Origin of the sequence: Mesorhizobium sp. L103C119B0, assembly GCF_000502235.1 — a bacterium.
GTDB lineage: Bacteria > Pseudomonadota > Alphaproteobacteria > Rhizobiales > Rhizobiaceae > Mesorhizobium.
On record NZ_AYXE01000008.1, the window covers coordinates 173,015 to 228,642 of the forward strand.

Sequence of the window (55,628 nt, forward strand, 5' to 3'; positions counted from 1 at the left end):
CGCTCATGGCTGGCGCCATAGGGGATTTTCACCGGCCGGTTGTAGTTGCGGTCGTCCGGCACCTCGCACCAGCCGAGATCGGCGCCGATCGGCGCCATCGCCAGCCGGGTTTTGCGGCCGGCCGCGAAATGATCGCCCCGAAAATATCCTGACAAAATCCGCATCTCGCCAAGCGGCGTCGCACCGTCGCCTTCGCGCTTGTTGGCCGAGATGCCGCCGCGTCCGAGCGCACAGGCAAACACCTTGCTGCCGGCCTGCAATATCCCCTGGCTGGGGTTGCCCGGCCTCGCCCGAACCACCAGCACACGCAGCCTTTTCGGCAAAATTGCGCCGGCTGCATTGCGATCGCGTTTTTTCTTGTATGATCGTGTCACGGAACAAATCACTGTGATCGGACTGTTGCGCCGGTCAGCTTCCGCATAAATGGGGGGCGGTCAACTGAAAATTCTTTTCAAAACAATGGATTGATCCATGACATCACGTACCATTCTGATCGTTGACGATGATGACGACCTGCGCGGAACCCTCGTCGAGCAACTGGCCCTTTACGAAGAATTCGACGTCTTGCAGGAAGCGACCGCCGCCAAAGGCGTCGCCGCGGCGCGCGGCGGGCTCATCGACCTGCTCATCATGGACGTCGGGCTGCCCGACATGGATGGCCGCGAGGCGGTGAAGATCCTGCGCAAGGGCGGCTACAAGGCGCCGATCATCATGCTGACCGGCCACGATACCGATTCCGACACAATTCTGGGCCTCGAGGCCGGCGCCAACGACTATGTCACCAAGCCGTTCCGCTTCGCCGTGCTGCTCGCCCGCATACGCGCACAACTGCGCCAGCACGAGCAGAGCGAAGACGCCACCTTTTCGGTCGGGCCCTACACGTTCAAGCCCAGCCAGAAGCTTCTGATCGACCAGCGCGGCGGCAAGGTGCGGCTGACCGAGAAGGAAGCCTCGATCATCAAATATCTCTATCGAGCCGACCAGAAGGTGGTGACGCGCGACGTCCTGCTCGAGGAAGTGTGGGGCTACAATTCCGGCGTCACAACGCACACGCTCGAAACTCACGTCTACCGGCTGCGCCAGAAGATCGAGCGCGATCCTTCCAATGCTGAAATTCTTGTGACAGAAAGCGGCGGCTACAAGCTGGTTCCTTAAACTTTTCATTGTTCAATAAGCGGTCGGGGCGGGACTGTTTCGGGGAGGATCCGGCTGGGGGAGCCTGGATCGGCCCGCTGCGCAGATTGAAGTGTTAGAGCGTCCTTTGCGCGTTCAATTGGACACGCGGCGCTCTAAGGGAGGGATTGGACTGACCGTTCGGGGACGCAGCTAGAGATGGCGCTGGATGACGACATCCGCATCCTGTCCGCCGTGAAGCTCTTTGAGGGTTTCACGCAGGAACAGCTGCGCCTGCTCGCCTTCGGCGCCGAAGCCACCCATCTGCAGGCCGACCGCAAGCTGTACCGCGAGGATGACGAAGCCGACTCGGCCTATATCGTGGTCAGTGGCCGCATCGTGCTCTACCGGGAGCAGGATGGCGACCGCATCCCGATCGGCACCGCCGGCCCCGGCACGATCCTCAGCGAACTGGCGCTGATCGCCGACTCAAGACGGCTGACCAGCGCCTCGGCCGAGACCGATTCGGAAGTGATAAGGTTGAGCCGCAAGATGTTTCGCCGCATCCTGGAGGAATATCCCGAGGTGGCGGTGAAACTGCACCAGCGCATCCTCGATGATTTCCAGGCCATGATCGCCCGCATCGCGAAGCTGGCGCCAAGGTTTGGCGGGTAGGTCCCCGCGACCGCGCTCACGCTTGGGTGTGTCGAGATTCAGGTCAGGCCGAGTCGAAAATGGCTGATACCGAGAACCGGAGCGGAGCGTACTCAAAGTACGCGAGCACCGGAAGCGCAGGTATCGGCCATTTGCAGGCCGGCCTCACCTGAATATCGGCCCGCCTAATCCAGGTCGAACCGCGCAATCACCGGCACATGGTCCGAGGGCCGCTCCCAGCCACGCGCCTCTCGCAGGATCTCATAGCCGGCAAAGCTCGGCACCAGGTTCGGTGACGACCAGACATGGTCGAGCCGGCGGCCGCGGTTCGAGGCTTCCCAGTCCCGCGCGCGATAGCTCCACCAGGTGTAGAGCTTCTGCTCTGGCGGCACGTCGAGCCGCATCAGGTCGACCCAGTCGCCGGCGATCCGCATCGCGTCGAAATTTTGCGTCTCGACCGGCGTGTGGCTGACGACGTTGAGCAATTGCTTGTGCGACCAGACATCGTGCTCCTGCGGAGCGATGTTGAGGTCGCCGACCAGGATCGAGGCCGACACCTCGTCATGCGCGGCGCGGATGGCGTTCATCTCGGCAACGAAATCGAGCTTGTGGCGGAACTTGCGGTTGATCTCCGGATCGGGCTCGTCGCCGCCGGCCGGCACGTAGAAATTGTGGACCAGGATTGCCTTGCCGCCGGCCTGCACCTTGACCGACAGATGCCGGCTGTCATCGATCTCGCAGAAGCGCCGTTTCTCGACAATCTCGATCGGCCGCCGCGCCACCGTCGCAACGCCGTGATAGCCCTTCTGGCCATGGAATGCGATGTGCTCGTAGCCGGCCTTGCGGAACGCCTTTTCCGGAAACAGCTCGTCGGGAACCTTCGTCTCCTGCAGGCAAAGCACATCGGGCGCCTGCTCCGTCAGCAGCCGCTCGACGATCGGCATGCGCAGGCGCACGGAGTTGATGTTCCAGGTGGCGATGGAGAAGGGCATGCGGCGGTCCGAACAAGGTCGCCGATCTACTGCCAGCCTAGCGCCACAAACACAAGCCAGCCTTTGCGGGCGGCGGCTCTGATTCAGATCAGGCCGAGTCGAATGGCGGTCTCCGAGAACCGGAGCGGAGCGTACTTAAACCACGTGAGCACCGGAAGCGCAGGAGATCGCCATTGGCAGGCCGGCCTCACCGCATCTAGCGCTGGTTGGTGTTCAGCTCGCGGTTCGCCGCATAGTCGATGGCAAAGGTGTCCGCAGGGAAGCTGACGCCTTCCTTGGTGTTGTAGATCATCACCGTGGTGTCCTTGCCCTGCGCGTCGGTGATGGTCCACTGGCGCAGATCATAGGATTTCGGATCGAACATCATAGTGATCTTCGAATTGCCGAACACCGACTTGTCGGCAAGCTGGATGGTGGTGAGGTCGCTCTCTTCCTTGATCGATTTCACGCGGCCCCCCGAGAGGTCGATCTTGGTGTCGAGCAACAGCTTCAGCGGCGTCTTCGACAACGGATAGAGATCGGACGTTTTCAGCCGCTTGTTGAGGATGACCACCGACTTGCCGTCGGAAATCACCCGGAAATTCGACTTGCCGTCATAGTTGAAGCGAATCTTGCCTGGCCGCTCAAGGAAGAACTTGCCGCCGGTCTGCTGGTTGTTGGGGCCGAACTGGACGAACTCGCCGCTCATCGATTTGACCGAGGAGAAATGGTCGGCGATCTTTTGCGCCGTCGGCGGCACCGCCGCCTGCGCCGAGGCCAGGAGCTGGAACCCCGGCACGACGTTGATGGCCGCGGCGCCGGCAAGCATCAGGCCAAGGCCGAGCAACTGGCGACGGTTTGGAGCGAAATCGCTGATCGCGGAAAGATCGTTTTTCATGCCGGTCACTCTCGTGTGGTGTGTGTCTCGTTGCAGTCCGTGGACCCCCAGTTAGACTTAAGTTTGGCGGGCCGGACAGCGCTCAGTCGCTGTAACGCGCCAAAAGGTTCAAGGTTGCCGCCGGGCCGTATCGGCTGATCAGAACTTGTCGTCCTCGGTCGGCACCAGGATTTCGCGTTTGCCGGCATGGTTGGCCGGGCCGACAATGCCTTCCTTCTCCATCTTCTCGATGATCGAGGCGGCGCGGTTGTAGCCGATGCCGAGCCGGCGCTGGATATAGCTGGTCGACGCCTTGCCGTCGCGCAGCACGACCGAGACCGCCTGGTCGTAGGGATCGTCGGAATCCTCGAAATTGCTGTTGCCGCCACCACCAGCGCCGCCCCTGCCCGACGGCTCGTCATCGTCCTCGCCGTCATCCTCGGTGATGGCGTCGAGATATTCGGGCACGCCCTGCAGCTTCAGATGGGCGACGATCTTCTCGACCTCGTCGTCGGCGACGAACGGGCCGTGCACGCGCTGGATGCGGCCGCCGCCGGCCATGTACAGCATGTCGCCCATGCCGAGCAGCTGCTCGGCGCCCTGCTCGCCCAGAATGGTGCGGCTGTCGATCTTCGACGTCACCTGAAAGGAGATACGGGTCGGGAAATTGGCCTTGATGGTGCCGGTGATGACGTCGACCGACGGACGCTGCGTCGCCATGATTACATGGATGCCGGCCGCGCGCGCCATCTGTGCCAGGCGCTGCACCGCGCCTTCGATGTCCTTGCCGGCTACCATCATCAAATCGGCCATCTCGTCGATGATGACGACGATGTAGGGCATCGGCTCAAGATCGAGGTTCTCGGTCTCGTAGATCGCCTCGCCGGTCTGGCGGTCGAAGCCGGTCTGCACGGTGCGCGAGATTTTTTCGCCCTTCTTTTCAGCCAACTGCACGCGCGCGTTGAAGCCGTCGATGTTGCGCACCCCGACCTTGGACATCTTGCGGTAGCGGTCCTCCATCTCGCGCACCGTCCACTTCAACGCCACCACGGCCTTCTTCGGGTCGGTGACCACCGGCGTCAGAAGGTGCGGGATGCCGTCATAGACGGAAAGTTCGAGCATCTTCGGGTCGATCATGATCAGCCGGCAGTCCTGCGGCGTCAGCTTGTAGAGCAGCGACAGGATCATGGTGTTGATGGCGACGGACTTGCCGGAGCCGGTGGTGCCTGCGACCAGCACATGCGGCATCTTGGCGATGTCGACGATCACCGCCTCGCCATTGATGGTCTTGCCCAGCGCCAGCGCCAGCTTGGACTTGGTCGTCTCGAAATCGCGGCTGGCCAGGATCTCCCGGAGATAGACGGTCTCGCGCTTGGCATTCGGCAATTCGATGCCGATGGCGTTGCGGCCGGGCACCACGGCGACGCGGCAGGCAATCGCGCTCATCGAGCGGGCGATGTCGTCGGACAGGCCGATGACGCGCGACGATTTGATGCCGGGCGCCGGTTCCAGTTCATAGAGCGTGACGACGGGGCCGGGCCGTACCGCGATAATCTCGCCCTTGACGCCGAAATCCTCCAGAACGCCTTCGAGCAGGCGCGCATTCTGCTCCAGCGCGTCCTTGGACAGGCTGGCGTCGCGCACCACGTTCTTCGGCTCCGACAGGAAATGCAGCGACGGCATTTCGAATGTTTCCGAGCCGATCAGCGAGGTCTGCGCCTCGCGCTGGACGCGCGCGCCGGGAGCGGGACGCGGCGCAGGTGCGGCGACGCGGGTCGCCGCATCTGACCGGAAGTTCTGCACCTTGGCGTTCGGCGCGGCACGGCGCTGGACCGGCTCGTCGTCGAGTTCGACCTCCTCGTCGCCATTGTCGAAACCGGCATCGAGGACGTCGTCATCGTCCGGATCGACGGAAACGCTGCGGTCATTGACCATGGCGGCGAAGAATTCCGGCTCGACGCGGGCGCGGCCATCCGGGCTCATCCGCGCTTCGGCGAATTCCGCCGATTCGACCCGTTCGGCGGCGCGGCGCCATGCGGTGGAGCGCTGCTCCATCTCCGGCTCGAACTCGTCGCGCTCCTGCTGGCGGCGCACAGCCCGGCGATGCATCCAGGCGCGGAAAGACAGCCACCAGTGGGTAACGGCGCCGAGCGCCAGTATCCCCTCGTCGCCCTCATCCTCGTCTTCGTCGAAGAGCAGGTCGTCCTCTCGGGGATCGGGCTCCGCGGTGCGCTCCATGACGGCAAAGCCGTTCTTGCGCGCAATCAGCGCCGAGCCATAGGCAAACAGCCACAGCGCCGGCGCAATGAGCACCATGGCAATGATGCTGGCAACGATGCCGGTCGGGTAGCCGCCAATGACCAGGCCCGGAATATTGAGCACCATGTCGCCGAACACGCCACCGAGGCCGGTCGGCAACGGCCACGTCTTGGGCGGCACCACGCAGCCGGCCATCGCCGCCGCGAGCAGCGCGAAGCCGAACCAGGCAAGGCCGCGCTTCGGCAGCCTGTCGACGCCGCGCGCCGAAAACAGAAGAAAGCCCCAGATCACCGCCGGCACCAGGGCGGCAACCGCGGCAAGGCCGAAGAACTGCATGGCGAGGTCGGAGAATACCGCGCCCGCATAGCCCATGGCGTTGGTGACGATGTTGTCGGTGGCGTGCGAGAAGCTGGGATCGGCGACGTTCCAGGTCGCCAGCGCCGCGACGCCAAAGGCGACCAGCGCAAACAGGCCGGCGCCGACCAGCCGCCCGACCTGGCGCCGCGCGAATGCCTGGATGCCGTGCCCCGTATCGGTTAGCGCGAGCGGTGCTGAAGCCCCTGAACGCATGCTTCGTTCCCCGTCTGTCATGGACTGGCCGGGCGCATGACGCACTCCGGCAGATTCGGATGTCAGACTATCGGGGGGAAGTTAAGGCCGCATTAACTATACGGCAGCCGGAGCCACGATCTTGCTCACTCCACTGTAGGCAGTCTCAACAGTTCAGAACCAATCCGGTCGACGTCTCCCCGCCGGCGGCCCTCACTAGAACGTGATTGCGCAGGGACCGAGGCCTGCCAGCACGGTTGCCAAAAAGAGAGGCCCGGAATGACCCGGGCCTCAAAGCGTGAACTCCTTTCGGGAGCGTCACGACGGGATGGGAGAATGCGGGGCGGCCGAGCCGCCCCGCAAGGCTTACGAGTGGTAGGCCGCTTCGCCATGCGAAGTCAGGTCGAGGCCTTCGCGCTCGGCGTCGGCTGTCGGACGCAGACCGATGATCAAGTCGACGACCTTGTAGAGGATTGCGCTGCCGATGCCCGACCACAGCAGAGTTACCAGGACGCCTTTGCCCTGCGCCAGGAGCTGCGTGGCCGTGCCGGCATAGCCGGCGGCGAAGTCGGCCGTCGAATAGTCGACGATGCCGGCGCCGCCGAGGGCGGGATTGACCAGAATGCCAGTGCCGAGCGCACCGATGATGCCACCGACGCAGTGGACGCCGAAGACATCGAGGCTGTCATCATAGTCGAACGTGTTCTTCACCACCGAGACGAAGAAGTAGCAGACGAAGGTGGCGACGATGCCAAGCACGATAGCGCCCATCGGGCCGGCAAAACCTGCAGCCGGCGTAATCGCGACGAGGCCGGTGACCGCGCCCGAAACAGCGCCGAGCATGGAGGCTTTGCCGCGCAGCAGCGATTCAAGCACGATCCAGGCCACTGCCGCCGCCGCCGTGGCGACGAAGGTGTTGATCATCGCCAGCACCGCATAGGCGTTCGCTTCGAGGTTCGAACCGGCGTTGAAGCCGAACCAGCCGACCCACAGCAATGAAGCGCCGACCATGGTCAGCGTCATCGAGTGCGGCGCCATGATGTCCTTCTTGTAGCCGATGCGCTTGCCGATCATCAGCGCGCCGACGAGACCGGCAATGCCCGCATTGATGTGAACGACCGTGCCGCCGGCGAAGTCGATGGCGCCGAAGCTGAAGATCAGGCCGGACGGGTCGGCATAGGCGCTCGGGCCGCCCCAGAACCAGACCATGTGCGCGATCGGGAAGTAGATTAACGTCACCCATAGGATAACGAAAAGGATCAAGGCGGAGAATTTGACGCGTTCGGCGAATGCGCCGACGATCAGGGCGGGCGTGATGCAGGCGAAGGTCATCTGGAAGACGACGAACACCAGTTCAGGAATGGCGACGCCCTTGCTGAAGGTTTCCGAAAGCGTCGATACGTTGACGCCGGAGAGAAACATCTTCGAAAGGCCGCCGACGAAGGCGTTGCCCGGGGTGAAGGCGAGGCTGTAGCCGTAGAAGACCCAGATGATCATGACCACGCTGGTGATGGTGAAGACCTGCATCAGCACCGACAGCATGTTCTTGGTACGAACCAGGCCGCCGTAGAAAAGCGCAAGGCCGGGAATGGTCATCAACAGCACCAGCACGGTGGAAATCATCATCCACGTGGTGTCGCCCTTGTCGACAGTAAAAGCCGGCGCTGCTGGCGCTGCCGCCGCGACGGCGGGAGCCGCCTCCTGCGCGAAGGCAGCAACCGTGCCCAATGCTCCGAGCGCTAAGGAGCCCAGCAGCGCGGAGCGTGCCACTGACTTCAAGGTGGAAGGTATATTCATTGAACTCTCCATTGGAATACGTGTTCGCCGCTCAAAGTGCGTCGGTGTCTGTTTCGCCGGTACGGATGCGCACCGCCTGATCGATGCCGAAGACGAAGATCTTGCCGTCGCCGATCTGGCCGGTCTTGGCCGCCGCCGTGATGGCTTCGACGGCCTTGTCGACCAGGTCTGTGCTGACCGCGACTTCGATCTTGATTTTCGGCAGGAAACTGACCGCGTATTCCGCCCCGCGATAGATTTCCGTGTGTCCCTTCTGACGCCCGTAGCCTTTGACTTCGGTGACGGTCAGGCCCTGGATGCCGACGGCGGTGAGCGCTTCGCGCACCTCGTCGAGCTTGAACGGCTTGATGATTGCCATCACGATTTTCATAAGGTTTCACCCTTTGCTGTTGCGGTCCCCCGCGTTTGCACACCTTCACCGATCCCAAAAAGCCCGGAGAGTGCCCAACAGGATTCAAGCTCCGTGCCAGTTGCCGAAGCAGGGTGTTAACTCATTGTAAATAAACGGATTGCTCGAGTCCCGGCGGCACGGTGCGCACTGTCAACGGACAGTCACTGATTAAAAAGTAGGCAATTTTTCGAAAATGCCTATTCGGCAGGCGGCCGTTTCAGCCGGATCAGGCCTTCCTGGGCAACCGAGGCGATCAGCGTGCCGTCGCGGGCAAACAGCGAGCCGCGGGTGAAGCCGCGCGACCCCTGCGTCGAGGGGCTGTCCTGCGTGTATAGGATCCAGTCATCGAGCGGATGGCTGCGATGGAACCACATCGCATGGTCGAGGCTCGCCGCCTGGATGTCGCGGTCGAAAATGGCGCGGCCGTGCGCAAAGGTCGAGGTGTCGAGCAGCGTCATGTCGGAGAGGTAGGCAAGCACCGCCGCCTGGATGCCGCGGTCGGCCGGCACCGGGCCGGTGGTGCGGATCCAGATGTTCTGCTGCGGCTCCAGCTTTTCGCGGCTGGTGTAATGCTTCAGCATCACCGGCTTCATCTCAATCGGCCGGTCACGCTCCCAATAGCGCTTGATGCCGTCCGGCACCGCCTCGCCGAACTTGCCCAGCAATTCGCGCTGCGACAACAGGCTGTCGGGCGGCGGCACGTCGCGCGGCATCGGCAGCTGATGCTCAAGGCCAACCTCATCCTGCTGGAACGAGGCTTCCAGCGAAAAGATCGCCTGGCCGTGCTGGATCGCCACCACGCGCCGCGTGGTGAAGGAGCCGCCATCGCGGATGCGGTCGACCTCGTAGACGATCGGCACCTTGGTGTCGCCGGGCCGCATGAAATAGCCGTGCAGCGAATGCACGTGGCGCTCGGGCTCGACGGTGCGCTGCGCGGCGACCAGCGCCTGGGCAATGGTCTGGCCGCCGAAAACGCGCTGCCAGTCGAGCTTGGGGCTGCGACCACGGTACAGATTGTGTTCCAGCTGCTCGAGGTCGAGAATGCTGAGAAGCTCGTCCATGGCCGCCGTCATGCTTCGTGACCTCGCCGTAAGATGCTATGGCGGTTTCCGACAGGAATGGCGGGCAGTCAAGGCCGGAATGCCCCAGTGGGCGGGGATGGTCGAGACTTCGAAAGGAATTGACATGGCGAACCGCAACACGGACGCAAAAAACCCGCTCGACGTGCTGGTCGCTGGCGCCGGCTATGTCGGCCTCGCCGCCGCCGTGTCGCTGAAACAGGCGCGGCCGGGCCTCGCCGTGGCGGTCGTTGATGCTGCCCCCGCCGGCGTCTGGCAGAAGGACCGCCGCGCCTCGGCGATCGCCGCCGCCGCCTGCCGCATGCTCGACCAGCTCGGCGTCTGGCAGGAAATCGTCGGGCAATCGCAGGCGATCACCGAGATGATCGTCACCGATTCGCGCACCGCCGATCCGGTGCGTCCGGTGTTTCTCACCTTCGATGGCGAGGTCGCGCCGGGCGAACCGTTCGCCCACATGGTCACCAACAAGGACCTGAACGGCGCCTTGCGCCGCCGCGCGCAAAAGCTCGGCATCGACATCATCGAAGGTGTCGCGGTCGCATCGTTCGACGGCAATGGCGCCGGCATCACCGTGCATCTGGCCGACGGCGCGGCGATTAAGGCGCGGCTGCTGGTCGCCGCCGACGGCGTCAATTCCAAATTGCGCGACATGGCCGGCATCAAGACGGTGAAATGGGAATATGGCCAGTCCGGCATCGTCTGCACGGTGGCGCATGAGCGCCCGCACAATGGCCGCGCCGAAGAGCATTTTCTGCCGGCCGGCCCGTTTGCAACGCTGCCGCTCAAGCCCACCGAGGACGGCACCAACCGTTCGTCGCTGGTCTGGGTCGAACGTTCCGAGGATGCCGAGAAGCTGGTCTCGGGCGACGACCTCGTCTTCGAGCAGGAGCTTGAAATGCGCTTCGGCCTGAAGCTCGGCGAAATCCGCGTCACCGACAAGCCGCGCGCCTGGCCGCTCGGCCTGACCATCGCGCGCGCCTTCGTCGCCCCGCGCGTAGCACTTGCCGGCGACGCCGCGCACGGCATCCACCCGATCGCCGGCCAGGGCCTCAATCTCGGCTTCAAGGATGTGGCGGCCCTTGCCGAAGTGGTGGTCGAGGCCGATCGCTTGGGACAGGATATCGGCGCGCTCGACGTGCTCGAGCGCTACCAGCAATGGCGCCGCTTCGACACGGTGCAGATGGGCGTCACCACAGATGTGCTGAACCGGCTGTTTTCCAACGACATCGGTCCGCTGCGCCAGCTCCGCGACATAGGCCTCGGCCTTGTCGAACGGATGCCCAGGCTGAAGGAGTTCTTCATCCGCCAGGCGTCGGGGTTGTCCAACGGCACACCACGGCTGCTCAAGGGTGAGGCGATTTAGGCCGGGAATGAGTGCCGCTTTGTCATAGACGCGGCTCGGCTCCTGACATCAGCCGCGCAATGTTGGCGCGGTGGCGCACGATCACGTAGATGCCGCCGGCGATGACCAGCAACCGGTAGGGCAATGGTTGTCCCATGCCGCCGACGAGGGCGATCGCGGTGAGCGCCGCCAGCATCGAACTCAGGGACACAATTCGGGAAACTGCCAACACCACGGCAAATGCCGTCGCCGCGCCTAGGCCCACAGGCCAGGACATCGCCAACAAAACACCCAACCCCGTCGCAGCCGATTTGCCGCCGGTGAAATTCAGCCAGATCGAACGGCTATGCCCAAGCAAAACAGCGAGTCCGGCCAGGCATACAATCCAAGGAGCCCAAACGGGCATATCAGATATTGCCGACGGCGGCGTTGCGGAGGACCAGAAACAAAACCAACGGGCAAAGATGACCGCTGCCGCCCCTTTCAGCACGTCCACCAGAAGCACCACCAATGCTGGCCATTTCCCGAGTGTGCGCAATACATTTGTCGCACCGGTGGACTTGGAGCCGTGCTCCCGGATATCGATGCCCTTAAGCAGTTTCCCCGCCAGATAGCCGGCAGGCGTAGAGCCGATAAGGTAAGCGGCAGCCGATCCTACCACGCTCGCTATCCAGAATGACATGCGCCCGGGCTGTTTCTCAGTTGACCTCAAACCCCAGCTTCTGCCGCAGTCGCAGCATGCGTTGGTCGGCGACCTTGAAACTCTGCTCGCCGCTCTTGGCAACACGATCCAGCATCTGCAGCAGATCTTCGCGCTCATGCGGATCGAGGCGCTCGCGCAGGAAGGGCGCCAGCTTGTCGATGACGATCGTCGTGTCGTCGATCTGCGCCGCGGCCCATTTGGCGTAGACGACGGCTTCATCGGTCTTCTTCTGGTTGTCCGCAATCTGCGAGATCACCTCGCGGATGACCGTTTCGCGCTTCGGCAGGATCGGGCCGTGCTCCGCTGCCAGTGCGGTGATCAGCGTTGCCGCCGCCACCACCGGATCGTCGATCGCCGTCAGCGGCGACAGCGCCGCCTGCTTGCGCAGCTTCTTGCGCCTTATGTTGCCCTGGACGCGGCCGACGACGTCGGCGACCTCGCGCGCGGCTTCGTTCATGGCCTTCATGCGATACCACCAGAACGCCCCGGCTCCCAGCACGCCGAGAATAGCAATCAGGAAAGGCATGTCGAATTCCCCCGAAAATTGCGGCGACGATAGGAGAACTCCGGCGTTGCTTCAACACGCAAGAATTGTATCTGATGAGAAAACAGAGCTGGCCCCCTAATCATCCAGACGCCGAGATCGGACTCAGGTCGCTCGTCACGGGCACGAATGATGCAACCGCTTAGCGATAACGCCGACTTCGCGTCGAGCGCGGTGCCCATTATGACGATCCGTTCGGCCACTGCAATGCGGCTGTCGGCGCGGTGACGCCGGCCTGGGACGATCCGATGTTCCACCCGTTTCTCTACGGGTCGTGGCAAGGGGCGGAATACCGCGCCGGCTTCTACGGCCTTGCCGGCTGGCACAAGGAAGGCCATATGCTGCGCGCGCTGTTCGAGGGCGTGATGTTCGAGCATAGGCGCCACATCAATGTCCTGAAGGACGCCGGTGTCAGCTTCGACAAGGCGGTCCTGTCCGGCGGCGGCTCGCGCAGCGAGCACTGGCCGCAAATCTTCGCCGACGGGCTTGGGGTGCCGATCACCGTGCCTGAGGCGCGCGAGACCGGCGCGCTTGGCGCGGCAATCGGCGCCGGGGTCGCGGCCGGCCTGTTCGCCGACTATGAGGCCGGCGTCGACGCCATGACCCGGTCAAGCGCCGCCTACCGTCCGAACCCGGCCATGCAGGACCATTACAACAGGCGTTATCGCGCCTATTGCGGCCTTGCCGATACGCTGCGATCGTTCTGGGCCGAACACGCCGCAGAACCGAGTAGAACACCGCCGAGGAAACCACCGCAATGACCCAACGGCTCGATGGCGACTACGACTACATCATTGTCGGCGCAGGCACCGCCGGCTGCGTGCTGGCCAATCGCCTGAGCGAAAACCCGGCGACGCGCGTGCTGCTGCTCGAGGCCGGCGGCAGCGACAATTATCACTGGGTGCATATCCCGGTCGGCTATCTCTATTGCATCGGCAATCCGCGCACCGACTGGATGATGAAGACTGCCCCCGAAGCCGGCCTGAACGGCCGCTCGCTGGTCTATCCCCGCGGCAAGGTGCTGGGCGGCTGCACCTCGGTCAACGGCATGATCTACATGCGCGGCCAGGCGGCGGACTACGATGGCTGGCGGCAGATGGGCAATGTCGGCTGGGGCTGGGACGATGTGCTGCCCTACTTCCTCAAATCCGAGGACCATCATGGCGGCAAGACCGAGCTGCATGGCTCCCGCGGCGAATGGAAAGTGGCGCGGCAACGCCTGTCGTGGCCGATCCTGAACACCGTGCAGGAGGCGGCCAAGGAATTCGGCATCATGCCGCGCGAGGATTTTAACGACGGCGACAATGAGGGGTCCGGCTTCTTCGAAGTCAACCAGAGCAAGGGCGTGCGCTGGAACACAGCCAAGGCATTCTTGCGCCCGGCGCTGCGACGGCCGAACCTCAGGCTGGTCGTCAACGCGCATGTCGAGACGGTGTTGTTCGAGGGCAAGCGTGCTATCGGCGTTTGTTATCGCGTCGGCGGCCAAACCATCGAGGCAAAGGCCAGGAGCGAGGTGCTGCTGACCGCCGGCTCGATCAACACGCCGAAACTGCTGGAGCTTTCCGGGGTCGGCGAGCCGGATCGCCTCGCCGCGCTCGGCATCGATGTGGTTCACGCCAGCCCCGATGTCGGCGAGAACCTTCAGGACCATCTGCAGATCCGCACTGTCTACAAAGTGTCGTCGGCGCTGACGCTCAACACGCTAGCCAACAGCCTGAGCGGCAAGGCGAAGATCGCGCTGCAATATGCCTTTGGCCGGTCGGGACCGATGTCGATGGCGCCGAGCCAGTTCGGCATGTTCTCGAAGTCCGGTCCGTCGATGGCGACGCCGGACCTGGAGTACCACGTCCAGCCCTTGTCTACCGACCGGCTGGGCGACCCGCTGCACCCGTTCCCGGCAATCACCATGTCGGTCTGCAATCTGCGGCCCGAGAGCGTCGGCTCGGTGCACGCCACAACCCGCGACCTAGCCGTGCAGCCGGAAATCCGGCTGAACTATCTCTCGACGGTGCGCGACCGCGAGATCGCGCTGCGTTCGGTGCGCCAGGCGCGCGGTATCATGACCGCCAAGGCTCTTGCCGGCTTCCATCCGGAAGAAATCCTGCCGGGCCTCACCCACCAGTCGGACGAGGACCTGCTGCACCAGATCGGCTCGATCGCGACGACCATCTTCCACCCGGTCGGCACCTGTAGGATGGGTGTCGACGACCGCGCCGTCGTCAGCCCGGACCTGCGCGTGACCGGTGTCGAGGGCCTGCGCGTCGTCGACGCCTCGATCATGCCGCGCATCGTCTCCGGCAACACCGCCTCGCCAGTGGTGATGATCGCCGAGAAGGCGGCGGATATGATCCGCCGGCCTGCATGACCTCGCCGCTGCTGCCTTACGACCCCGGCACGTCGTAGATCGCCCTGACTTCGACGGTGCCGATTTCGGCCAGCGGAATTTTGCCGGCGATCTCCAGCGCCTTGTCGAGAGTGTCGGCTTCGATCATGAGGAAACCGAGCAACTGCTCCTTGGTTTCGGCAAACGGACCGTCAGTGATCAGCCGCTTGCCTTGGCGCCGCCGCACCGTCTTCGACGTCTTCACCGATTGCAGCGCCTGCGCGATGATCAGCTTGCCTTGCTGGTCCAATGACCGGTCATAGGCCATCGAATCGGCGTCGAGCTTGGCCAGACGCTCCGGCGTCATGGCATGGAGGTCCTTTTCCTCGCCGTAGACCAGACAGACATATTTCATTTCCAGCTCCCTTGCTGTGACGACCCATAGGCGATCACGGTGCCGGCGGCATCCTTGCCGGCAGCAGCGTTGTCGAGCACGCAGACCGCAATGCCGATCACGGCGACCGCAGCAAGCAGCCGGCCGAAGCCGGAAGGTCGCGAGCAGTCGATCTCGTGTAGACGCGCGCTTTTGTCGGCGTCGTTCCAATGGGCAGAAAACAGATTGTTCATCTTGGATCTCCATCCGCCACGAGAATCCGTGGACGCTCGCAGGACGGCCGGCGCCGATGCAAGTCGACATTTTTGCACGCACATTTTTTCAGAAAAATTTGCAGGGCACGCCGGCGTCGCATCCGGCCGAAACAGCGCGGTGGTCTTCCCCTGCCGCCGCGCTATAGTTGGAGGGAACGCCGCGTGGCCGGCGCTGTCGCTGTAATCAAGGAGAATTCTATGGACCGTACCGCAAACGCCGTCTGGAAAGGCAATCTGAAGGAGGGCACGGGCACGCTCGACAGCCAGAGCGGCACCTTGAAGGGCACGCCCTATTCGTTCAAGGCTCGCTTCGAGGACGAGAGCGGCAAATCCGGCACCAATCCCGAAGAGTTAATCGCGGCGGCACACGCCGGATGCTACGCCATGCAGCTGTCGCATTTCCTGGCCGAGAACGGCACGCCCGCCACCGAGCTCGACGCCAAGGCGGTGGTGACGCTGGTCCCCGGCACCGGCATCACCGGCAGCGCCATCACCCTGATCGGCAAGGTACCGGGCATCGATGCGGCGAAGTTCAAGGAATTGGCCGAGAAGGCCAAGGCCGAATGCCCGGTTTCGAAGGCGCTCGGCGCCATCAAAGTGTCGCTCGACGCGAAACTGGGGTGATCCGCCGATTTTGCCCGGGGTAGCGATTCTTCGCGCCCCCCTCTGCCCTGCCGGGCATCTCCCGGGGAAATTGGAAGCTCGGTAGCTGGCACTCTTCTTTCGACGTTCGTAATTGGCGAAGGCCGGCGTGACATCTGATCTCCCCACTTGAGGGGGAGATGGCCGGCAGGCCAGAGGGGGTGCTGTCCCGCCGACGTCTCGGATACTATTGGGCGCCCAGCGCATCAAGCCGGGCGCGAAGGGCTACGACTTCCTGCTCCAGAGCCTCCAATCTCGCTTCCAGGTCGGAAGCAGGCAAGGCCGGCGCGCTCCGCTGCACCGATAACGCCGCGACGTCCACCGGTCCTGCGAGCAGATGCATAAAACGGTCCTCGCGCTGCCCCGGCCCGCGCGGTATTTCCTGGACGAGCGGCGGGCGGCGGCCGATCAGCATGTCGAGTTCGCCACGCAGGTCCTCGACGGACGAAAACCGCGCCATGCGCTCAGCTCGCGCCAGCAACTCATGCGCCGTCTGCGGCCCGCGCAGCAAAAGCAGGCCGATCACCGCGGTCTGCGGCGTGGTCAGCGAGAAGCGCTGCGCCATCTGATGCTCATAGCGCTCGACGCGCGAGCCGAACATCTGACGCACCAGCCCCTTCTGCTCGAGCAGCTTGAGAGTCCGATGCACCTCCGTCTGCTCCAGCGCCATGACAGGCTCGCGCGCCGTCTTCTGGTTGGCGGCTGCAAGTGCTGCATTCAGCGTCAGCGGATAGACATCCGGCGTCAGCTCCCTCTTCTCGATCAGGCAGCCGAGCACACGGGCTTCGACGGGATTGAGAATGGGAAGGTCATCGCTCATTGAAGTTCAGCCTCCCGGCGGTAAAATTCGGTTGCAAGGGCATGTTTGCGCGCTTGGCCGGCTTTGTCCCTGACGGGGCCGACTAGGTTCATTTCGTGGTGACCATAGCGGGCTTCGAGATAGCGCGCGATTGCGGTCGGGATGAGGCCCGAGACCCATCTCCCGCGTCCGGCTTTTGCGCTCGATCAGGCCGCGGATTTCGTCGCTGGCTTGAGCCGGTATCTCGGTCTGATCGAGGCATTCGCCAAGGTTCATCGGCGGCAGGCTGGCAAAGCCGCGCTGTTCCATCCAGTCGAGCGCCACGAGCGGGCGGATCAGATAGAACAGCTTCTTCAGCTTCACCTCGCCGGAGAAACTGCCGATCTTGGCGACATGCGAACGCGCAAGGCCGAGATAGTGGTGCGATACCTTCGCCGGATCGACGATCTCGGCCAGCAAATCGAGAAGGCGCTGGCGAAACCCCGAAACCTCCTCATAGACGATCGGCGACTTCGCCCATTCGACTATGACGGCATTGCCGCCAAGCGCCAGCAGCAACGCCTTGCGCAGATCCCAGCCGCCGGCATCGATCTCGCCTTCGATCGGAAACTCGATCACATCGCGCGCCTGCTGCAGCACGAGGTGATCGGTTACCGGTCTGATATAGACAAAGCGGCAGTCATAATCGCTGTCGGGAGACGGAAACCCCCAGGCGCGGCTGCCGCTTTCGATGGCAAACAGGATTTTTACAGGCTGGCTTCGCACCAGATCGAGGCGGGCGCGCAGCGCCGCGACGGCGTCCGGCGAAAAGTCGGCGGGTAGCGACGGCGTCAGACTCTGCGCTCCACCATCATCTTCTTGATCTCGGCAATCGCCTTGGCCGGGTTGAGCCCCTTCGGGCAGGTCTGGGCGCAGTTCATGATGGTGTGGCAGCGGTAGAGCCGGAACGGGTCTTCGAGATCGTCGAGCCGTTCGCCCGTGGCTTCGTCGCGGCTGTCGATCAGCCAGCGATAGGCCTGCAGCAGCGTCGCCGGGCCGAGATAGCGGTCGCCGTTCCACCAATAGCTCGGGCACGAGGTCGAGCAGCAGGCGCATAGGATGCACTCGTAGAGCCCGTCGAGCTTTTCGCGGTCCTCATGGCTCTGCAGCCATTCCTTGGCTGGCTCTGGCGACACTGTCTTCAGCCATGGCTGGATCGAGGCGTGCTGGGCGTAGAAATTGGTGAGGTCGGGCACCAGGTCCTTGACCACCTGCATATGCGGCAGCGGGTAGACTTTGACGGCGCCGGAAATGTCGTCGCAGCCCTTGGTGCAGGCCAGCGTGTTGGAGCCATCGATGTTCATGGCGCAGGAGCCGCAAATGCCTTCGCGGCAGGAGCGGCGCAACGCCAGCGTCGGGTCGATCTTGTTCTTGATCCAGAGCAGCGCATCGAGCACCATCGGCCCACAATCGTCCATGTCGACGAAATAGGTGTCGATGCGCGGGTTCTCGTCATCGTCGGGCGACCAGCGGTAGATGCGGTATTCCCGCAGGTTGGTGGCGCCCTCCGGCTTCGGCCAGGTCTTGCCCGGCTGCACCTTGGAGTTCTTGGGAAGCGTTAGTTCGACCATTACCTCTGGTCCTTTCGGATGACGGGCTTCGGCACCATGGTCAGTACACCCTGGCCTTCGGCGCGATCTTGGCAAGGCTGATGCCGCCGTCCTTTTCCGCCACCAGCGGCTCGGTGTGCACGGGACGATAGCTGAGGCTCACCTGGCCGTCCTCGCTTAGCCGAGCCAGCGTATGCTTGCGCCAGATAATGTCGTCTCGGGCCGAAAAATCTTCGCGCGCATGCGCGCCGCGGCTCTCCTTGCGCGCCTCGGCGCCGTAGACCGTGGTGATGGCGTTGGCCATCAGATTTTCCAGCTCCAGCGTCTCGACCAGGTCGGAATTCCAGATCATCGAGCGGTCGGAGACTTTCAGGTCCTTGAGCTCGGTCCATATCTGCGAAATGCGCTTGCAGCCGTTTTCGAGCGACTCCTGTGTGCGGAACACGGCGGCGTCTTCCTGCATCGCCTTCTGCATTTTCTCACGCAGAACAGCGGTTGGCGTCGAGCCATTGGCGTGGCGCAGCCGGTCGAAGCGGTCCATGATCTTTTCGACCGAGGCTTCGTTGGGCGAAGGGATCGCCGAATTACGGTCGATGACCTGGCCGGCGCGGATTGCGGCGGCGCGGCCGAACACCACCAGATCGATCAGCGAGTTCGAGCCCAGCCGGTTGGCGCCGTGCACGGAGGCACAGCCGGCCTCGCCGACCGCCATCAGCCCGGGTGACACCCGGTCAGGATTCTCGACCGTCGGGTTCAGCACCTCGCCCCAGTAATTGGTCGGCACGCCGCCCATATTGTAGTGCACCGTCGGCAGCACCGGGATCGGCTCCTTGGTCAGGTCGACGCCGGCGAAAATCCTGGCCGATTCCGAAATGCCCGGCAGCCGCTCATGCAGCACGGCCGGATCGAGATGGTCGAGATGCAGGAAAATATGGTCCTTGTTCTTGCCGACCCCGCGGCCTTCGCGGATCTCCAGCGTCATGCAACGCGAGACGACGTCGCGCGACGCCAGGTCCTTGGCCGACGGCGCGTAGCGCTCCATGAAGCGCTCGCCCTCGGAATTGACGAGATAGCCGCCCTCGCCGCGCGCGCCTTCGGTGATCAGGCAGCCGGCGCCGTAGATGCCGGTCGGATGAAACTGCACGAACTCCATATCCTGCAGCGGGAAGCCGGCCCGTGCCGCCATGCCGCCGCCGTCGCCTGTACAGGTGTGCGCCGACGTCGCCGAGAAATAGGCGCGGCCATATCCGCCGGTCGCCAGCACCACCATCTTGGCGGAGAAGCGATGGATGGTGCCGTCGTCGAGGTTCCAGGCGACGACGCCGGTGCAGGTGCCGTCCGGTTCCATGATCAGGTCGAGCGCAAAATACTCGATGAAGAACTGTGCATTGTTCTTCAGCGACTGGCCGTAGAGCGTGTGCAGGATGGCGTGACCGGTGCGGTCGGCGGCAGCACAGGTGCGCTGCACCGGCGGGCCGTCGCCATAATTCATCATGTGTCCGCCGAACGGCCGCTGGTAGATCTTGCCCTCTTCGGTGCGCGAGAACGGCACGCCGTAATGCTCGAGCTCGTAGACCGCCGCCGGTGCCTCGCGCACCAGATATTCCATGGCGTCGACGTCGCCCAGCCAGTCCGAACCCTTGACGGTGTCGTACATGTGCCACTGCCAGGAGTCCGGACCCATGTTGGACAGCGACGCGGCAATGCCGCCTTGTGCCGCCACCGTGTGCGAGCGGGTCGGGAACACTTTGGTGATGCAGGCCGTGCGCAGGCCCTGCTCGGCCATGCCGAGCGTGGCGCGCAGGCCGGCGCCGCCGGCGCCGACGACCACCACGTCGAACTTGTGGTCGACAAAGGTATAGCCGGTGGCCGATTTCGCGTCCTTGGCCAAATCAGCCTCCGAATGCCAGTTTGAGCAGGGCGAAGATCGAGGCGACGCCGACCGCTATGGTGAAAAACGTGCTGAGTGCGATCAGCGCCAGCTTCATGCCTTCGGCATGCACGTAATCCTCGATAATGACCTGCATGCCGACACGCATATGGGTGAGACCGGAAACGAGCACCAGCGCCAACACCAGCGCCACGAACGGACTGGCGAGCGCCGCCCGCACCTCGGCGAAGCCGGCGCCATTGAGCGCGATCAGGAACCCGACGAAGAACAGTATCAGCGGGATGTTGGCAATGGCCGTCAGCCGCTGTCGCCAGAAATGCCCGGTGCCTTCGCGGGCCGAGCCCAGACCGCGGACCTTGGCCAGCGGCGTGCGCATATCGTTGTTGTTCGTGCCGCTCATCACAAGGTTCCCCGCGCCATGTAGCCGGCGACCCAGATCAGCAGCGTGAGCAGGATGGAACCGGCGAGCGTCGCCCAGGCGATCTTCGATGCCGTGTGTTTCTCCAGCCCGGCGCCGGTGTCCCAGACGAGATGGCGCACGCCGCCCAGCATGTGGTGCATCAGCGCCCAGGTGTAGCCGAACAGGATGAGCCGGCCGAGCCAGGTGCCGAAGGCCCAGTTGATCCAATCGAAAGCGCCTTGCGAACTCGCCGCCGCCATCAGCCACGCGGCGACCAGCAGCGTGCCGAAATACAGCGCCCCGCCAGTGATGCGGTGAATGATCGACATCGTCATGGTGATCGGTGGGCGGTAAATCGTCAGGTGCGGCGAGAGCGGCCGTTCACGTCTGGCGGTTCGGGTGGCTGGTGATTTGCTCATGGCTGCCCCAGTTCGATGTCCGGAGCCGCGGTGGAAAGCGGCACTTACCGCCTCGATATATGACTTCAGACAGCCGGTTTCTAATGCTCTTTTTGCACCGCGTCAAAGCCGGAAAATCGTTTTGAAAACGTCATTTAGTCTGACAAAAGGCTGCTGTTTCGCTTCAATCGATTTGGCCACCGTCGAAAGCCAGCGCACCGTTCGCTGCAGTGCGGCATTTCCTTTGCAATCGACGCCAGGCTATCGTTTGCAGGTCTGTGGTGTCGAGCCCCTCTTCATCACCAGCGCCTCGCGCGCGTCGATCACGATTGCGTCATGCGACGCAGCTTCCTGGTAGCGGCTGGACTGGTTGGCGGGTGATGCGGCAAACTCCTCGGTCGTGCCATCGGGCCTGACAACGCGCAACGCCGTGCCGAGGTTCTGGATGGTGATCATGCCGCCATTGCCGCATCTGTAAGTTGCCGTGCCGACAGCAGACCGCGGCGCGGTAAGGTCGGTGACGATCTTGGCTGAAGGTGCGGCAGGCGCTGTCGGAGCCGTTGCGGAAGCCGGGGGCGCCACAGGTGCGGCGGACTGCTGAGCCGGCACGGGCGCGACAGTGGGTGGTACGGTATTCACCGCCGTCGGCGCGCCGTTCTGCGGCACGCAGGCTGCGGCAGTCAGCAAGGGGATCGACAACAGCGTCACCCGAAACGTCCGGCGTAACGCCATATGCTGTCCTCCTGCGCGGCTAACTAGCCGCGATGTTCCACCAAGATCAAGCTCACCCGACGTCAGCGTAGTTGTGTGCGTCGCGGCCGATGGTGCGGGCAAGCATGGCCGAATGATGACGCCCGGTTTTCATCCCGTCGGATATTAACCATGTTTGGCGAGAGATCGCCGCCGGATGCGCCTGCCCTCTTAACAAAGGTTAAGAAAAGGTTAATTTCCGATTCGATCGGGTCCACAGCAGAGAGGACACCATGCTTTCGAATTCAGGAAGAGCGCGCCTTGCGGCGCTTGTGCTGGCGACAGCCAGTCTCGGCTTCGCCGCCCCGGCAATGGCCTGGTCGCGCCATCATGACCGCGTCTATGCCGATTCCCTAGGCAATCTCGTCATCGACAGCGCCGCCGGCTACAAGCGCATCATTGTCGGCCAAGGCAGGCTGGCCAAGAAATTGTCCGACTACACCAGCGCCGGGCAGCCGGAAGCGGAACCGGAAGTCCTTTATGAAGACGAGGCGGATCACATCTCCAGGCGTGGCTGCTACCAGCCGCCGGTGTTCGTGAAGGGCCGCTCCTATATGTACGGCCTCTCCGATGGCGAAATGCCCAACCTCAGCCCTTGCCGCTGATGATCCGGCACGGCCGAGAGGCCGTTTAAGCGAGACGCTAACCGACGCTGCCTGTATCCGGGATGAACACCGTTTCCGCCCGCTCATAGGACAATCGCACGCTGTCGCGGCCGTTCTTCTTGGCCTTGTAGAGCGCTTCGTCGGCGCGCCGCATCAGCGGCTCCAGCCCTTCGTCGCCGGTGCGCGCCGCGACGCCGAAGCTCGCGGTCACCCTGGTGCCCGGCGGCAACCCGTCGACACTGCCGGCCGAATAGTGCGTGCGCACGGCTTCGGCAAACAGCCGCGCCGTGGCAAGATCGCTCAGCGACAGAAGCACAGCGAACTCCTCGCCGCCGATGCGGCCGGCAACCGCACGCGTGCCGGCGGCCGCGCGAAGCTTGGCGGCGAAGTCGGCGATCACCTGGTCGCCCGCGGCATGTCCGTATTTGTCGTTGAGCGCCTTGAAGTGATCGAGATCGGCCAGCACCAGCGCGACCGGCACCTTGGTAACAGCGCAATGCTGCAGCACCAGCAAGGCGCGCTCCTCGAAACCCCTGCGGTTGAGCAGGCCAGACAGCGGATCGGTGTGCGTCTCGGTCTTCAGCGCCTTCATCACGTCGAGCGCAGCTGCCGAGAACAGGCAGAGCGCGATCAGCAACGACAGCAGCGCGTGCGTCAAAAGCGCCGTCGTCCAGTAGGACGAGCCATAAAACCCGTCATAGCTGGTGAACGGCCCGTGCGAGATGACGACGAGCAGCGTGCGGCCGATGAAGTTCAGCCCGGACAGCAGCGACAATACGAACAGGATTTTTTCCGTCGGGCCGTTCTTGCGCACGGCGCGCAGCTCGGCGGCGACCAGCAGGCTGAGGCCGCCAAAGCCGAAATTGATCGACAGGATGCGCCAAGTCAAGTCCGGCTGGACGAACAGGAACCAGCAGAATGCCACCATCCCGCCACCCGCCAGAATGCCGATCGCGATATAGGGCACGCGCCTGCCGTAGCGTGAGATGATCGCACCGACGAGGCAACAGGCGGCGAGCGTGAAGCAGAGGTTGGAGACCAGCTTGGTCAGCACCATGCCGCCGGGCAGCGTGAAATACTGCAGCAGGAAGCCGGGCGCGGACACGCAATAGCTCGTGCCGAGCACAGCCAGATAGGGCCGGTGGCGCTGATAGAACCACAGCACGAGGAACGCCGCGCCGAGCGCCAGCGCGATCGTCGGATTGAGCAGCGCTATGAACAGGCCGGTGTCCAAAGGACGGTGACTTCCCGCTTGACGTCAGGGAAGACCTTAGAGCGCAAGCCCCAACAAGCGGTTAAGCCGGGACGAATATGCAAGTCGCCACTCATGAAGCTGGTGCACGGAACCGGGACCTGAGGCCGGCGTTTCCTGACAGCAATCAAGGAGAAGTTGTTCATGGCCGACACGATCACGCTGACCGATCACGAAGCAATTCGCTCATGGGCCGCAGGGCGCGCCGGATTTCCGGCGATCGTCGATGTATCGCCCGAGACCGGAACGCAGCCGTTGCTGAGGCTCGTCTTCGGCCAGCACGCCTATCAGGACCAGGATCAGCCTGAACGCCCGGTCAACGCAGGCGGCTACGAGCTGGTCGAATGGGACGAGTGGTTCAAGATCTTCGACGAGCGCGAACTGGCGCTGGTGGTCGCGGCCGACGAACCCGGCAGCCGGGAGGAATTTCATGAAATCATCCGCCGTGCCGGCTAGGGCATATACCCCAAGGGTCTTAGAGCGGCGCGCTTTAAACAAAACCCCGAACGGTTTTGCCGTTCGGGGTTTTGCATACGCTCAGATCAGGCTTGAACCAGTCTGCGCTATTTCCAGTCGCGGATGTCGACGAAATGGCCGGCGATCGCCGCCGCCGCCGCCATGGCCGGCGATACCAGATGGGTGCGGCCCTTGAAGCCCTGCCGGCCTTCGAAATTGCGGTTCGAGGTCGAGGCGCAGCGCTCATGCGGCTTCAGCCGGTCGTCGTTCATGGCCAGGCACATCGAGCAGCCCGGCTCGCGCCAGTCGAAACCGGCGGCAATGAAGATCTTGTCGAGACCCTCGGCCTCCGCCTGTTCCTTGACCAGACCGGAGCCCGGCACGATCATCGCATCGACATGCGCACTCACCGTCTTGCCTTCGACCACCTTGGCCACCGCACGCAGATCCTCGATGCGGCCATTGGTGCAGGAGCCGATGAAGACGCGGTCGAGCGTGATGTCGGTGATCTTCGTGCCCGGCGTCAGCCCCATATAGTCGAGCGCGCGGATCTTTGACGTCCGCTTGTTCTCGTCCGTGATCTCTTCCGGATCGGGAACGACGCCCTGCACCGAAACGACGTCCTCGGGCGAGGAACCCCAGGAGACGATCGGCGGCAGCTTGGCCGCGTCGAGCACGATCACCTTGTCGAAATGCGCGCCCTCGTCGGACTGCAGCGTCTTCCAGTATTCGAGGGCGGCGTCCCACGACGCGCCCTTCGGCGCGCGCGGCTTGTCTTTGACATAGGCGAAGGTGGTTTCGTCGGCCGCGATCAGGCCGGCGCGCGCGCCGCCCTCGATCGACATGTTGCAGATCGTCATGCGGCCTTCCATCGACAGCGCGCGGATCGCCTCGCCGGCATATTCGATGACATAGCCGGTGCCGCCGGCAGTGCCGATCTCGCCGATGATGGCGAGGATAATGTCCTTGGCGGTGACGCCTTCCGGCAGCACGCCGTCGACGCGCACCAGCATGTTCTTGGCCTTGCGCTGGATCAGCGTCTGGGTCGCCAGCACATGCTCGACCTCGGAGGTGCCGATGCCATGTGCCAATGCGCCGAAGGCGCCATGCGTCGAGGTGTGGCTGTCGCCGCAGACGATCGTCATGCCAGGCAGCGTGAAGCCCTGCTCCGGCCCGATGATGTGGACGATGCCCTGGCGGATATCGTTTTCGGAGTAATATTCGACGCCGAAATCCCTAGCGTTCTTGGCCAAGGCCTCGACCTGGATGCGGCTTTCCTCGTTCTTGATGCCGAATTTGCGCTCCGGCGAGGTCGAGACATTATGATCGACCACGGCCAGCGTCTTTTCCGGATGCCGGACTTTTCTGCCGGTCATGCGCAGACCTTCGAAGGCCTGCGGGCTGGTCACTTCATGGACGAGATGGCGGTCGATGTAGAGCAGGCAGGTGCCATCGTCCTGGCGGTCGACGACGTGGTCGTCGAATATCTTGTCGTAGAGGGTGCGCGGTGCGCTCATGTGCGTAAATCCGTCGATTTGCAAAAAAGGGGAGGGGCAGACGCGCCTAAGCCTTCGGCCCAGCGAAAGCGGCTTAGCTAAGTCGGCTGGTGAGCGCGCCGGAAATGCGCGAAGAGAAACGCGACGGCAGGCGTTTTCTGTCCTGCAGCACGAAACCCTTATAGGCCGGATCGCCAAAAAGCTCTTCCATGGCGTGGCTCATACCAATGTTTTGGCTTTTCGGCAATTGCGGCGTGTTTTCCCTTCTCCCCTTGTAAGAGAAGGGGAAGGGGCGGCGCTCAAAGCACCTCGAACACAAAAGTCTTTACCAACGCATCCGGCTCGGCGATCGCATAGCAGCGGAACCATGGGCTTTGCTCGACCGGCCGCCATTTCCCGGCCCGTTCCAACTCATCGAACACGTCCTGGAAGCCGCCGCTGTCAAACACCTGGTCGCGCACGGTGAAGATGGCGTGGCCGCCTTTTCTGGTGATGCGGACAAGCTCGTGCAGGCCGGACGCCGGCGCATGGCTGATGGTGAACACGCCAGTCGAGAAGAAGGCGCGGAAATGCCCGTCCGGCCAGGGCAGCGGCCCGCCGAGCATTGCCTGCTTCAGATCGCCATAGGCATTGCGGCTGCCGGCGATCTTCAGCATGTCGTCGGAGAGGTCGAGCCCGGCAATGTCGTGATAACCCAGCGCCTTCAATGACGGGCCCGACAGGCCGGTGCCGCAGCCGGCGTCGAGCAGCGGGCCTTCACCCACCTTCACATGGCGCGCCACCCAGGCGGTGATCAGGAACGGCAGCAGATAGCCGAGCGAAGCGGTCTCGCCGTCATAGGTCGCGGCCCAGTCTGCATAGGCCTTGGCCAGCCCTTCCGGCGTGTCGGCCGAATAGACGGTACCCAGCGCCGCATTGGCCTTGTCGATCGTCATCGCCTGCATCCTCCGGAATCCTGTCCTCCGCGATCGTAGCCGTGCCCGCGTCGGACTTCTATTCCTGCTGCGCCCGCCGCAGTCGTTGCTCCAGCCCCCGCAGCGCCAGCGACAGGCTGACGGTGAGGATGAGATAGATATAGGCGACGATCGAATAGGTCTCGAAGAAGCGGAACGAGCCGGCGGCGTAGATCTTGCCCATCTGCGTGATGTCGGCGACGCCGAGCACCGAGACCAGCGAGGAATCCTTGACCATGGCGACGAAGTCATTGCCGAGCGGCGGCAGGATGGTGCGGATCGCCTGTGGGAACACGATCAGCCGGAAGCGCTGCGTGCGCGTCAGCCCGAGCGCCTTGGCAGCCTCGATCTGGCCTTTCTCGACTGACTGGATGCCGGCGCGGAAGACCTCGGAGATGAAGGCGGAATAACCGATGGTCAGCGCCATGATTGCACGCCACAACAGCGACACGTCGCGCACCAAAAGCTCGCCGAGATAGCCGGCGTTTTGCAGCGGCGCGGTCAGCGCATTCCACGCAGCCACGAAGGCCGGCGCGCCGGCGAAGGCGATCCAGAACAACAGCACCAGGATCGGCACGCCGCGGATGATCTCGACATAGAAACGAGCGATCTGCCTGAGCCAACGCGACCCCGACAGCCCCATCAGCGCAATGCCGAGCCCGATGGCGGAAGCCAGCGCGAAGGCGACCACGGTGACAAGAATGGTGATGCCGATGCCTTTGGCGACGGTGGCAAAAACCTGGGCGTAGAGATCGCTGGCGGCAATGGAGAACGCAGCGACGACGGCGAGCGCGATCGCGGCGGCAAGCCACCAGGGAAAATCGGGTTTTGAGGTTGAGGCGAGCATCAATGCCCAACGCTGGTGAACAGCTGCGCTCGCAAGATCTGCCGATCTCCCCCCTTGCGGGGGAGATGTCCGGCAGGACAGAGGGGGGNGGGGGGTGCTGTCCCTCCAACCTGTCAAACGGTTACAGTCACAACCTTTGGCCTCTTTGGAAAAGCTCAAAACAAAAGGGAGGCGATCCTTCACACCCCCCTCTGCCCTGCCGGGCATCTCCCCCGCAAGGGGGGTCAGCGGCCGTCGCGCCAAGACGGCCTACTGCCCCATCTTGTAGTCGAGAAACCACTTCTTGTTCAGCGCCTCGATCGTGCCGTCGGCCTTCAGCGCCGCGATCGCCGCGTTGACCGGCTTCACCAGGTCCGAGCCCTTCGGGAAGATGAAGCCAAAATCCTCGGTGCCGAGCGGGCCGCCGATCAGCTTGAGCTTGCCGCCGGAGGCATCGACATAGCCTTTGCCGGCGGTGCCGTCGGTCAGGACGACATCGACGTCGCCGGATTTCAGTGCCTGCACCGAAGCGCCGAAGGTCTCGAACTGCTTGATGCGCGGGTTCTGCTCATTGCCGTCGAGCACGCTGTAGACGGCGGTGTAGAACGGCGTCGTTCCGGCCTGCGCGCCGATCAACCCGTCCTTGAAGGCGGCGAAGGTCTTGGCGTCGGTGAAGCGGCTTTCATCGGCGCGCACCAGCATGAACTGCTCCGAACGCATATAGGGGTCGGAGAAATCGACCTTCTCCTTTCGGTCGTCCTTGATGGTGATGCCGGTCATGCCAATGTTGTACTGGTTGTCGGAAACCGCCTGGATCATCGCGTCCCAGGAGGTGTTCTGGTACTCCACCTTGAAGTTCAGCCGCTTGGCGATTTCGTCCATCGCGTCATACTCCCAGCCGATCTGCTTGCCGGTCTTGGCGTCGATGAACTGCAACGGCGGATAGGCGTTTTCCGTCACCACCACGACCTTCTTGCCGCCGAGATCGGGCAGCGCATCGGCCGCCCATGCAGCGACGGGCGCGAGGAAACAGGCCGCGAGGGCGGCCAGCAGCAGCTTCGATTTGGTCATGACACGCTCCAGGATGAGAAGCCCGCTTGCAGCCGGGCTCGCATGAAAATCCAGGCGCGACTTTAGCCGTCCGCAGACGGCTTGCAAGCCGGTCCGGTGCTCAGCGTCCGGTGAAAGCGGATTCCAATGCCTTCAACCAACGCGGTTTTAGAACGCCCCGTGGTCGGAATTTATTCCGTGATTGCGCCGCCGGCAAACCAGGCCCCTCCTGGACACGGGAACCCGTCAGATGACGGATCAGGATGGTGACGTAGCCTCACGCAGCTTGGCGACAAATCCGGTCAAGGTCCGGTGCAGCGACTTCAGCTCCTCGACTTCCAGCGGCATGGCGCAGGCAAGGCCTGCGGATACGTCCTTGATGCGGGCGCGCAGCGCCTGGCCCTTGGCAGTCGGTTCGACCAGCACGCGGCGCTCGTCGGCCGGATCGCGACGGCGGGTGACGAGACCAGCCGCTTCCATCCGCTTGAGCAGAGGCGTCAATGTCGCCGAATCCAGCCCCAGCGCCTCGCCGAGTTCGCCGACCGTGCTCGGCGCATGCTGCCACAGCGCCAGCATCGCCAAATATTGCGGATAGGTCAGGCCGAGCGGGTCAAGCAGCGGCCGATAGAGCTTGGTCATCAGCCCGCTCGCCGAATAGAGCGCGAAGCAGAGCTGCTGGTCGAGGCGCGGAACGGCGATCCTCCCGGCGGTGTCCGCCGGGACTTCGCTGGCCCTGGTTTCGGTCTTCGTCGTCATGCTGCCTTTGCCGGAAGCGCCACGGTCGAAAGCGCCACCTCGATATTGCCTTTGATCGCATTGGAATAGGGGCAAATCTGATGCGCTGCCGATACAAGCGCTTCCGCCGCCGCCTGATCAAGGCCTTTGGTCTCCGCGGCCAGTGCGACACCAAGTTTGAAGCCTTCACCATTGGGAAGCAGGCTGACGGTGGCGCTCACCGCCGCATCGTCCAGCGGCAGCTTCTGCTTGCGCGCGACGAAGCGGATGGCGCTTTCGAAGCAGGCGGCATAGCCGACCGCGAACAGCTGCTCGGGATTGGTGGCGCCACCCTGTCCGCCGAGCTCCTTCGGCAAAGCGAGGTCGACCTTCAGCAGGCCGTCGCTGGTCTCGCCGTGGCCGGCGCGGCCGCCGGTGACGCGAGCCTGTGTGGTGTAGAGTGCCATGTCAGTTCTCCATTTGCTTTGTATCCGATCATTTAGTGTACAAGATAATTCGAGTCAACAGCCGTGGCGCAACTCTCGGCCGGCAATCGTTCACAGTCTGGTGAAACGAAAAAGGCGGCCGAAGCCGCCTTTTCAAAATCCTTGGTCGAGATCTTATTCGGCCGGGGTCGCTTCCGCGGCCTTTGCAGCCTCGTCGGCGGCCTTGGCGGCTTCGTCGGCGGCCTTCTTCTCGGCGGCTTCCTGCGCGGCCTTCTCGGCTGCCAGCGCCTGCACGGCGGCGATCTTCTCGGCCTCGATGCGGGCCTTCTCAGCGTTCAGCGCGTCGCGCTCCTCATCGTTCAGCTTGCGGGCGCGCACGCCGGTGTTTTCCGAAATACGGGCCGACTTGCCGCGACGGTCGCGCAAATAATAGAGCTTGGCGCGGCGCACCTTGCCGCGGCGCACGATCTCGACGCCTTCGACCATCGGCGAGTAGACCGGGAAAACGCGCTCGACGCCTTCGCCGTAGGAGATCTTGCGGACGGTGAAATTTTCCTGGAAGCCGGCGCCGGCGCGGGCGATGACGACGCCCTCATAGGCCTGGACGCGGGTGCGGGTGCCTTCGGTCACGCGGACCTGGACGCGCACGGTGTCGCCGGGCTGAAACTCGGGAAGCTTGCGCTTGGCTTCGATCTTGGCGGCCTGTTCGGCCTCGAGCTGACGGATGATATCCATCTCAATAGTCCACTTCTTGTTCTTCCGACAGTCAGAGCGTCCGACACTCGCCTTGCAGTTCCATTGACCGCTCGGCTATGCCCTTTGTCCCCGAGACATCTTGTCTTCGAAACATTGGGCAGGGGCGACTACACCGTCATTGTTGACGGGTCCGGGAGATTTTTCTCGCCAGTACGGGCGGGCACATACAGCTATTTCACTGACTTGTCACGCCTTGGCCCTGTCTTTTTTGGTCGCATGCCACCACGCAATCGTCCAGTGCAGGGTTGCGCCGGCCCTTCAAGCTTCCTAATCCGGGAGCAGCACACTTGTCCGGCGGCCTCACAATGTCTGTTTTCGACGCAGTCCTGCTCTTCCTCGCGGGTTTTCTGTCAGGCGCCGTCAACGCCGTTGCCGGCGGCGGCACCTTCATAACCTTCGGCGCCATGACGCTGGCCGGCCTGCCGCCGATCGTCGCCAACGCCACGTCCTCGGTAACGCAGTTTCCCGGTTACATCACCTCGACGCTGGCTTACTGGACCGACATCAAGCATTTCTGGCGCGGCGCGCTGCTGCTTTGCCTGATCTCGGCTTTGGGCGCGCTGGCTGGTGCGCTCATCCTGCTGGCGCTCTCAAATCCGTCGTTCCGCGCCCTCGTGCCGTGGCTGCTGCTGGCCGCAACCGCCTTGTTCGCCGCCGGGCCGTGGCTGAAACCAACGCCGAAGCCTGGGCATGAAGCCACGGTCGGCTCTCTGGCCGGTTCGCTGGCGCAGTTCGCTACCGCCATCTATGGCGGCTTCTTCGGCGCCGGCATGGGCGTCATGATGCTGGCGACGCTCGGCCTGACGCAATCCGGCGACTATCACCGGCTGAACGCGCTGAAGAACATGCTGGCCGTGGTCATCGCCGCCGTTGCCATACTGGTCTTCGTTTCCGGCGGCGTTGTTGCCTGGCCTCAGGCAATCGTCATGATCCCCGGCGGCGCGCTCGGCGGCTATGCCGGCGTCTGGATCGCCAAGCGCGTGCCGCAAAACGCAGTACGCGGCTTCGTCATCGCCGTCGGCCTGTTTCTCGCCGTCTACTATTTTGCCAAGGGCTGAGCGGCGAGCAAATCCGGCCGGCGCTCCCTGGTCAGCTTCTCGGACTCGGCGCGCCGCCACGCGGCGATCTTCTTGTGATTACCGGAGACCAGCACGTCGGGGATGGGGCGGCCTTCGAACTCCTGTGGCCGCGTGTAATGCGGGTGTTCGAGCAGGCCGTTCTCGAAACTTTCTTCCTCGCCCGACACCGCATTGCCCATGACGCCGGGCAACAGCCGCACAACGGCGTCGAGCAGTACGAGCGCCGCCGGCTCGCCGCCCGACAGGATGAAATCGCCGATGGAGACCTCTTCCAGTCCACGCGCCTCGATCAGCCGCTGGTCGACGCCCTCGAACCGGCCGCAAACGATGACGGCGCCTGGCCCGCCAGCCAGTTCGCGCACGTGCGCCTGCGTCAGCGGCTTTCCACGCGGGCTCATCAGCAAACGCGGCCGCGGATCGCCCGCCGGCGACGTGTGGTCGATCGCCTTGGCCAGCACATCGGCGCGCATCACCATGCCGGCGCCACCGCCGGCCGGCGTGTCGTCGACGGTGTGATGGCGATCGCTGGCGAAGTCGCGGATCTGGATAGCTTCCAGCGACCATGTCCCGACTGCGAGCGCCCGTCCGGCCAGCGACAGGCCTAGCCCGCCCGGAAACATCTCGGGATAGAGCGTCAGCACCGACGCCTTGAACGTCACCGGTTGCCTCCGGCTTCGCGCGGCCCGCGCGGTCGGCCCTTCGCGTCGAAATCTTCTTCGCGCGGCGCGTCGCCATCCTCATCCTCGACAAGGCCGGCGGCTGCCGGGTCGACGCGGAGAAAACCTTCGGCGATCGAAACCTGAGGCACGGCGGCCTGGGTGAACGGGATCAGCACGCCTTTGCGCCCGCCGAGGGTAACGTCGAGAATGTCGCCGCCGCCGAAATTATGCATCGCCACCACCTTGCCTATGACCGCGCCCTTATCGTCGCGGACTTCAAGTCCGACGAGATCGGCGTGGTAGAATTCGTCCTCCTCGCCATCGTCGGGCAGCATCGAGCGGTCGACGAACAGCTCGGTTCCGGCCAGCGCCTCGGCGGCATTGCGATCGGCAATGCCCTTGAAGCGCACCACCACGACGGTGTTGGCCGGCCTTATGTCGGTGATCTGGAAAACGCGGCCGTCCTTGGCATAGAGCGGCCCATAATCGGCCAGCGCCATCGGCTCGCCAGTGAAGGTCTTCACCCGCAATTCGCCCTTGATGCCGTGGGCGGCGCCGATCACGGCCATTTGCACGGGGTTCTGGGGCTTCGACATGGCTGATATCCTTTGCCCTGCTCTAACGCCCTACCGGCGTCATTTCAATGATCGCCCGTGGCCATTTCAATGACAGGTTCTTCACCGCTTCCTAACCCGGCTGCCTGACAATGGCGGCATGCAGGAATTTCTCATCCCGGCAAAACCCGACCTCCAGGCAGCGCGCGAAAGCTGGCTGAAGATGCTGGCGCGCGAGCGCCGGCTGGCGCCGGCGACCGTCGAAGCCTATGAGCGCGACACGCGCCAGTTCCTGCATTTCCTCACAGGGCATTGCGGCGGCTCGCCTGGTCTTTCCGACATCGCCACTCTGCGCCCGGCCGATCTGCGCGGCTTTCTTGCCGCGCGGCGCAACGCCGGCGCCGGCGCCCGCACGCTCGGACGCGGCCTCGCCGGCATCCGCTCGCTGCTGCGCTTCCTCGAACGGCGCGGTCTCGNCCGGCGCCCGCACGCTCGGACGCGGCCTCGCCGGCATCCGCTCGCTGCTGCGCTTCCTCGAACGGCGCGGTCTCGCCAATGCCGCCGGTGCCGCTGCGTTGCGCGCGCCGCGCCAGCCGAAATCGCTGCCCAAGCCGCTGACCGCCAGCGATGCCAAACATGTCGTGTCGGTGGAAGGCCAGCTGGCTGAAGAGCCTTGGATCGCCGCCCGCAACGCCGCCGTGCTGACGCTGCTTTATGGATCGGGCCTGCGCATTTCCGAAGCGCTGGGCCTCAGCGCCGCCGACCTGGCATCGGAAGCCGACACCGTGCTGCGCGTCACCGGCAAGGGTGGCAAGACACGGCTGGTGCCGGTGCTGCCGGTGGCGCTCAGGGCAATCGCCGAATACCGAAAACTGTGTCCCTACCATCTCGATCCCAAGGGCCTGCTGTTTCGCGGCGCCCGCGGCGGGCCGCTCAACCCGGCCATCGTCCAGCGCGACATGGCCAGGCTGCGCTCGGCGCTGAACCTGCCCGACACCGCGACGCCGCACGCGTTGCGCCATTCCTTCGCCACCCATCTGCTCGGGCGCGGCGGCGACCTGCGCACCATCCAGGAACTGCTCGGCCACGCCAGCCTGTCAACGACGCAGGTCTATACCGGCGTCGACACCGCAAGACTGCTCGAGATTTACGAATCCGCCCATCCCCGCGCGTGACACTGTATTAGTCCAGGACAATTTCCCCACGTCGGTTAACCGTTTCGCCGCTTTTCAGTCCTAGAACCGCACCATGAAACGCGCCCTTGCCATCGCCGACCGCGCGGCCCTTGTGTCGCTGAAGCTGCTCGTCGCGCTCAACGCCCTGTTTTTCCTGTCTTTCCTCATCGTGCTGCTGCTTGCCATGGGCAGGGCGCATGCCGAAGCCCCGGCCTGCGCCGGCGCCGATCTGCTGTCGGCCCTGCAGAAGGAAGACCCCGCCACCTATTCCAGGATCGAGACGGAAGCAGCAGCGACGCTGAACGGCAAGGGCCTGTTGTGGAAGCTGGAGAAATCAGGCGAAAAGCCATCCTTCCTGTTCGGCACCATGCACATGACCGACCCGCGCGTGACCACTCTGCCGCCGGCAGCCAGGAAAGCCTATGACGCTGCCGGCACCATCATCATCGAGACCACCGACGTGCTCGACAAGCAGAAGATGATGGAGGCCATGCTCAAGGAACCCGAGCTGATGATGTTCACCGACAACACGACGTTGTCGTCGCTGTTGTCGCCGGAGGATGCGGCGGTGGTGAACAAAGGGCTCGATGCGCGCGGCATTCCGCCGGCGAGCGTCTCCAAGATGAAGCCGTGGCTGCTGTCGGCCATGGTCGCGCTGCCGGTCTGTGAGGTCGCCCGTCAGGCAGGCGGCGCACCGGTTCTCGACGTCAAGCTGGCGCAGGACGCCAAGGCTAATGGCAAGCCGGTGGAAGGGTTGGAGACCGCTGCCAGCCAGCTGCACGCCATGGCCTCGCTGCCGATTGCGTTCCACATCAAAGGGCTGGTCGAGACCCTGAAGCTCGGCGACAAGATAAACGACATCAACGAAACCATGATCGTGCTTTACCAGCGCGGCGACACCGGCACCTTCTGGCCGCTGTTGCGTTCGATCTCGCCCGACGAAGACGACGACGCAGGTTACGCCGAATTCGACCGGACGCTGATCACCGGCCGCAACAAGGTCATGGCCGACCATGCCGCACCGATCCTGGCCAAGGGCAATGCCTTCATGGCCGTCGGCGCCATGCATCTTCCCGGCCCCGAAGGCCTGGTCGAGGATTTTCGCAAGGCCGGCTATACCGTCACCGCCGTCGACTGAGCAGCGCCCGTCTTGAATACCGAATCACGTAAGCCGGGCTCTGTGCGGTGCGCAACTGATGCGCAAAGCGGAGGCGGTTGGCCCTATTTTTGGCGGAAAAGGCCAGCTAAGCTCGTTCTACCTCGTTCGTGATTGATTTTGCGGGGGAAATACAGGCCAACAAGCGGTTGCGAATCAGAATTTTCCTGCGTTCGTCAATTTGAAGGCCTAGTATGAACCCGTTCAACGGTTGCGCGTTGAGGGGTGTTGATTGATGCTTTTCATCCACGGAGGACACTTTTATGGCGAACCCTAACGATCCAGCGCCCAGGTCGGGTGGTGGCAGCGGCTGGCTGATTGCGCTGGTCGTCGTCATCCTTGCGATTGTCGCGTACTATGTTTTCGGCAGAAGCGGCGAACATCCTGCGCCCGCAGAGCCGCCGGCAGCCAGCACACCGGCGCCCGCACCTGCACCGGCTGAGCCGATGAAGCCCGCCGAACCGGCTCCCGCACCAGCCCCTGCGCCCGCACCGGCTCCTGCGCCAGCCCCGGCGCCCGCGCCTGCTCCGGCGCCGAGCCCGTAATCTGGCCAACTGATCTGGCATCTTGCTTCCAACCCAAGAACGGCCCGCTGAAAAGCGGGCCGTTTTGTTTGGGGCACCTATCGGCGAGCGTCGCGATTCTTCACCGCCCCTCTGTGCTGCCGGACATCTCTCCTCAAGGGGGAGATCGGCTGTCTCACGAACAGCGCCAGGTTAGAAACGTGAGAAACTTGAAAGCTCGCGACGCGGCGGTGAAGTCCAATCTCCCCCCAAAGTGGGCATAGGCGCTAAGATAGCTTTGGCATGGACTGAAATTTGCGCTTTCGCGGTGGCTCACGCCAGCGATATCGCAAGGCATGGAGATTGTGGCGCAGGGCGGCCAAGGAAGGTTGAGTAAAGATGGTCGCGATCAGAGAGGCGGGTAGTGTGCTGAGAGTTCTGCAAATTCGCTGAGAGAGGGCGGTCATGGCAGGCTGGTGATGTTCAACGTCANGATGATCTGCGCGAGCACAAGAAGCTCGCTCTACGCCAAGCCGCATGACCAGTTTCATGATCGCCCATTTTGCAGAACTTGACGCACACAACCGAGAGGCGACGATCTGGCGGGTGGCGCGCCACAGCAGCGGGCGCCCGTCGCTCAAGGGGGAGAGACACCCAACTCCTGCGAGAGGGGTTCGGTCACAAGCGCGATGAGGAAGTGTGCAAGGATCCAAGGCCTTGCGATCCTTGGGTCCTTGGCGGGAGGAGAGCGCAGCCCGATCAGGCTCTTCAGGCGCTTGAAGGCGAGTTCGATGCGCCAGCGCATGCGGTAGAGCTTGAGGACCGTATCGGCGGGAAACTCCTCCCGGTCAAGCGAGGTCACAAGCAGGACGAAGCCGGCCGCAATCAGCGTCTGCGGTTGAACCTTGTTGCCCTTGGCCCTGGCTGATTTTGCGCCGCGCTTCTTGTGCCGCGGCCTCGGATTTGCGCAAGGCGATCAGGCGCATATTGACAGGCTCGCCCTTCTTGAGTGCCAGCCGGGCAGGCGTTTCGCAGACTTCCTCCCGGCAGTTCGCCAGGTAGCCGATGAGATCGAACGCCCTGCCGTTGGCGTCGAGCCATCGCGCGTTTTTCCACGACGCGCGCACAACAACATCGCCGCCTTGCGCCATCACCTTGGCGATCCGCTCGGCCTGCAGATAGGCGCGGTCACCGATGCGGATCTCGCCCGGCACCACCGGCACGCGGTCGATCAGCTCGGCCTCGCTCTGGTCGGTGATCTCGAGGAAGTCGAACTGCTCGCGCTCAAGCTCGAAGGCGCAGTGCATGCGCCAAGGACCATTGTTCTCATACGCACCGGCCTTGGCAACCGCTGTCGCATCGAGGATGCGGATCAGCCGGCCTTTGGCCAAACCTGCATCCTCGCGCTTCAAAAGGTGCCCAATCAACTGCTGCAGCCATGGTCCTGCATTGCGCAGCCGGCCAAGCAACGCCACGTCCGAAATGTCGGCAATCCCGCTCGCCGCCGCCCAGGCCACGACACCCCGCATGCCAACCTTGCCAAGGCAGTAAGCCAGTGTCAGGCGCAACAGGTCGCTCGCCGACCTGACGCCGCGCGGGCGCAGGAACGCCTTCGTCTCGCGGCACTTGCTGCGATCAACTCTTCGCCGCCGAGAAGCTCAATCGTCTCGGCCCAGCCGTCATCAACAAGCGATTCGTGTGTCATCGCAGTGTAGAATCACACCCGATTCCGCAGGGCAATACCTATCTTAGCGCCTATGCCCTTGTGGGGGGAGATGGCCGGCAGGCCAGAGGGGGGTGCTGTCCCTCCAGCGTTTCCTTAAATATGGATCGGCTTGAAGAACGTCGCCAGCGCCGCTTCCTTGACCGCTTCCGACATCGTCGGATGCGCGTGGCAGGTGCGGGCGAGGTCTTCCGAGGAGCCGCCGAACTCCATCAGCACCGCCGCCTCATGGATCATCTCGCCGGCGCCGAAGCCGACAATGTGGACGCCGAGCACGCGGTCGCTGGCTTTGTCGGCGAGGATTTTCACGAAGCCGTCTGTGTGCAGCATGGCGCGCGCGCGGCCGTTGGCGGTGAACGGGAATTTGCCGGTTTTGTAGTCGATGCCGGCCTTCCTCAGCTCTTCCTCTGTCTTGCCGACCGAAGCGATTTCCGGGCTGGTGTAGACGACGCTCGGAATGACGTCGTAATTCACATGGCCGGCCTGGCCGGCAATGGTCTCGGCCACCGCCACGCCTTCATCCTCGGCCTTGTGCGCCAGCATCGGCCCGGCGATGACGTCGCCAATGGCGTAGATGCCGGCCACGTTGGTCCTGAGATGCCCGTCGGTCTTGACCCGGCCGCGCTCGTCGACCTCGACGCCGGCTTCTTTCAACCCGAGGCTGTCGGAATAGGCCCGGCGTCCGGTCGAGATCAGCACCGCGTCGGCCTCGATGGTCTCGGCCGCACCACCCTTGACCGGTTCGAACGCAACGGCGGCGCCCTTTTTGGCCTTGGTCACCCCTGTCACCTTGGCGCCGAGCTTGAACTCGAAACCCTGCTTGGAAAGCAGGCGCTGGAACTGCTTGGAGACCTCGCCGTCCATGCCGCCCAGGATGGTGTCGAGGAATTCGACCACGGTGACCTTGGCGCCGAGCCGTGCCCAGACCGAGCCGAGCTCCAGACCGATGACCCCACCGCCGACCACCACCAGATGTCCCGGCACTTTCTCCAGCGACAGCGCGCCGGTCGACGATACGATCACCTTCTCGTCGATGTCGACCTTGACGCCGGGAATGCCGGCGACATCGGAGCCCGTGGCAATAACGATGTTTTTCGTCTCGATCTCCTCGACCTTGCCGTCCTCAGCCGTCACCAACACCTTGCCGGCCGCAACCACCTTCCCGGTGCCACGGAAACTATCGATCTTGTTTTTCTTGAACAGGAAGGCGACGCCATTGACGTTGGCCGAAACGGTCGCGTCCTTGTGCGCCATCATCTTCTTCAGATTGAGTTTCGGCGCCGGTATCTCGACGCCCAGCGCATCGAAGGAATGGCCGGCCTCGGCGAACATCTCCGAGGCATAAAGCAGCGCCTTGGATGGGATGCAGCCGATGTTCAGGCAGGTGCCGCCGAAAGTGGCGTTCTTCTCGACCACCGCGACCTTGAGCCCGAGCTGTGCCGCCTTGATGGCACAGACATAGCCGCCCGGTCCCGACCCTATGATAACGACATCATAAGCCATGTTCGTTTCCCTTAGCTTGGGGCTCAGCGGCCGCCGCTTACATTCAGGATTGCGCCCGTCGTGTAGGACGCTTCATCCGACAAAAGATAGAGAACGGCATGCGCGACTTCATCCGCCGTGCCGGCTCGTTTCATCGGCAGCATGTCGCGGAACCGCTCGACCCGGTCCGGCTGGCCGCCCGAAGCGTGGATCTCGGTGTCGATGATGCCCGGCCGTATCGCGTTGACGCGCACGCCTTCGGTCGCGACTTCGCGCGCCAGGCCGAGCGTAAAAGTGTCGATCGCCGCCTTGGACGCTGCATAGTCGACATATTCGCCGGGCGAGCCGTGTAGCGACGCAGCCGACGAGATGTTGACGATGGCGCCGCCCTGGCCGCCATGCTTGCTCGACATGCGCCTCACCGCCTCGCGGGCGCACAGAAACGAGCCGATGACATTGATGCGCATCATGCGCTCCAGCCGCGCCAGGCTCATCTCGTCGACACGCGCCTTGACGTCGACGACGCCGGCATTGTTGACCAGCGCGTCGAGCCGGCCATAGGCGCCATCGACGGCTTCGAACACGGCGACGATGTCAGCCTCGACGCCGACATCGCCCTTGATCGCTATCGCTTCACCGCCACCGGCCTCGATCTCGGCGACCAGCGCCTGGGCCGCGGCCTCGTTTGCGGCATAGTTGACCGCGACGCGGTAGCCGGCCTTCGCCGCAAGCCGGCAAGTGGCCGCACCAATGCCACGACTGCCGCCGGTGACCAGAAGAACTTTCTTCGCCGCGCTCATTCCTGGCAACCTTTCAGCAAAAACACATCCCACGGCAGTTTCGAAAAACCGATGGAGCCAAAGGCGGACGACATCTGCAACGATGGACCCAGATCGGGGAAGATCAGGCTCTGCGGCGCGTCCGTGCCTTCGGCCGCCAGCAACGCAATGTTGCCCTTGTCGTCGGCGCTGTAGACCACGCCCTGCCAGACCGTGCAGGCGGCAAGCTCGTCACCGGTGACGTCGCCGGTCGAGCATTTGTACATCAGCGAGCCATGCGGTCGCGAAACACCGGAGGTCCACATGACGATGCCGTCGAGGACGACACCTTTATCGAGCACCATCGTGAAGGAGTTGGTGACGGTGACCGCATCGGTCGTCGGCCGGAAATCGATGCCGGCATCGCTCTCGGCATCGCCATAGACAGCAAGCGCCAGCGGGCAGGCGGCATGCGCCTCGTAACCCGCTGCGAGAACAGCCAGCCCGGCCATAAATCCGATCATTGGCGAAGCGATGTTTGTCATGAATTGCTCTGGCTGCTCTCGCGGCCGTCGGCGTTTTCGAGCACCTCGAAATCGGTCATCAAGACCAGCGGCTCGCCGGCCGCATCCAGTCCCCAGAAGGAATAATAGTTCCCATCACCGAAGCCAGTGTCGAACATGGCTATATTAAGCGGATTTCCATCAACCGGATTATCCATGCGGAACTTGTCGAACGAGCATGCAACGTCAGCAAGATAGCTGTCGAGTTCCTCCTGGTCGGACATCAGCGTCAGAACCGACTTGTCCATGAACGAAGCAACATTATCATCGACAATAAATCCAGACTTCCAGGACGATGTGCCGACGTCGCGGACGAAGGCAGCCAACTCCCACCGCACCGGCAAGCCAGTGCCAAACCGCAATACCGCTGCAGCAACACGGCCTTGCGCCTCAAGCAACGTGACTGGATAGCATCCCGGCCTGACCTTACGGCTAAACACAGGCCGTTCCAGCCCGGTAATCAGTGGATCGCAAGCGATGATTTCGCCGGTCGGTAGCTCAAGCTCACCGATCGCGGTGACGATGATCTTCCGCTCCGCCATTTCGGCTTCGCTGAGAGCGAAGACACCGAGATTGCTGCTCGCCGGCGCCGAATCCCATTCAGTCGATGTCGCCGGCGGAGAGATGGCGGCGGAAGCCGCCGGCCGGGAACGCCTCAATACGCTACCCGCTACTCGACCCAGCTTGAACCCAAACCGCGCCAGCCAGCCGCTCATGACGGATCAGCTCCGATCACAAATCAAGCACCAGCCGTTCCGGATCTTCCAGGCTGTCCTTGACGCGGACCAGGAAGGTCACCGCTTCCTTGCCGTCGACGATGCGGTGATCGTAGCTGAGCGCCAGGTACATCATCGGCCGAATCACGATCTGGCCGCCGACCACGACGGGCCGGTCCTGGATCTTGTGCATGCCAAGAATGCCCGACTGCGGCGCATTGAGGATCGGCGTCGACATCAGCGAACCGTAGACGCCACCGTTGGAAATCGTGAACGTGCCGCCTTGCATGTCGGCGACCGACAGCTTGCCGTCGCGTGCGGCGATGCCCAGCCGGCCGATATCCTTCTCTATTTCGGCAATCGACATCTGATCGGCGTCGCGCACCACCGGCACGACGAGGCCCTTTTCGGTGCCGACGGCGACGCCGATATGGGCATAGTTCTTGAAGATAATGTCGGTGCCGTCGATCTCGGCATTGACCGAGGGGATCTCCTTCAAGGCGTGGGTGACGGCCTTGGTGAAGAAGCCCATGAAGCCGAGCTTCACGCCGTGCTTCTTCTCGAAGATGTCCTTGTACTTGGTCCTGAGCGCCATCACCGCCGACATGTCGACCTCGTTGAAGGTGGTCAGCATGGCGGCGGTCGACTGCGCTTCCTTCAGCCGGCGCGCAATGGTCTGGCGCAGCTTGGTCATGCGCACGCGCTCCTCGCGCGACGCATCGTCGCCCGAGGACGGCGCACGCACGGCGACCGGAGCCGGTGCGGCCTTCGGAATTTCGGCCGACTGCGACGGCGCGCCCTTGGAAATCGCGTCGAGCACATCGCCCTTCAGCACCTGGCCGCGCTTGCCCGAGCCAGAAACCTGGTCGACCGACAGATTGTTCTCGGCGATCAGCTTTGCGGCAGCTGGCGCCGGCGGCATTGTGCGCGGCTCGACCGGCCCGGCATCGCCGGCTATCTTGGCGGTCTCGGCCGCGGCCTGCTTGGTCGTATGTGCCGCGTCGGGGCTCGACGCCTGCGACACAGCTTGCGGCTTGGTCTCCTGCTTGGACGCCGGGGCGGCCGTGGCGACGCCTGCCGAGATCGAACCCAGCAACGCACCGACGCCGACGGTCTCGCCTTCCTTGGCGGTGATCTCGCCAAGCGTGCCGGCGGCGGCGGCAGGCACTTCCACCGTCACCTTGTCGGTTTCGAGCTCGACCAGCGGCTCGTCGACGGCAATGGCATCGCCGACCTTCTTGAACCACTTGCCGATGGTCGCCTCGGTGACGGATTCGCCGAGAGTGGGAACGCGGATTTCGGTAGCCATTGTGCTGTCCGTTTCTTCTCTGTCTGTTCTATTCGCCGGGTTTGTTCTATTCGCCGAGCGCGTCTTCGAGCAGGGCAGCGAGCTGCGCCAAATGCTTCGACATCAGACCGGTCGCCGGCGATGCCGCCGCCGGACGTCCGGTATAGCGCACCCGCTGATGCTTGGCGTCGATATGAGCCAGCACCCATTCCAGATACGGATCGATGAACGACCAGGCGCCCATATTCTTGGGTTCCTCCTGGCACCACACCATCTCCGCATTGCGGAAGCGCGACAGCTCGGTGATCAGCGCCTTGGCCGGGAACGGGTAGAGCTGTTCGACGCGCAAGAGATAGATGTCGTTGATGCCGCGCTTCTCGCGTTCCTCGTACAGGTCGTAGTAGACTTTGCCCGAGCACAGCACGACGCGGCGGATCTTGGAATCCTTGGTGAGCTTGATCGCCTGGTTCTGCAACAGCTGGGCATCGTCCCACAACAGCCGATGGAACGAGCTTTCGCCCGAAATTTCCGGCAGCGTCGACACTGCCCGCTTGTGGCGCAGCAGCGACTTCGGCGTCATCAGGATCAGCGGCTTGCGGAAGTCGCGCTTCAGCTGCCGGCGCAATATGTGGAAGTAGTTGGCCGGCGTGGTGCAGTTGGCGACTTGCATATTGTCTTCGGCGCAAAGCTGCAGAAAGCGCTCGAGCCGGGCCGAGGAATGCTCTGGACCCTGGCCTTCATAGCCATGCGGCAGCAGGCAAACCAGGCCTGACATTCTGAGCCACTTGCGCTCGCCCGACGAGATGAACTGGTCGAACACCACCTGGGCGCCGTTGGCGAAATCGCCGAACTGCGCTTCCCAGAGCGTCAGCGCCTTCGGCTCGGCCAGGCTGTAGCCATATTCGAAGCCAAGCACCGCCTCTTCCGACAGCATCGAGTTGATGACTTCGTAGCCGGCCTGCGCCGCCGACAGATTGTTGAGCGGGATGTAGCGGGTCTCGTCGCGCTGGTCGTAGAGCACGGAATGACGCTGCGAGAAGGTGCCGCGTTCGGAATCCTGGCCGGAGAGCCGGATCGGATTGCCGTCGAGCAGGATGGCGCCGAAGGCCAGCGCCTCGGCCGTCGACCAGTCGATGCCTTCGCCGGAGTCGATCGCCTGGCGGCGGTTTTCGAGGAAGCGGATGATGGTCTTGTGCGCCTCGAAACCCTTCGGCACCTCGGTCAGTTTCTTGCCGATGTCCTTCAGCACCTTGACCGGCACCGCGGTTTTCCCGCGGCGCTGTTCGTCCTGGTTGTCGGCGGTGCGCAGGCCGGACCAGGCACCGTCCAGCCAGTCGGCCTTGTTAGGCTTGTAGTGCTGGCCGACTTCCCATTCGGATTCCAGATGGGCGCGCCAGTCGGCCTTCATCTTGTCGAGTTCGGCCTGGCTGATGTGGCCCTCGGCGATCAGCCGCTCGCCATAGATCTGCACCGTCGTCTTGTGGTTGCGGATGTTGGCGTACATGATCGGCTGGGTGAAGGCTGGCTCGTCGCCCTCATTGTGGCCGAAGCGGCGATAGCAGAACATGTCCACCACCACCGGCTTGTGGAACTTCATGCGAAATTCGATCGCCACCTTGGTGGCATGCACCACCGCTTCCGGGTCGTCGCCATTGACGTGGAAGATCGGCGCCTCGATCATCTTGGCGACGTCGGACGGATAGGGCGACGAGCGCGAGAAGCGCGGATTGGTGGTGAAGCCGATCTGGTTGTTGATGATGAAATGCAGCGTGCCGGCGACGCGGTGGCCGCGCAACCCCGACAGGCCGAGGATTTCGGCAATCACACCTTGGCCGGCAAAGGCGGCATCGCCATGCAGAAGCAGCGGCAGCACCTTGGCGCGCTCTTCCAGCGGCACGATCTCCTCGCGGCTGCGGCCGAACAGATAGTCCTGCTTGGCGCGCGCCTTGCCCATCACAACCGGATCGACGATTTCCAGATGCGAGGGATTGGCGGTCAGCGACAGATGCACCTTGTTGCCGTCGAATTCGCGGTCCGACGAGGCGCCGAGATGGTACTTGACGTCGCCCGAGCCCTCGACCTCGTCAGGAGCGGCCGAGCCGCCCTTGAACTCGTGGAAGATGGCGCGGTGCGGCTTGGCCATCACCTGGGACAGCACGTTCAGCCGGCCGCGATGCGCCATGCCGAGCACGATCTCCTTCATGCCGAGCTGGCCGCCGCGCTTGATGATCTGCTCCAGCGCCGGGATCAGGCCTTCGCTACCATCGAGGCCGAAGCGCTTGGTACCCTTGTACTTGACATCGATGAACTGCTCGAAGCCTTCGGCCTCGACCAGCTTCTGCAGGATCGCTTTTTTTCCCGTAGCGGTGAAGGAAATCTCCTTGTCGGCACCCTCGATGCGCGCCTGGATCCAGGCCTTCTCCTCGGGATCGGAAATGTGCATGAACTCGACACCTAGCGTCGAGCAATAGGTGCGGGTCAGGATCTCCAGCATCTGCCGGATGGTGCCGAATTCGAGGCCGAGCACATTGTCGAGGAAGATCGGCCGGTCGTAGTCGGCTGCGGTAAAACCGTAATTTTCCGGCGACAGCTCGTTATAGTCCTCAAGCGGCTTGGCGATGCCGAGCGGGTCGAGATTGGCGTGCAGATGGCCGCGCATGCGGAAGGCGCGGATCATCATGATGGCGCGCACCGAATCGCGCGTCGCCTGATGCACGTCGGCATCCGATAGCACGACGCCATTGGTGACCGCCTTGTCCTTGACCTTCTTTTCCAGATGCTTCTCGACGATGCCCCAATTGCCGTCCAGCGCCGACACCAGTTCGCCATTGGCCTGCAGCGGCCAAGACGGCTTTGCCCAGGAAGCGCCCTTGGCGTTCTTGCGCACATCGCCGGCGNCGCCATTGGCCTGCAGCGGCCAAGACGGCTTTGCCCAGGAAGCGCCCTTGGCGTTCTTGCGCACATCGCCGGCGTCGTCCTTCAGCCCGGCGAAGAAGTCCTGCCATTCGGGGTTTACTGACTCTGGATCATCCTCATAGGAGGCATACAACGCGTCGATATAGTCGGCATTGCCGCCATACAGGAAAGAGGTGAGCGAAAATTGGTCGTTGGCCTGATCTTGTCTTGCCATTTTTGTCTGCGGAGCCTGGCTCCGTCTCCTTTTCAAAAGCGAATAGTGAGTAGCGAATAGCGAGTAGGGATTTTTTCCGGGTCGCGCCGTTACTCTCTTTTCCCTATTCACTATTCACTACTCGCTACTCACTTAGCCTTTGATCGCCTCGACCAGGGTCGTGCCCAGACGCGCCGGCGATGGCGATACCTTGATGCCGGCCGATTCCATCGCCGCGATCTTGTCTTCCGCGCCGCCCTTGCCGCCGGAGATGACCGCGCCCGCATGGCCCATGGTGCGACCGGCCGGCGCAGTGCGCCCGGCGATGAAGCCCGCCATCGGTTTCCTGCGGCCGCGCTTGGCCTCGTCCTTGACGAACTGCGCGGCGTCTTCCTCGGCCGAACCGCCGATCTCGCCGATCATGATGATCGACTTGGTCTCGTCGTCGGCAAGGAACATTTCGAGCATGTCGATGAACTCGGTGCCTTTTACGGGGTCGCCGCCGATACCGACGGCGGTGGTCTGGCCGAGGCCGACATTGGTGGTCTGGAACACTGCCTCATAGGTAAGCGTTCCCGAGCGCGAAACAACGCCGACCGAGCCCTTGCGGAAGATGTTGCCGGGCATGATACCGATCTTGCATTCGTCGGGGGTGAGCACGCCGGGGCAGTTCGGGCCGATCAGCCGCGAGGTCGAGCGGTCGAGCCGCGCCTTGACCCTGACCATGTCCATCACCGGAATGCCTTCGGTGATGCAGACGATCAGCGGGATCTCGGCTTCGATGGCTTCGAGGATGGCTTCGGCGGCGCCCGCCGGCGGCACATAGACAACCGAGGCATTGGCGCCGGTCTTTTCCTTGCCCTCGGCAACGGAAGCGAAGATCGGCAGGTTTTCGCCCTTGGCGCCGGTCCAGGTCTCGCCACCCTTCTTGGGATGGATGCCGCCGACCATCTTGGTGCCGTGATAGGCCAAGGCCTGCTCGGTGTGGAACGTGCCGGTCTTGCCGGTCAGGCCCTGAACCAGCACCTTGGTGTTCTTGTCGATGAGAATGGACATCGGAGCCCTTTTCTAAAAGCCGTTGATCGGGGAAGGCGAGACGCGCCGGTAGACGCCGCTCACCATGTCTTGCCAGCTGTCGCTGCCGGCAGGTTTGAAATGCAGTCGCATCCGGTAGGCATCGGCATTGTCGAAAATATACGTCACGCGCGCTGAGCCACGCGGCGACGACCGCTCCAGAACCAGCTCATCGCCGTTCCACGTTCCTGTGGCCGGCGAGGCCGGCACAAAACCCATGGAGTCGAACTGGTGCATGGTGAAGAGCCTGTTTGGCTGATCGAAGCCGAACACGATGTGCGAGCCGAACGAGACCGTGCCGTCGCGGCGCTGGCGATAGCGCTGGACCACGAACAGTCCGCCGAACTGTGCCTCTGCCAGCACGTCCGACGTCGCCGGTCCGCCATCGGCCCACTGCGTTTCCGCCACCTCTTCCTCGCCGCGCCACGCGCCGACCAGCGCCTGCAGGCGCTGGTGATCGGCCGAGAGCGAGAAGGCGTTCATGATCAGAGCCGCTTCAGGTCGGAGACGGTGAGGTCGCTCTTGGCGTTGCCGGTGTTGAGCGCCGTTGCCGGGTCGAACATCAGCACCACCGGCTCGGCGGTCAGCGACCGCGGCCGGTGCTCGACGCCGCGCGGCACGACGATGAAATCGCCCTCGCCGAGCTCGACCGGACCGTCGCGGAAATCGATGGCGATGCGCCCGCGCAGGACGAGGAAGGCTTCGTCCTCATGCTCATGCGCATGCCAGTCGAAGGTCTCGCCGAACTTGGCAACCTTCGCCTGGCTATCATTGAAGTCGCCGGCAATATGCGGATCGAAGACCTTGCTGATCTTCGCATCCGCCGCCTCGACGAGGTTTATCTTGCGCGGAGGCACAGGTTCATTCCTTTTTCGTCATTTGGCGTCTGCAATGTGCTGCTCATCAATCTCGTCTCTCAAGAAACGATCAGGCGGATGTCCGAGAACATTCTCTTTGCCATACATCCAGCCCCGCATTTTCATCGTAGATTTGAGCGGGCTTTTTCCTGTTCCAACAACAACGTACCACTCACGTCCAATCTCATCTGATGCCTGATAAAGCCAGAAACGCCGCCCATTCTCTATCTGCTCTGCGACGACACCCCGCACTTTGTAGTGCATCGATTTTTCGTCCAGCATCCAGTGATAGTGGCACCGCCAAAGGTACTGTTCGATTTCTTCGATGGAATACGGGCAGTGGTCAGGTAATAGATCAAGACTTTGTACCTCTTCTTCCCAGTGGAGGGGGAAGCCAGCCACCTAGCGCGCTCCTAGTTTCCTCAGCCCTTCACCGCCGCCACGATCTTCTTGGCTGCGTCGTCGAGATCGTCCGCCGACACCACGTTGAGGCCGCTGTCGTTGATGATCTTCTTGCCGAGTTCGGCATTGGTGCCTTCGAGGCGCACCACCAGCGGCACTTCCAGGCCGACTTCCTTGACCGCGGCAATCACGCCCTCGGCAATGATGTCGCACTTCATGATGCCGCCGAAGATGTTGATCAAGATGCCTTTGACCGCCGGATCCCGAGTGATGATCTTGAACGCCGCCGTCACCTTCTCCTTCGACGCGCCGCCGCCGACATCGAGGAAGTTGGCGGGCTCGGCGCCGTAGAGCTTGATGATGTCCATCGTCGCCATCGCGAGGCCGGCGCCATTGACCATGCAGCCGATATTGCCGTCGAGCGCGACATAGGCGAGGTCGTATTTCGACGCTTCGATCTCCTTCTCGTCCTCTTCGGTGGTGTCGCGCAATTCCATCAGTTCGGGGTGGCGAAACAGCGCGTTGTTGTCGAACGACACCTTGGCGTCCAGCACGCGCAGGCGGCCGTTTTTCATCACGATCAGCGGGTTGACCTCGAGCAGGCTCATGTCCTTCTCGACAAAGGCCTTGTAGAGGATCGGGAACAGCGTGCCGGCATCCTTGGCGGCATCGCCGGTGAGGCCCAGCGCTTCCACCAATATGTCGACGTCGATGGTCGTCACGCCGGCCAGCGGGTCGATGGCGCGGGTGATGATCTTTTCCGGCGTGTCGTGGGCGACGCCTTCAATGTCCATGCCGCCCTCGGTCGAGACGACGAAAGCGATGCGGCCGACCGAGCGGTCGACCAGGATCGACAGATAAAGCTCGCGATCGATGTCGGCGCCGTCCTCGATATAAAGGCGGTTGACCTGCTTGCCGGCCGGGCCGGTCTGCTTGGTGACCAGCGTGTGGCCGAGCATCTCATTGGCGTTGGCGACGACGTCGGCCACCGACTTCGCCAGCCGCACGCCCCCCTTGGCGTCGGGCGACAGTTCCTTGAACCTGCCCTTGCCGCGGCCGCCGGCATGGATCTGGCTCTTCACCACATAGAGCGGACCGGGCAGCGCTTGTGCCGCGGCTTCCGCCTCGCTTGCCTTGAACACCGGCACGCCCTCGGCCACCGGCGCGCCAAAGCTCTTCAGCAGCGCCTTGCCTTGATATTCATGGATGTTCATCTGGATGGTCTCCGGATCGGCTGCTTGGGGGGATCACTTCGAGGCGAGGTGCGGGGCGATCTTGACGCAGGCCTCGGTCAGGCCCTGCACCGTCGCCACCGAGGCGTCGAACATCTTCTGCTCGGCCTTGTTGAGGTCGATCTCGATGATGCGCTCGACGCCGCCGGCGCCGATCACAACGGGAACGCCGACATAGGTGCCCTTGACGCCATACTGGCCCGAGAGATGCGCCGCGCAAGGCAGCACGCGCTTCTTGTCCTTGAGGTAGGATTCGGCCATCGAGATCGCCGAGGCGGCTGGCGCGTAGAAGGCCGAGCCGGTCTTGAGCAGACCGACGATCTCGGCGCCGCCGTCGCGGGTGCGCTGGACGATCTGGTCGAGCTTTTCCTTCGAGGTCCAGCCCATCTTGATGAGATCGGGCAACGGAATGCCTGACACAGTGGAGTAGCGGATCATCGGCACCATGGAATCGCCGTGGCCGCCGAGCACGAAGGCGGTAACGTCCTCGACCGAGACCTTGAATTCCTCGGCTAGGAAATAGCGGAAGCGCGCGCTGTCGAGCACGCCGGCCATGCCGACGACATGGGTCTTGGGCAGGCCGGAAAACTTCTGCAGCGCCCAGACCATGGCGTCGAGCGGGTTGGTGATGCAGATGACGAAGGCCTTGGGTGCATATTTCTTCAGCCCGGCGCCGACCTGTTCCATGACCTTGAGGTTGATGCCCAGCAGATCGTCGCGGCTCATGCCTGGCTTGCGCGGCACGCCCGCGGTGACGATGCAAACGTCGGCGCCCTCGATGCCGGCATAATCATTGACGCCGGTCAGCCGGGAATCAAAACCGTCGACCGGCGACGACTGCGCGATATCGAGCCCCTTGCCTTGCGGAATGCCCTCGGCAATATCGAACAGCACCACGTCGCCGAGGTCCTTGAGGCCGATCATGTGAGCGAGCGTGCCGCCGATCATGCCGGAGCCGATGAGCGCTATCTTGTTGCGTGCCATGTGAGGAAATTTTCCCTTTGTCTGTGACGACGCCCAAAATCCCTGGCGATCTGTTGACGGCGTCGAGGAAGAGGCCGGAATGCTATGGTCTCAGCTAGATTTCGCCGCATCCAGTAGCCCCGGTGGAAAATATATTCAATCGATTATTTTCGAGTGAATGATTTCAATCGGTTAGAAACATTGGGACTTACGTAAACGTCAAAGTTTGTAGGCCAGCTTGGGAGATTTTATACAATGAGCGTGGAAATCAGAAGACTATATCCAGGCGATGACGCCCTTGTGAAGCGCATCGCCGAGGACGTGTTCGACGAGCCGGTCCGGGCAGACAGGCTTGCTGCCTACCTCGCCTCATCATCAGGTCATCTCATGATCGTGGCATTGGCCGGCGGCGTCGTCGACCAATGCCCCACAATCATCCACCGCCATCCCGACAAGGTCAACGGACTCTACTCGACGAAGTCGGCGTCTCACCCGCCTACCAGCGCCAAGGCATCGCGCGAAAAATGCTCGACGCGATGTTCGCGCTCGGCCGCGAGCAAAGGTTGCGGCGAAGCCTGTGTTGGAACCGAGCCGGACAATGTTCCATCGCGCGGGCTTTATGAAAAACGCAGGGAGGAGCATGGGCAGGCGGAGGCGTTTGTAATGTATGCGTATGACCTTTAGGCGTCGGCGGGACAGCGCCCCCCTCTGCCTTGCCAGGCATCTCCCCCACGAGGGGGGAGATCGGACGTCACGCGACCTTTCGCCAATCTCCAATGGCCGCAGGAATGAGCGGAGCGCCGAAACCGCCAATCTCCCCCCGTGTGGGGGAGATGTCCGGCAGGACAGAGGGGGGCGCGAAGGATCACTACATAATGACCTCTTCGAACCCTCAGACCTGCACTTCCGCCTTCGCCTTTTGCCGTTCCGCCCAGTCCTCCAGCCAATCCCGGCTCTGCATTTCGATCAGCCGCGAGGCCGTGCGCTCGAATTCGAACACCTCGTTGCCGCGCCTGGCCGTATAGAGCTCAGGGGGCGAGGCATCGGCGCTTACCACCAGCCGCGTGTGATGATCGTAGAGCGTGTCTATCAGGAGGATGAAGCGCTTGGCCTCGTTGCGCTTGCCTTCGCCCAGCACCGGCACGTGATCGATGAAGACGGTCGAGAAGCGGCCGGCAATCGCCAGGAAATCGCGCGCGCCGAGCGGCTTTTCGCAGAGATCGGCGAAGGAAAACCGCGCCGCATTGCCGGAAGCAGCCGGTATTCTCACCTGCCGCCCCTTGAGCGTCAGCGCGGTCTCGGCCGTTGCCGCCCCGTGCGTCATCGCCTGCCAGGCTTCGTCGAGCATACGATCGGCTTCGGCATCCCCCGGCGTGACATAGACAGGCGTGCGGGCGAGCTTTTCCAGCCGGTAGTCCTTGTCGGCATCGAGCGTCAGCACATGGGCGTGGCGCTCGAGAATGCTGATGAAGGGCAGGAAGAGTTGGCGGTTCAGCCCGTCGCGATAAAGGTCTTGCGGCGCGACATTCGAGGTGGCGACCAGAACCACGCCATTGGCGAACAGCGCCGAAAACAGCCGCGACAGGACCATCGCATCGGCAATGTCGGTGACCGAAAACTCATCGAAGCACAGCACCCAGGCCTGTTCGGCAAGCTGAAGCGCGACCGGCGGGATCGGGTCGTCCTCCTTGACGTCGCCGTTCTTGCGCGCCTGCCGGTGCTTCTGGATGCGGTCCTGCACATCGGCCATGAAGTCGTTGAAATGAACGCGGCGCTTGCGCCTGACCGGCAACAGCTCGAAGAACATATCCATCAGCATGGTCTTGCCGCGACCGACGCCGCCATGAATGTAGAGGCCCTTGACGACCTCGCGCGTCTCGCGCTTGCGGGCAAACAGCCAGCCGAGCGCGCTCGACTTGTGCGCCAGCCGCTTGACCGAGATCTCGTCGGTCAGCCGGTCGAGCGCGGCGGCGATGCGCTCCTGCGCCGCATCGCGCTCGATGGCGCCGGTTGCGACCAGATGGTCGTAGCGCTGCCTGACGGTCGCATGGGTCTGGAGGCCGTCACGCAGATGCATCGGTCACGTCGCTGTCTAGGGATAGGCAGCCTATCTTGTAAGCGATATCGGCAAGCCGTTGGTAGTCTGGCCGTCGAATTTCGAACCGCCCGAGGAATAGAGCCGCGCCAGCGTGCCGCCATTCTCGTCATAGAGCGTCAGCTGCTTGCCGGCGACGTTCCACGATTTGATGCCGTCGATGGGCGGCGGGCAATGCAGCGGCCCGGCGCGGAAGCCGGCGCCGAATTTGGTCTGCGGCGTCGCCACCTTGCAGCTCTGTCCGGACACGCTGGCGTTCCAGACGCCGGCAACGCTCGCAGCGGTAAGGTCGGAGGCTCCGGCCGGCGCCGATCCGTCCGGCGGCAGCGAGGCGACCTGCGCGCCTGCCGGCGCGGTCGGGAATTGCGATGGGTCGGTGGTGCCCGGCGCTGCCGGGGGCGGCAGTTGGCTTCCGCTCACCGTGCCGGCGGGCGCGGGCTGCAGCGGGGCGGGCTGCTGGTCATCCATCGATGAAAAACGCGAGGTCGAACAGCCGCTCGCAACGAGCGCTGCCAGCGATACGGCCATCAGCCCGCTTCTCGAAAAAATCATTCCAACCTCCGTCGGATCCGGCTGGGGGGAAGCCGTCCGCACAATCTCACCCCTCACCAAGATGGAGAAGGTGGCGAAATTTCAACCCGATATGGTTAAAATAGGGTTTGCACCACGAATTGTTGTAAATTTGTCGCAAAATGGCTGGCGCGACAAAAGGCATGTCTTCGCTCTAGCGCGGTTCCAACCGGTACATTGGTTGCGAAAGCGGCACCGGAGCCCGCAGCAGGTCGGCGCATCGGCGGTCGAGCGCAACTGCCGGCGCAAAACTGACTGAAGCGCTTGAGGCGCAAGGCCTGGCGCGTGAGCGGTTTCGCGCCTTGCGTCCGGGCGAGGTTTGGGACGTTCCCGAGATCGAGCGCGGCTGGAGTCTGCATTTGGCCGTTTACGGCACTGCCATTTTAGCCGATGGTCTATCGCAACAGGGGGAACAGATGAAATCAATCTTGGCAGTTTTGATCGCGCTGGTAATTTCGACGCCGGCCGCTTTCGCGGGTGAAATCACCGATCGCGCCGCTGAAGCCGAAAAGGCACTGCAGGCGGGTGATGGCGCCGGCGCGCTGGACAAATTCCGCAGCGCCGAGGACGCTCTGTGGCAAGCGATGCCGCTTGGCGTGCAAAATGTGAAGCATATCATGTCGGCCAGCGGCTTCGGCGCCTACGCTGAGCGCCCGAACCATGTCTACAAGCCGGGCGAAGAGATTGTGCTTTATATGGAGCCGGTCGGTTACGGCTACGGCTCGGATGGGCTCGGCAACAACCAGATCGCGCTTTACGTTGACCTTACTGTGCTTTCCCAGTCGGGCGAGAAGCTGGGAACCGTCGAAAAGCTTGGCCGGGTCCAGCTCGCCTCGCGCTCGCATAACCGAGAGATGTTCTTCAAATTAAACGTCTCCCTGGATGGCGTTCCCCCCGGCAAATACCGCGCGGATTTCCTCATGCACGACGAGAACTCGCAAAAGACGGCGCCTTTCACGACCGACTTCGAGATTGCCGAATAGCGCGCCCAGTCGGAAAGAGCCTCGCGGCAACGGAACCAGAGCGCCGCAGATGCGTTCTTAAGCCGGCTGCAGGCCAGTCAATTTGCGAGGCATTGTCCATGATCAAATGGATCATCATTCTTCTCATCGTTGCTGCCGCCGCCAGCCTGCTCGGCATGCCGGCGCTGGCCGGTGCCGCCGCCACCGGCGCGCGCGTGCTGATCGGCATCGTTCTCGTCATCTTCCTGCTGATCGTGCTCGGCGTTTTCGCGGTAACCTAAACGCAGCCCACACTGGTAATTCCCGCCCGTTTCCGCCATATAGCGGCGAAACGTACAGGAATTACCTCAGATCATGGCAGGCACTGCCCCCTTCGCCAAGATGAACGGCATCGGCAACGAAATCATCGTCGCCGACATGCGTGGCCGTGCCGATAGGGTCACGGCGGCGTCGGCTGTCGCGCTGAACGCCGATGCGGCGACTAGGTTCGACCAGATCATGGCGATCCACGATTCGCGCACGCCGGGCACCGCGTTTTACATCGACATTTTGAATTCCGACGGCTCGGGCGCGCAGGCCTGCGGCAACGGCATGCGCTGTGTCGTCCAGGCGCTGGCCGCCGAAACCGGCCAGAAGACTTTCACCTTCGAGACCCGCGCCGGCATCCTCAACGCCGTCGAACATGCCGACGGCACCATCTCGGTCGACATGGGCACTCCGCGCTTTGGCTGGCAGGACATTCCGCTGGCCGAGGAATTCCGCGACACCCGCATGATCGAGTTGCAGATCGGCCCCATCGACGCGCCGGTGCTGCATTCGCCTTCGGCTCTCTCGATGGGCAACCCTCACGCTATCTTCTGGGTCGACAACGATGTCTGGTCCTACGAACTCGAGCGTTTCGGCCCGCTGCTCGAAAACCATCCGATCTTCCCCGAGCGCGCCAACATCACCATCGCCCAGGTAACGTCGCCGGAGACGATGATCATCCGCACTTGGGAGCGCGGCGCCGGCCTGACCAGGGCTTGCGGCTCGGCCGCTTGCGCTTCCGTCGTCGCCGCTGCCCGCACCCGGCGCACCGGCCGCAGCGTTACGCTGATGACGCCCGGCGGCGGCTCGCTGCATGTGGAATGGCGCGACGACGACCACGTCATCCTGACCGGCGCTGCCGAATGGGAGTTTTCCGGCAATTTCGATCCGTCGACCGGCACCTGGGCCCGCGACACCGAAAGCGCGGCCTGATGTCTGCGCTTGCCGATACCAAGGGCCCCAACTCCCAAGGCATAGACGTCGTCACCTTTGGCTGCCGTCTCAACACCTATGAATCCGAAGTGATGCGCCGCGAGGCCGAAAGCGCAGGTCTCGGCGCGCTCAAAGGCGGCGCCATTATCTTCAACACCTGCGCCGTCACCGCCGAAGCGGTGCGCCAGGCCAGGCAGTCGATCAGAAAGGCCCGCCGCGAAAATCCGGCGGCGCGCATCATCGTCACCGGCTGCGCCGCGCAAACCGAACCGCAGAATTTTGCCGCCATGGACGAGGTCGACCTCGTGCTTGGCAACGAAGAGAAGCTGAAGGCCAACTCCTACCGCGCGCTGCCGGATTTCGGCGTCAACGACAGCGAGAAGGCGCGCGTCAACGACATTTTCTCGGTGCGCGAGACCGCCGGCCACATGGTCGACGCCATTGACGGCCGGGCACGTGCTTTCGTCCAGGTGCAGAACGGCTGCGACCATCGCTGCACCTTCTGCATCATCCCCTATGGCCGCGGCAACTCACGCTCGGTGCCGATGGGCGCGGTTGTCGAGCAGGTCAAGCGTCTCGTCGGCAACGGCTACGCCGAGATCGTGCTGACCGGCGTCGACATGACCTCTTTCGGCGCCGACCTGCCGGGCGCGCCGAAGCTGGGAAAGCTGGTGAAGACCATCCTGAAGCAGGTGCCTGATGTGAGGCGGCTGCGGCTGTCCTCCATCGATTCGATCGAGGCCGACGACGATCTGCTGGACGCCATCGCCACCGAGCCCAGGCTGATGCCGCATCTGCATCTGTCGCTGCAATCAGGTGACGACATGATCCTGAAGCGCATGAAGCGCAGGCATTTGCGCGACCAGTCGATCCGCTTCTGCGAGGATGTGCGCAAATTGCGCCCGGCAATCGTCTTCGGCGCCGACATCATCGCCGGCTTCCCGACCGAGACCGAGGAAATGTTTCAGAATTCGATAAAGATCGTCGAGGAATGTGGGCTGACGCACCTGCATGTCTTCCCGTTTTCGCCGCGCGAAGGCACGCCCGCCGCGCGCATGCCGCAGGTCCGCCGCGAATTGGTCAAGCAGCGCGCGGCCCAGCTGCGCGCCGCTGGTGAGGCTGCGTATCGCCGCCATCTGTCGTCGCTTCCCGGAACGCGCCAAACGATCCTTATCGAGCGCGACGGCGTCGGCCGC

General features: G+C 63.3%; 58 protein-coding genes and 2 pseudogenes (2 of these 60 running past the window's edge). 16 read left to right on the plus strand and 44 right to left on the minus strand.

Translation table 11 applies throughout. The annotated features are described in order from the left end of the window. Positions 1-326, minus strand: partial view of a L,D-transpeptidase gene (locus tag X728_RS150680; protein ID WP_196815082.1) — the 5' portion only. It extends 211 nt beyond the left edge of the window; 326 of the gene's 537 nt are visible here — the first part of the coding sequence; it begins with the start codon at positions 324-326; the stop codon falls past the left edge of the window. A 145-nt stretch (positions 327-471) separates the two neighbouring features. On the opposite strand from X728_RS150680, the gene X728_RS150675 reads away from it, so the two are divergent. Both X728_RS150675 and X728_RS150670 read left to right on the plus strand, forming a co-directional pair. Beyond that, positions 472-1,155, plus strand: a complete 684-nt coding sequence (locus tag X728_RS150675) for a response regulator transcription factor (RefSeq protein ID WP_023670493.1) — start codon at positions 472-474, stop codon at positions 1,153-1,155. A 177-nt stretch (positions 1,156-1,332) separates the two neighbouring features. After that, positions 1,333-1,788 (plus strand): cyclic nucleotide-binding domain-containing protein, encoded by a 456-nt coding sequence (locus tag X728_RS150670; protein WP_023831851.1) that lies wholly within the window; start codon positions 1,333-1,335, stop codon positions 1,786-1,788. Positions 1,789-1,952: 164 nt separating this feature from the next. On the opposite strand, the gene xth is transcribed toward X728_RS150670, so the two are convergent. From xth to tesB, 6 genes are all read right to left on the minus strand, one after another. Next, positions 1,953-2,759, minus strand: coding sequence for an exodeoxyribonuclease III (gene xth / locus X728_RS150665; protein ID WP_023670495.1), 807 nt, complete (start codon positions 2,757-2,759; stop codon positions 1,953-1,955). Positions 2,760-2,955: 196 nt separating this feature from the next. Then, positions 2,956-3,636 (minus strand): outer membrane lipoprotein carrier protein LolA, encoded by a 681-nt coding sequence (locus X728_RS150660; RefSeq protein ID WP_023670496.1) that lies wholly within the window; start codon positions 3,634-3,636, stop codon positions 2,956-2,958. 138 nt (positions 3,637-3,774) lie between these two features. Then, complete coding sequence (locus X728_RS150655; RefSeq protein WP_023831852.1) at positions 3,775-6,444, minus strand: DNA translocase FtsK; 2,670 nt, start codon at positions 6,442-6,444, stop codon at positions 3,775-3,777. Positions 6,445-6,789: 345 nt separating this feature from the next. Continuing rightward, entirely contained in the window at positions 6,790-8,220 is a 1,431-nt protein-coding gene (locus X728_RS150650) for an ammonium transporter (RefSeq protein WP_023670498.1), read from the minus strand. A 31-nt stretch (positions 8,221-8,251) separates the two neighbouring features. Further along, positions 8,252-8,590, minus strand: a complete 339-nt coding sequence (locus tag X728_RS150645) for a P-II family nitrogen regulator (RefSeq protein WP_023670499.1) — start codon at positions 8,588-8,590, stop codon at positions 8,252-8,254. A gap of 218 nt (positions 8,591-8,808) precedes the next feature. Continuing rightward, positions 8,809-9,684 (minus strand): acyl-CoA thioesterase II, encoded by an 876-nt coding sequence (tesB, locus tag X728_RS150640; protein ID WP_023687727.1) that lies wholly within the window; start codon positions 9,682-9,684, stop codon positions 8,809-8,811. A gap of 112 nt (positions 9,685-9,796) precedes the next feature. On the opposite strand from tesB, the gene X728_RS150635 reads away from it, so the two are divergent. Next, positions 9,797-11,053: a ubiquinone biosynthesis hydroxylase gene (locus tag X728_RS150635; RefSeq protein WP_023826894.1), complete on the plus strand. Its 1,257-nt coding sequence runs from the start codon at positions 9,797-9,799 to the stop codon at positions 11,051-11,053. A 22-nt stretch (positions 11,054-11,075) separates the two neighbouring features. On the opposite strand, the gene plsY is transcribed toward X728_RS150635, so the two are convergent. Both plsY and X728_RS150630 read right to left on the minus strand, forming a co-directional pair. Continuing rightward, positions 11,076-11,714, minus strand: a complete 639-nt coding sequence (gene plsY, locus X728_RS0135310; protein ID WP_031195597.1) for a glycerol-3-phosphate 1-O-acyltransferase PlsY — start codon at positions 11,712-11,714, stop codon at positions 11,076-11,078. Between the two features lie 16 nt (positions 11,715-11,730). Next, positions 11,731-12,261 (minus strand): hypothetical protein, encoded by a 531-nt coding sequence (locus tag X728_RS150630; RefSeq protein ID WP_023670503.1) that lies wholly within the window; start codon positions 12,259-12,261, stop codon positions 11,731-11,733. Between the two features lie 221 nt (positions 12,262-12,482). Here X728_RS150630 and X728_RS150625 point away from each other — a divergent pair. Together X728_RS150625 and X728_RS150620 are read left to right on the plus strand one after the other, a co-directional pair. Continuing rightward, positions 12,483-13,040, plus strand: a pseudogene (locus tag X728_RS150625) (FGGY-family carbohydrate kinase); the annotation flags it as partial. Next, a complete protein-coding gene (locus X728_RS150620) occupies positions 13,037-14,644 on the plus strand; it encodes a GMC family oxidoreductase N-terminal domain-containing protein (protein ID WP_023831854.1) in 1,608 nt (535 codons plus the stop codon). The pseudogene X728_RS150625 and the gene X728_RS150620, both read left to right, overlap by 4 nt. 16 nt (positions 14,645-14,660) lie before the next feature. On the opposite strand, the gene X728_RS150615 is transcribed toward X728_RS150620, so the two are convergent. Both X728_RS150615 and X728_RS150610 read right to left on the minus strand, forming a co-directional pair. After that, positions 14,661-15,017, minus strand: a complete 357-nt coding sequence (locus tag X728_RS150615) for a YciI family protein (RefSeq protein ID WP_023831855.1) — start codon at positions 15,015-15,017, stop codon at positions 14,661-14,663. After that, entirely contained in the window at positions 15,014-15,229 is a 216-nt protein-coding gene (locus tag X728_RS150610) for a hypothetical protein (protein ID WP_023831856.1), read from the minus strand. The genes X728_RS150615 and X728_RS150610 overlap by 4 nt, the downstream gene beginning before the upstream one ends. Positions 15,230-15,448: 219 nt before the next feature. Here X728_RS150610 and X728_RS150605 point away from each other — a divergent pair, with 219 nt between their 5' ends. Then, the gene (locus X728_RS150605) at positions 15,449-15,874 is read left to right on the plus strand and encodes an OsmC family protein (protein ID WP_023670508.1); all 426 of its coding nucleotides are present in this window, start codon (positions 15,449-15,451) and stop codon (positions 15,872-15,874) included. Between the two features lie 205 nt (positions 15,875-16,079). Here X728_RS150605 and X728_RS150600 read toward each other — a convergent pair whose 3' ends face one another. The 7 genes from X728_RS150600 to X728_RS150575 all read right to left on the minus strand — a co-directional run bounded on the left by X728_RS150600 (position 16,080) and on the right by X728_RS150575 (position 21,701). Next, positions 16,080-16,712: a DUF480 domain-containing protein gene (locus X728_RS150600; protein ID WP_023708761.1), complete on the minus strand. Its 633-nt coding sequence runs from the start codon at positions 16,710-16,712 to the stop codon at positions 16,080-16,082. 6 nt (positions 16,713-16,718) lie between these two features. Then, on the minus strand, positions 16,719-17,456 hold the full coding sequence (locus X728_RS0135320) for a nucleotidyltransferase domain-containing protein (protein ID WP_023706720.1): 738 nt from the start codon (positions 17,454-17,456) through the stop codon (positions 16,719-16,721). 65 nt (positions 17,457-17,521) lie between these two features. After that, a complete protein-coding gene (locus X728_RS150595; RefSeq protein ID WP_023670510.1) occupies positions 17,522-18,301 on the minus strand; it encodes a succinate dehydrogenase iron-sulfur subunit in 780 nt (259 codons plus the stop codon). 40 nt (positions 18,302-18,341) lie between these two features. After that, the gene (sdhA, locus tag X728_RS150590) at positions 18,342-20,171 is read right to left on the minus strand and encodes a succinate dehydrogenase flavoprotein subunit (RefSeq protein WP_023706721.1); all 1,830 of its coding nucleotides are present in this window, start codon (positions 20,169-20,171) and stop codon (positions 18,342-18,344) included. Position 20,172: 1 nt separating this feature from the next. Beyond that, complete coding sequence (gene sdhD, locus X728_RS150585; RefSeq protein WP_023683885.1) at positions 20,173-20,571, minus strand: succinate dehydrogenase, hydrophobic membrane anchor protein; 399 nt, start codon at positions 20,569-20,571, stop codon at positions 20,173-20,175. Beyond that, a complete protein-coding gene (gene sdhC / locus X728_RS150580) occupies positions 20,571-20,990 on the minus strand; it encodes a succinate dehydrogenase, cytochrome b556 subunit (protein ID WP_023683884.1) in 420 nt (139 codons plus the stop codon). The genes sdhD and sdhC overlap by 1 nt, the downstream gene beginning before the upstream one ends. A 240-nt stretch (positions 20,991-21,230) precedes the next feature. Next, positions 21,231-21,701 (minus strand): hypothetical protein, encoded by a 471-nt coding sequence (locus tag X728_RS150575; protein ID WP_023709350.1) that lies wholly within the window; start codon positions 21,699-21,701, stop codon positions 21,231-21,233. A gap of 251 nt (positions 21,702-21,952) precedes the next feature. Between X728_RS150575 and X728_RS150570 the strand changes: the two genes are divergently transcribed. After that, complete coding sequence (locus tag X728_RS150570) at positions 21,953-22,324, plus strand: hypothetical protein (protein ID WP_023687709.1); 372 nt, start codon at positions 21,953-21,955, stop codon at positions 22,322-22,324. Positions 22,325-22,361: 37 nt separating this feature from the next. Here the strand turns inward: X728_RS150570 and X728_RS150565 are convergent, their stop codons facing one another. Further along, entirely contained in the window at positions 22,362-23,558 is a 1,197-nt protein-coding gene (locus tag X728_RS150565) for a GGDEF domain-containing protein (RefSeq protein WP_023698369.1), read from the minus strand. A 162-nt stretch (positions 23,559-23,720) separates the two neighbouring features. On the opposite strand from X728_RS150565, the gene X728_RS150560 reads away from it, so the two are divergent. Further along, a complete protein-coding gene (locus X728_RS150560) occupies positions 23,721-24,032 on the plus strand; it encodes a hypothetical protein (protein ID WP_023670517.1) in 312 nt (103 codons plus the stop codon). 107 nt (positions 24,033-24,139) lie between these two features. On the opposite strand, the gene leuC is transcribed toward X728_RS150560, so the two are convergent. The 7 genes from leuC to rplS all read right to left on the minus strand — a co-directional run bounded on the left by leuC (position 24,140) and on the right by rplS (position 30,252). Continuing rightward, the gene (leuC, locus tag X728_RS150555) at positions 24,140-25,549 is read right to left on the minus strand and encodes a 3-isopropylmalate dehydratase large subunit (protein ID WP_023683880.1); all 1,410 of its coding nucleotides are present in this window, start codon (positions 25,547-25,549) and stop codon (positions 24,140-24,142) included. A gap of 278 nt (positions 25,550-25,827) precedes the next feature. Beyond that, positions 25,828-26,463 carry a class I SAM-dependent methyltransferase gene (locus X728_RS150550; protein WP_023687706.1) on the minus strand — a complete coding sequence of 212 codons (636 nt, stop codon included), beginning with the start codon at positions 26,461-26,463 and terminating at the stop codon, positions 25,828-25,830. 58 nt (positions 26,464-26,521) lie between these two features. Then, positions 26,522-27,328, minus strand: a complete 807-nt coding sequence (locus X728_RS150545; protein WP_023831857.1) for an amino acid ABC transporter permease — start codon at positions 27,326-27,328, stop codon at positions 26,522-26,524. Positions 27,329-27,577: 249 nt separating this feature from the next. After that, positions 27,578-28,378, minus strand: a complete 801-nt coding sequence (locus X728_RS150540) for a transporter substrate-binding domain-containing protein (RefSeq protein WP_023687705.1) — start codon at positions 28,376-28,378, stop codon at positions 27,578-27,580. Between the two features lie 237 nt (positions 28,379-28,615). Further along, positions 28,616-29,113 carry a MarR family transcriptional regulator gene (locus tag X728_RS150535; RefSeq protein WP_023683877.1) on the minus strand — a complete coding sequence of 166 codons (498 nt, stop codon included), beginning with the start codon at positions 29,111-29,113 and terminating at the stop codon, positions 28,616-28,618. Then, positions 29,110-29,538 carry an organic hydroperoxide resistance protein gene (locus X728_RS150530; RefSeq protein WP_023694503.1) on the minus strand — a complete coding sequence of 143 codons (429 nt, stop codon included), beginning with the start codon at positions 29,536-29,538 and terminating at the stop codon, positions 29,110-29,112. The genes X728_RS150535 and X728_RS150530 overlap by 4 nt, the downstream gene beginning before the upstream one ends. Before the next feature lie 153 nt (positions 29,539-29,691). Beyond that, entirely contained in the window at positions 29,692-30,252 is a 561-nt protein-coding gene (rplS, locus tag X728_RS150525; protein WP_023670525.1) for a 50S ribosomal protein L19, read from the minus strand. Positions 30,253-30,578: 326 nt separating this feature from the next. On the opposite strand from rplS, the gene X728_RS150520 reads away from it, so the two are divergent. Continuing rightward, the gene (locus X728_RS150520) at positions 30,579-31,331 is read left to right on the plus strand and encodes a sulfite exporter TauE/SafE family protein (RefSeq protein ID WP_023683874.1); all 753 of its coding nucleotides are present in this window, start codon (positions 30,579-30,581) and stop codon (positions 31,329-31,331) included. Here X728_RS150520 and trmD read toward each other — a convergent pair. Both trmD and rimM read right to left on the minus strand, forming a co-directional pair. Next, positions 31,313-32,011 carry a tRNA (guanosine(37)-N1)-methyltransferase TrmD gene (gene trmD, locus X728_RS150515; protein ID WP_023698365.1) on the minus strand — a complete coding sequence of 233 codons (699 nt, stop codon included), beginning with the start codon at positions 32,009-32,011 and terminating at the stop codon, positions 31,313-31,315. The two genes, X728_RS150520 and trmD, sit on opposite strands and share 19 nt — an antisense overlap. Further along, positions 32,008-32,607: a ribosome maturation factor RimM gene (gene rimM, locus X728_RS150510; RefSeq protein ID WP_023710218.1), complete on the minus strand. Its 600-nt coding sequence runs from the start codon at positions 32,605-32,607 to the stop codon at positions 32,008-32,010. Before rimM ends, trmD begins: the two co-directional genes overlap by 4 nt. A gap of 118 nt (positions 32,608-32,725) precedes the next feature. Between rimM and X728_RS01000000166805 the strand changes: the two are divergent. Both X728_RS01000000166805 and X728_RS150505 read left to right on the plus strand, forming a co-directional pair. Next, a pseudogene (locus X728_RS01000000166805) lies at positions 32,726-33,740 on the plus strand (tyrosine recombinase XerC). A 73-nt stretch (positions 33,741-33,813) separates the two neighbouring features. Beyond that, complete coding sequence (locus X728_RS150505; protein WP_023831858.1) at positions 33,814-34,878, plus strand: TraB/GumN family protein; 1,065 nt, start codon at positions 33,814-33,816, stop codon at positions 34,876-34,878. Positions 34,879-36,036: 1,158 nt separating this feature from the next. Here X728_RS150505 and X728_RS0135330 read toward each other — a convergent pair. From X728_RS0135330 to mdh, 14 genes are all read right to left on the minus strand, one after another. Beyond that, complete coding sequence (locus tag X728_RS0135330) at positions 36,037-36,288, minus strand: transposase (RefSeq protein WP_031195598.1); 252 nt, start codon at positions 36,286-36,288, stop codon at positions 36,037-36,039. Then, the gene (locus X728_RS150500) at positions 36,248-36,928 is read right to left on the minus strand and encodes a hypothetical protein (protein WP_023831859.1); all 681 of its coding nucleotides are present in this window, start codon (positions 36,926-36,928) and stop codon (positions 36,248-36,250) included. Before X728_RS150500 ends, X728_RS0135330 begins: the two co-directional genes overlap by 41 nt. A gap of 290 nt (positions 36,929-37,218) precedes the next feature. After that, a complete protein-coding gene (lpdA, locus tag X728_RS150495; RefSeq protein ID WP_023683872.1) occupies positions 37,219-38,625 on the minus strand; it encodes a dihydrolipoyl dehydrogenase in 1,407 nt (468 codons plus the stop codon). A 23-nt stretch (positions 38,626-38,648) separates the two neighbouring features. Further along, positions 38,649-39,404 (minus strand): SDR family oxidoreductase, encoded by a 756-nt coding sequence (locus X728_RS150490; RefSeq protein ID WP_023831860.1) that lies wholly within the window; start codon positions 39,402-39,404, stop codon positions 38,649-38,651. Further along, positions 39,401-39,907 carry a hypothetical protein gene (locus tag X728_RS150485; protein WP_023831861.1) on the minus strand — a complete coding sequence of 169 codons (507 nt, stop codon included), beginning with the start codon at positions 39,905-39,907 and terminating at the stop codon, positions 39,401-39,403. Before X728_RS150485 ends, X728_RS150490 begins: the two co-directional genes overlap by 4 nt. Next, complete coding sequence (locus X728_RS150480; RefSeq protein ID WP_031195599.1) at positions 39,904-40,641, minus strand: DUF4241 domain-containing protein; 738 nt, start codon at positions 40,639-40,641, stop codon at positions 39,904-39,906. The genes X728_RS150485 and X728_RS150480 overlap by 4 nt, the downstream gene beginning before the upstream one ends. A 16-nt stretch (positions 40,642-40,657) precedes the next feature. Further along, on the minus strand, positions 40,658-41,950 hold the full coding sequence (gene odhB, locus X728_RS150475) for a 2-oxoglutarate dehydrogenase complex dihydrolipoyllysine-residue succinyltransferase (RefSeq protein WP_023831862.1): 1,293 nt from the start codon (positions 41,948-41,950) through the stop codon (positions 40,658-40,660). A gap of 46 nt (positions 41,951-41,996) precedes the next feature. Further along, positions 41,997-45,059, minus strand: coding sequence for a 2-oxoglutarate dehydrogenase E1 component (locus tag X728_RS150470; protein ID WP_023831863.1), 3,063 nt, complete (start codon positions 45,057-45,059; stop codon positions 41,997-41,999). 132 nt (positions 45,060-45,191) lie between these two features. Then, positions 45,192-46,094, minus strand: a complete 903-nt coding sequence (gene sucD / locus X728_RS150465) for a succinate--CoA ligase subunit alpha (RefSeq protein WP_023831864.1) — start codon at positions 46,092-46,094, stop codon at positions 45,192-45,194. A 12-nt stretch (positions 46,095-46,106) separates the two neighbouring features. Next, on the minus strand, positions 46,107-46,595 hold the full coding sequence (locus X728_RS150460) for a DUF1579 family protein (RefSeq protein WP_023831865.1): 489 nt from the start codon (positions 46,593-46,595) through the stop codon (positions 46,107-46,109). Between the two features lie 2 nt (positions 46,596-46,597). Next, the gene (locus X728_RS150455) at positions 46,598-46,969 is read right to left on the minus strand and encodes a cupin domain-containing protein (RefSeq protein ID WP_023831866.1); all 372 of its coding nucleotides are present in this window, start codon (positions 46,967-46,969) and stop codon (positions 46,598-46,600) included. 18 nt (positions 46,970-46,987) lie between these two features. Then, positions 46,988-47,371 (minus strand): hypothetical protein, encoded by a 384-nt coding sequence (locus X728_RS150450; RefSeq protein ID WP_155923990.1) that lies wholly within the window; start codon positions 47,369-47,371, stop codon positions 46,988-46,990. Positions 47,372-47,391: 20 nt separating this feature from the next. Then, positions 47,392-48,585 (minus strand): ADP-forming succinate--CoA ligase subunit beta, encoded by a 1,194-nt coding sequence (gene sucC, locus X728_RS150445; protein WP_023831868.1) that lies wholly within the window; start codon positions 48,583-48,585, stop codon positions 47,392-47,394. A 33-nt stretch (positions 48,586-48,618) separates the two neighbouring features. Beyond that, positions 48,619-49,587 (minus strand): malate dehydrogenase, encoded by a 969-nt coding sequence (gene mdh / locus X728_RS150440; protein WP_023670541.1) that lies wholly within the window; start codon positions 49,585-49,587, stop codon positions 48,619-48,621. A 401-nt stretch (positions 49,588-49,988) separates the two neighbouring features. Between mdh and X728_RS1000000171595 the strand changes: the two genes are divergently transcribed. Continuing rightward, positions 49,989-50,189, plus strand: coding sequence for a GNAT family N-acetyltransferase (locus tag X728_RS1000000171595; protein ID WP_245266151.1), 201 nt, complete (start codon positions 49,989-49,991; stop codon positions 50,187-50,189). Between the two features lie 269 nt (positions 50,190-50,458). On the opposite strand, the gene zapE is transcribed toward X728_RS1000000171595, so the two are convergent. Together zapE and X728_RS150430 are read right to left on the minus strand one after the other, a co-directional pair. Further along, positions 50,459-51,643 carry a cell division protein ZapE gene (gene zapE / locus X728_RS150435; RefSeq protein WP_023831869.1) on the minus strand — a complete coding sequence of 395 codons (1,185 nt, stop codon included), beginning with the start codon at positions 51,641-51,643 and terminating at the stop codon, positions 50,459-50,461. A 30-nt stretch (positions 51,644-51,673) separates the two neighbouring features. After that, positions 51,674-52,213, minus strand: a complete 540-nt coding sequence (locus tag X728_RS150430) for a protease inhibitor Inh/omp19 family protein (protein WP_023687689.1) — start codon at positions 52,211-52,213, stop codon at positions 51,674-51,676. A 377-nt stretch (positions 52,214-52,590) separates the two neighbouring features. Here X728_RS150430 and X728_RS150425 point away from each other — a divergent pair, with 377 nt between their 5' ends. The 4 genes from X728_RS150425 to mtaB form a co-directional block, all read left to right on the plus strand. After that, the gene (locus X728_RS150425) at positions 52,591-53,214 is read left to right on the plus strand and encodes a hypothetical protein (protein WP_245261720.1); all 624 of its coding nucleotides are present in this window, start codon (positions 52,591-52,593) and stop codon (positions 53,212-53,214) included. A gap of 98 nt (positions 53,215-53,312) precedes the next feature. Further along, entirely contained in the window at positions 53,313-53,474 is a 162-nt protein-coding gene (locus tag X728_RS1000000169020; RefSeq protein ID WP_023683859.1) for a DUF1328 family protein, read from the plus strand. A 73-nt stretch (positions 53,475-53,547) separates the two neighbouring features. Further along, positions 53,548-54,432 (plus strand): diaminopimelate epimerase, encoded by an 885-nt coding sequence (gene dapF, locus X728_RS150415; protein ID WP_023687687.1) that lies wholly within the window; start codon positions 53,548-53,550, stop codon positions 54,430-54,432. Beyond that, on the plus strand, positions 54,432-55,628 hold the 5' portion of the coding sequence (gene mtaB / locus X728_RS150410) for a tRNA (N(6)-L-threonylcarbamoyladenosine(37)-C(2))-methylthiotransferase MtaB (RefSeq protein ID WP_031195600.1). Its footprint extends 132 nt past the window's final position; the window shows 1,197 of its 1,329 coding nt (coding positions 1-1,197); its start codon is at positions 54,432-54,434; its stop codon lies beyond the right edge, outside the window. Before dapF ends, mtaB begins: the two co-directional genes overlap by 1 nt.

Bases quoted from the DNA above. Each gene is read 5' to 3' on its own strand.
- tesB (WP_023687727.1), bottom strand. From the start codon at position 9,684: ATGACGGCGGCCATGGACGAGCTTCTCAGCATTCTCGACCTCGAGCAG.
- X728_RS150480 (WP_031195599.1), bottom strand. From the start codon at position 40,641: ATGAGCGGCTGGCTGGCGCGGTTTGGGTTCAAGCTGGGTCGAGTAGCG.
- lpdA (WP_023683872.1), bottom strand. From the start codon at position 38,625: ATGGCTTATGATGTCGTTATCATAGGGTCGGGACCGGGCGGCTATGTC.
- X728_RS150595 (WP_023670510.1), bottom strand. From the start codon at position 18,301: ATGGTCGAACTAACGCTTCCCAAGAACTCCAAGGTGCAGCCGGGCAAG.
- plsY (WP_031195597.1), bottom strand. From the start codon at position 11,714: ATGTCATTCTGGATAGCGAGCGTGGTAGGATCGGCTGCCGCTTACCTT.
- X728_RS150500 (WP_023831859.1), bottom strand. From the start codon at position 36,928: ATGCGGGGTGTCGTGGCCTGGGCGGCGGCGAGCGGGATTGCCGACATT.
- xth (WP_023670495.1), bottom strand. From the start codon at position 2,759: ATGCCCTTCTCCATCGCCACCTGGAACATCAACTCCGTGCGCCTGCGC.
- X728_RS150670 (WP_023831851.1), top strand. From the start codon at position 1,333: ATGGCGCTGGATGACGACATCCGCATCCTGTCCGCCGTGAAGCTCTTT.
- X728_RS150660 (WP_023670496.1), bottom strand. From the start codon at position 3,636: ATGAAAAACGATCTTTCCGCGATCAGCGATTTCGCTCCAAACCGTCGC.
- sdhC (WP_023683884.1), bottom strand. From the start codon at position 20,990: ATGAGCAAATCACCAGCCACCCGAACCGCCAGACGTGAACGGCCGCTC.
- X728_RS150635 (WP_023826894.1), top strand. From the start codon at position 9,797: ATGGCGAACCGCAACACGGACGCAAAAAACCCGCTCGACGTGCTGGTC.
- X728_RS150520 (WP_023683874.1), top strand. From the start codon at position 30,579: ATGTCTGTTTTCGACGCAGTCCTGCTCTTCCTCGCGGGTTTTCTGTCA.
- sucD (WP_023831864.1), bottom strand. From the start codon at position 46,094: ATGTCCATTCTCATCGACAAGAACACCAAGGTGCTGGTTCAGGGCCTG.
- X728_RS150560 (WP_023670517.1), top strand. From the start codon at position 23,721: ATGGCCGACACGATCACGCTGACCGATCACGAAGCAATTCGCTCATGG.
- X728_RS150570 (WP_023687709.1), top strand. From the start codon at position 21,953: ATGCTTTCGAATTCAGGAAGAGCGCGCCTTGCGGCGCTTGTGCTGGCG.
- mdh (WP_023670541.1), bottom strand. From the start codon at position 49,587: ATGGCACGCAACAAGATAGCGCTCATCGGCTCCGGCATGATCGGCGGC.
- X728_RS150550 (WP_023687706.1), bottom strand. From the start codon at position 26,463: ATGACGATCGACAAGGCCAATGCGGCGCTGGGTACCGTCTATTCGGCC.
- X728_RS150505 (WP_023831858.1), top strand. From the start codon at position 33,814: ATGAAACGCGCCCTTGCCATCGCCGACCGCGCGGCCCTTGTGTCGCTG.
- X728_RS150620 (WP_023831854.1), top strand. From the start codon at position 13,037: ATGACCCAACGGCTCGATGGCGACTACGACTACATCATTGTCGGCGCA.
- X728_RS150650 (WP_023670498.1), bottom strand. From the start codon at position 8,220: ATGAATATACCTTCCACCTTGAAGTCAGTGGCACGCTCCGCGCTGCTG.
- X728_RS1000000171595 (WP_245266151.1), top strand. From the start codon at position 49,989: ATGCCCCACAATCATCCACCGCCATCCCGACAAGGTCAACGGACTCTA.
- leuC (WP_023683880.1), bottom strand. From the start codon at position 25,549: ATGAGCGCACCGCGCACCCTCTACGACAAGATATTCGACGACCACGTC.
- X728_RS150485 (WP_023831861.1), bottom strand. From the start codon at position 39,907: ATGACAAACATCGCTTCGCCAATGATCGGATTTATGGCCGGGCTGGCT.
- X728_RS150530 (WP_023694503.1), bottom strand. From the start codon at position 29,538: ATGGCACTCTACACCACACAGGCTCGCGTCACCGGCGGCCGCGCCGGC.
- X728_RS150430 (WP_023687689.1), bottom strand. From the start codon at position 52,213: ATGATTTTTTCGAGAAGCGGGCTGATGGCCGTATCGCTGGCAGCGCTC.
- X728_RS150575 (WP_023709350.1), bottom strand. From the start codon at position 21,701: ATGGCGTTACGCCGGACGTTTCGGGTGACGCTGTTGTCGATCCCCTTG.
- X728_RS150460 (WP_023831865.1), bottom strand. From the start codon at position 46,595: ATGAACGCCTTCTCGCTCTCGGCCGATCACCAGCGCCTGCAGGCGCTG.
- X728_RS1000000169020 (WP_023683859.1), top strand. From the start codon at position 53,313: ATGATCAAATGGATCATCATTCTTCTCATCGTTGCTGCCGCCGCCAGC.
- X728_RS150675 (WP_023670493.1), top strand. From the start codon at position 472: ATGACATCACGTACCATTCTGATCGTTGACGATGATGACGACCTGCGC.
- zapE (WP_023831869.1), bottom strand. From the start codon at position 51,643: ATGCATCTGCGTGACGGCCTCCAGACCCATGCGACCGTCAGGCAGCGC.
- X728_RS150605 (WP_023670508.1), top strand. From the start codon at position 15,449: ATGGACCGTACCGCAAACGCCGTCTGGAAAGGCAATCTGAAGGAGGGC.
- X728_RS150545 (WP_023831857.1), bottom strand. From the start codon at position 27,328: ATGCTCGCCTCAACCTCAAAACCCGATTTTCCCTGGTGGCTTGCCGCC.
- X728_RS150490 (WP_023831860.1), bottom strand. From the start codon at position 39,404: ATGAGCGCGGCGAAGAAAGTTCTTCTGGTCACCGGCGGCAGTCGTGGC.
- sdhD (WP_023683885.1), bottom strand. From the start codon at position 20,571: ATGAGCGGCACGAACAACAACGATATGCGCACGCCGCTGGCCAAGGTC.
- rplS (WP_023670525.1), bottom strand. From the start codon at position 30,252: ATGGATATCATCCGTCAGCTCGAGGCCGAACAGGCCGCCAAGATCGAA.
- X728_RS150600 (WP_023708761.1), bottom strand. From the start codon at position 16,712: ATGAGCGATGACCTTCCCATTCTCAATCCCGTCGAAGCCCGTGTGCTC.
- X728_RS150645 (WP_023670499.1), bottom strand. From the start codon at position 8,590: ATGAAAATCGTGATGGCAATCATCAAGCCGTTCAAGCTCGACGAGGTG.
- dapF (WP_023687687.1), top strand. From the start codon at position 53,548: ATGGCAGGCACTGCCCCCTTCGCCAAGATGAACGGCATCGGCAACGAA.
- X728_RS150655 (WP_023831852.1), bottom strand. From the start codon at position 6,444: ATGCGTTCAGGGGCTTCAGCACCGCTCGCGCTAACCGATACGGGGCAC.
- X728_RS150535 (WP_023683877.1), bottom strand. From the start codon at position 29,113: ATGACGACGAAGACCGAAACCAGGGCCAGCGAAGTCCCGGCGGACACC.
- sucC (WP_023831868.1), bottom strand. From the start codon at position 48,585: ATGAACATCCATGAATATCAAGGCAAGGCGCTGCTGAAGAGCTTTGGC.
- X728_RS150610 (WP_023831856.1), bottom strand. From the start codon at position 15,229: ATGAACAATCTGTTTTCTGCCCATTGGAACGACGCCGACAAAAGCGCG.
- X728_RS150630 (WP_023670503.1), bottom strand. From the start codon at position 12,261: ATGCCTTTCCTGATTGCTATTCTCGGCGTGCTGGGAGCCGGGGCGTTC.
- rimM (WP_023710218.1), bottom strand. From the start codon at position 32,607: ATGTCGAAGCCCCAGAACCCCGTGCAAATGGCCGTGATCGGCGCCGCC.
- X728_RS150615 (WP_023831855.1), bottom strand. From the start codon at position 15,017: ATGAAATATGTCTGTCTGGTCTACGGCGAGGAAAAGGACCTCCATGCC.
- X728_RS150540 (WP_023687705.1), bottom strand. From the start codon at position 28,378: ATGACCAAATCGAAGCTGCTGCTGGCCGCCCTCGCGGCCTGTTTCCTC.
- odhB (WP_023831862.1), bottom strand. From the start codon at position 41,950: ATGGCTACCGAAATCCGCGTTCCCACTCTCGGCGAATCCGTCACCGAG.